The sequence below is a fragment of the Micromonospora sonneratiae genome (assembly GCF_042679305.1).
Classification (GTDB): Bacteria; Actinomycetota; Actinomycetes; order Mycobacteriales; family Micromonosporaceae; genus Micromonospora_H; species Micromonospora_H sonneratiae.
Map to the genome: position 1 here is coordinate 1 of NZ_JBHTMP010000022.1, position 57,671 is coordinate 57,671.

A 57,671-nucleotide genomic window follows, 5' to 3' on the forward strand; every position below is an offset into this window, starting at 1 on the left:
CCCCGGTGCCGGCGACCGGCGGCGGGACGGCTGCGGTGGCTGACGGCAGTGCGCGAACCATCGAGGCCGCCCTGGGCGGGGCACCCGACAGGGGGACCGGGGACGCGCTCACCACCGCCGCCCGGGACGTGCTGCGTGGAGTGGTCGCCTCCGCCGCCGACCCGATCGCCGGTGGCCGGCACAAGGTCTTCGGCAACGCCGAACTCAACGTCATTCCGACCACCTCCACCATCGCCTCACATCTGCCCCGGGCGGTCGGTATCGGCTTCGCGATCGAGCGGCTGCGCCGGCTGTCCGTCAGCGGCCCGGTACCCGGCCCCGGCCGGTCCGGCGTCCCGACGCGGACCGACTCCGGCCCCCGCTCCCCGTGGCCGACCGACGCGATCGTGGTCTGCTCGTTCGGTGACGCCTCGGTCAACCACGCCAGCGCCGTTGCCGCGTTCAACACCGCCGGCTGGTGCGACCACGCCGGTCTACGGATCCCGGTGCTGTTCGTCTGCGAGGACAACGGGCTCGGTATCAGCGTCCGGTCCCCGGACGGCTGGGTGGCCGCCACACTGGGCTCCAAGCCGGGGGTGCGGTACTTCTCCGCCGACGGGTGCGACCTGGTCCAGACGTACGAGGTGGCAGCCCAGGCCGCCTCCTGGGTACGTCGGCATCGTCGGCCGGCCGTACTGCACCTGTCGACCGTACGGTTGATGGGGCACGCGGGCGCGGACGCCGAGCTGGCCTACCGGTCGACCGCGGACATCGCCCGTGACGTGGCCCGGGACCCGGTCGTCGCCACCGCCCGACTGCTGGTCGAGGCCGGGATCGCCAGTCCGGAGGAGTTGATCGCCCGTTACGACGAGATCGGCTGGCAGGTCCGTAAGGTGGCCGAGGAGGTGCTCGGCGAGGCGAAGCTGAGCGTCGCGGCGGACATCATGGCCCCGCTGGCGCCGCGTCGTCCGGTCCGCGTCTCGCGGGCCGTCGCCGACGCCGGATTCCGGGCGGCCGGGCCGGGGAACGCCGCCCGCGCCGCCGCCTTCGGCGGCAAACTTCCCGAGCAGGCGGGCCCGCTCACCCTCGCACAGACGATCAACGCGGCGTTGGCCGATGGGCTGCTGGACCACCCCGACATGACGATCTTCGGCCAGGACGTGGCGGTCAAGGGCGGGGTGTACGGGGTGACAAAGGGCCTGCGGGAGCGGTACGGCGTGGCGCGGGTCTTCGACACGTTGCTGGACGAGACCTCCGTGTTGGGGCTCGGGCTCGGTGCCGGACTCACCGGCATGCTGCCGGTGCCGGAGATCCAGTACCTGGCCTACCTGCACAACGCCGAGGACCAGTTACGCGGCGAGGCCGCCACGATGCAGTTCTTCTCACAGGGGGCGTTCCGTAACCCGATGGTGGTCCGGGTACCGGGCCTGGCGTACCAGGAGGGGTTCGGCGGGCACTTCCACAACGACAACTCGGTGGCCGTACTCCGGGACATCCCCGGCCTGGTGCTGGCGGTGCCGGCGCGGGCCGACGACGCCGCACCGATGCTGCGCTCGTGCCTGGCCAGCGCGGCCGTGGACGGTAGCGTCTGTGTCTTCCTGGAGCCGATCGCGCTCTACCACACCCGTGATCTCGCCGTCGAGGGCGACGACGGATGGCTGGCCGAGTACGCCGGTCCGGGTGCCTGGGCCAGCAGCCATGTGCCGATCGGCCGGGCCCGGACCTACGGCGTCGGCTCGGCCGAGGATGTCACGATCATCACTTTCGGTAACGGCGTACGGATGTCGCTGCGGGCCGCCGCCGGGCTGGCCGAGGAGGGGGTCGGCACCCGGGTGGTCGACCTTCGCTGGTTGGCGCCACTGCCCGTCGCGGACATCTTCCGGGAGGCCTCGGCCACCGGCCGTGTGCTGGTCGTGGACGAGACGCGCCGGTCCGGCGGGGTGGGGGAGGGGATCGTGGCCGCCCTGGTCGATGCCGGATATGTCGGGTCTGTGCGTAGAGTGGCATCTGTTGACTCTTTTGTGCCGCTTGGTCCAGCTGCGGGTCACATGCTCGTCTCCGAGGAAGCAATTACCCAGGGTGCCCGTACGCTGCTGGCACGGTAAATTCCGTTCCACCCGGTGCGCCACTTGCGCGTAGGGGCACAAGTGTGTGGACTTTGCGCTATCGGTGTCGAACGACGCCGCTAGTAGTTGAGATGAGGAGGCACGCGACAGTGAGCGCGACCGCTGGTCAGGCCGCCGACGGAGTACGGAGCCTGGCGGACCGGTTCGGCATCGAGCCGGGGATGGTCGTCATGGAGATGGGGTACGACGATGACGTCGACCACGATCTCCGTGACGCCCTGACCGACCGCTGTGGGGAGTTGGTCGACGAAGACACCGACGAGGTCGTCGACGCGGTGCTGGTGTGGTACCGCGACGGAGACGGCGATCTCTTCGAGCTTCTCGTGGACGCCCTCGGCCCGCTGGCCGACAACGGTGTGGTGTGGCTGCTGACGCCCAAGGCTGGGCGGGACGGACACGTCGAGCCGAGTGAGATCAGCGAGTCGGCACAGACCGCCGGCCTGCAGCAGACATCCACCATCAACGCCGGCAAGGACTGGAGCGGCGCTCGCCTCGTCCTGCGCCGGGGGGTCAAGGGCAAGAAGTAGGGGGATGGGCGCCGATCACCCCGATCGGTGCTCGTGGCACTCTGGGGCCATCGTGACTATCCAAGGAGCTTGCATGCCGATCGAGGTTGGTGCCGAAGCGCCGGACTTCGTACTCAAGGACCAGAACAACCAGGAGGTCCGGCTCTCGGACTACCGGGGAAAGCGCAGCGTGCTGCTGGTCTTCTATCCACTTGCCTTCACGGGCATCTGCCAGGGCGAGCTGTGTGAGGTGCGCGACAACCTCAACGAGTACGTCAACGACGATGTCCAGGTGCTCACCGTCAGCGTCGACTCGGTCTACAGCCACAAGATCTGGGCCGACAGGGAGGGCTTCCAGTTCCCGCTGCTGGCCGACTTCTGGCCGCACGGTGCGGTGGCCCAGGCGTACGGCGTGTTCAACGACGTCGCAGGCATCGCCAACCGGGGAACGTTCGTCATCGACAAGGCGGGCGTGGTCCGCTTCGCGGAGATGAACATGCCGGGTGAGGCCCGCGACCAGGAAGGCTGGCGCAAGGCGCTGGCCGCGGCGGTGGCCTGATCCCGGACAGTCGGACGCTGGCCGATCTTGGAAGTTTCCGCACGCCTCTGAGCTGGGAAACTTCCAAGATCGTTGCCTGGGCAACCGGGGACCACGGCGGCAGGGTAAGCTAGCCGCCGCCGGTACGTCTCAATGGCGTCTCGGGCGCGTAGCTCAGTGGGAGAGCACTCGCCTTACAAGCGAGGGGTCGCAGGTTCGAAACCTGCCGCGCCCACCAGGAACCACCAGCGGAAACCGGCCCCAGGAAGATCAGACCCCGGGGCAGTGGCAGCAATCGAGGCCATGAGAGTCGGCCGTCAACGGCAGGCCGCAAAAGCGCCCCGCCGCGTGCGCGCCGGGATGCACGTGCGACCTGGCGGCCGGTCACGCCCCGGCGCGCACGGCGCGGCCAAGAGGTGCCATGGACATAGCCGTGGGCCGAGCCGGGCGGCGTCGACCACGACCAGGAGTACGCGCAGCTCCGGCACCAGGCCCGACCGGATGCTCACGGGCGGCGGGGCGACGGTGAACCGCAACGCACGATTGGCCTGAAACGGCCCAGCATATGGGACGGGCATCGAAAAAGATACATCTCTACAATGCGTCTTCCTGGACCTAGCATCTCCTCGACCAAGAACGACGACCGTCGATTGAGGCGTCACGGGCGCACGATCAGACGGCAGAGGGGAACAGGGGAGATGTCACAACAGAGATCACCCGGGCGCCGTTGGCGTCTCGGTGCGGTGGCGGCCACTGCGGTCGCTGCGGCGGCGTTCGGCACCCCCCGCCGTCGCCGCGCCCGCTGAGGGGCAGATTCTGCAGGCTGGTGGTGCTACCGCCATCGCCGGCTCGTACATCGTGGTGCTGAAGGACACCATGGTGACGCAGGGCAACGTCAGTACCAGCGCCACGGCGCTGGCCAGCCGGCACGGCGGCACGGTGGCCCGGACCTACCAGCACGCGGTGCGCGGGTTCGAGGCGAAGATGTCGGCCGCCCAGGCGAGGCAGTTGGCCGCCGACCCGTCGGTGAAGTACGTCCAGCAGAACCACACCGTGAAGATCGCTGGTACGCAGAGCCCAACGCCATCCTGGGGGCTCGACCGCATTGATCAGCGTAATCTTCCGTTGAACAACTCGTACACCTATCCGAACAACGGTGCGGGCGTACGGGCGTACATCATCGACACCGGTATCCGCTTCTCGCACAGTGACTTCGGCGGGCGTGCGGTCACCGGATTCGACTCCGTCGACGGCGGCTCCGCCGACGACTGCAACGGTCACGGTACCCACGTCGCCGGCACGGTCGGCGGCAACGCCTACGGTGTGGCCAAGGGCGTGACGCTGGTCGGCGTCCGGGTGCTCGACTGCGGTGGTGGCGGCACCTACGCGCAGGTCATCTCGGGCATCGACTGGGTCACCGGCGACCACGATCCGGGTGAGCGCGCGGTGGCGAACATGAGCCTCGGCGGCGGCTTCAGTCAGGCCATCAACGACGCGGTGACCGCGTCGATCGCCGACGGCGTGACCTACGCCATCGCGGCCGGTAACGACTACTCCGCCGACGCCTGTGACAACTCCCCGGCCAGCACCCCGAACGCGATCACGGTGGGTGCGACCGAGTCCAACGACGCGAAGGCCGACTACTCCAACATCGGCACCTGCCTGGACATCTTCGCTTCGGGCACCGGGATCACCTCGGCGTGGTCCTCCGCCGACACCGCCACCCGCACCATCAGCGGTACGTCGATGGCGACCCCGCACGTGGCCGGTGCGGCGGCGCTGGTGCTCGTCGCGAACCCGTCCTACACCCCGCAGCAGGTACGCGACAAGCTGGTCAACGACGCCACCAACGGTGTGGTGACCGGTCCGGGCACCGGCTCGCCGAACAAGCTGCTCTACGTCGGCAACATCGTTCCGCCGACGCAGGACTTCTCGATGGCCGTGGCCCCGACCTCCGGTGCGGTCAACCCGGGTGGGTCGCTCACCGCGACGGTGAGCACGACCACCACCATCGGCGGCGCGCAGACGGTCGCCCTCAGCGTCAACGGCCTGCCCAGCGGCGTGACAGCAACCCTCAGCCCGTCGACGGTCACCTCCGGCAACTCGGCCAGCCTGACCATCAACACCGCCGGCACCGCCACCCCGGGCATCTACTACGTGTCCATCACCGGTACGGGCACGGTGACCACGCAGAGCGCGACCTACGCGCTGACGGTCAACGGCCCGCTCGGCTGCTCGCAGACCAACGGCACGAACGTGCCCATCTACGACGGCAGTGAGTCGAACAGCTCGATGTTCATCTCGGGCTGCCCCGGCAACGCCTCCGTGACCGCCACCGTGACGGTCGACATCAAGCACACCTACATCGATGACCTGGTCGTGGCGCTCCACGCGTCGGACGGCACCATCTACGGACTGCACGACCGCGAGGGCGGCTCGGCCGACAACATCAAGCGGACCTACACCCTGAACCTGTCCAACGAGATGGCCGCCGGCACCTGGACGCTGGAAGTGTTCGACTGGGCCCGCGGTGACACCGGCTATATCGACAGTTGGACCCTGAACCTGCAGCCGTAGCAGCGACAACAGCGCAAACCCACGCGGCCGGGGCTCCGATCATCGTCGGGGCCCCGGCTCCGTCGTGGCTCAGCCCAGATCGAACACCTTTCCCGGGTACGGATCACAGCACGCGGCTTGCGGCAATCGATGTGTGCGCGTGCGTGTCGCATGATCATCAGTCTGGATCCGGCGCAACCGAGACCGAAACCCGTGTAAAACGTTCAAGAGACGATGAGGGGTTCGGCCCTGGTCAGAGGTCAAACCTGCCCGATTCCAGATGATCTCCGCCCTGCCTGCGGCATTGGGGGTCCAAGTCTCAGCCAGGGAAAGGTCTCGGCTCGTCCCTGTGATCGCGCAAGCCCCAGCGAACCGGCTCAGCTCGGCCTGACTGATGGCACCAGAAACCCCCGACGACCCCTCGCACGGATAATCAACACGCTGGCTACGACCGCCGATATCCAGACGGCCAGCCGCACCGGCAGAGCCATCAGGCTTTCCGGCGGTGGAGGCAGCACCACCATCTGCAGTGCGGCACCAGCGGGCACCAGTAGGGCGGCGAGTGTCCCGGCCAGACCGGGCCGCCGGATCATCGCGCCGGCAACCCCAAGCGCAGGACCGAGCACCACGCTGCCGATCAGCCAGTACCGGGTCGCCATGTCCCACCATGCACCGCTGTCGAAGAGCACGTCCATGCCGTAGTAGGCGGTGGTGGCGAACACCAACGCGAGGCCACCGGCCACCGCGCCGCACAGCGTCCCCACAGCGGGTCGTGTACGCCGACTCACCAGCCAGCCCGCCAGCACAGCCGTCGCGGCCCACGCCCATCCTGCGTCGAGAACCAGGCTCGCGAACTCTGCGACCTGCGACCAGCCACCACGCTCGGCGCGCGCGGTGCCGACTTCGCCGAGCCAGATCGGCACATGGTTCACAACCGAATCGACGACACCCAACACCAGCCCTACGACCGGTCCAGCCGCCACCCACCGTACGCGGTCATGCCCCCGCAGCATGGCAGTCATTGTGCTGGATCCGCCCGGACGAGGCGCGCAGAACCTACCGGCGAGGATCGCAGGTTCGGAACCTGCCGTACCCACCTTCACGGGATGGCGACGAAGGCGTTCGTCAGTGTGCGGGCGAGTAGCTGACCGGCTTCGTCTGCGGTTCTGCGCCCGACCAGGACTTCCTCGTTGGCGGCGCGGCCGAGTCCGTGGATCATCGCGTACATCCATTCGGGCGGAAGGTCGGCGCGGAGCTCGCCCCTGCCAGCGGCGTCGGTCAGCCAGGCCAGAAGCGGTTCGTCGGGGGCGGGGTGACGCAGCGGTGCGTCGGTGGCCTTGCCGGGACGGTTGTCGAGGAACCGGTAGCGTTCGCCAACCCGGATGATGCCGGGGCCGAGTCGGTCGAAGAACGTGGCGGCCGTGCCGCCCGGCGTGATCGCGGTTGTGACGACGGCCCGCTCCTCGTCGACGACGAGGTCGATGAGCGCCTGGATGAGGTGTTCACGGGTAGGAAAGTTCCGGTAGACGGTGATTCGCGCCACGCCGGATGCCTCGGCGATCTGCCGCATGCTCGCCTCGGGATCGGTCGCCAGTATCCGGATCGCCGCAGCGATCACCGCGTCCCGGTTGCGTCGAGCGTCCAGCCGCTGCGTCTGTTCGGCCACGTTGTGATCAGTAGCGTTGCCCACCCGATAAATGATACAACCTGTTCCAACTGATACGACGTGTTTCACTTGGAGGGTACGTGGGCGGGGTCGAAGCGGTGGGCGTCAGCCTGTCGAGGCGGAAGAAGCGGATGGCACTGATCGCGGTGGCGTTGGGTGTGGTGATGGTCAGTTTGGACGGAACCGTTGTCCACATCGCCAATCCGACGATCGCCCGTGAGCTCGGCTCGTCGATGACCGGCCTGCAGTGGGTGACCAACGGCTATCTCCTTGCGCTGGCGGTGACGCTGATCATTGGAGGCAAGCTCGGTGACGGGTACGGCCGCCGCCGGGTGTTCGTGATCGGAGTGGTCGGTTTCGCGCTCGCCTCCCTCGGGTGCGGGCTGTCGCCGTCGACCCCGGTACTGATCGCCTTCCGGGTGCTACAGGGATTCGCCGGGGCACTGTTGGTCCCGAACACTCTGGCGATCCTGAGGTCCACGTTCCCGCCGGCCGAACTGAACCGGGCCATCGGGACGTGGGGTGCGGCGTCAGCGTTCGCCGCTGCCGCCGGACCGATCGTCGGCGGACTGCTGGTGGAGTACCTGTCCTGGTCGGCGATCTTCCTGGTGAACGTCCCGATCGGAGTGGTCGCCGCCGGGCTGGCGGTCCGGTGGATCGACGAGAGCCGCGTCCCGAGCCGTGCCGACCGGTTCGACATCGTCGGTGCCGGCACGCTCGCTGGGGCCCTTTTCGTGTTGGTCTGGACGCTGACCAGCGCGAATGGCCGCGGGTGGTGGTACGGGGCCGCCGGCGTGGTCACGGCGATGGTGCTTCTCGTAGCGTTCGTGGTTCGACAGCGTCGGGTACCCGCGCCGATCCTTCCGCTGTCGCTGTTCCGTTCCCGGGCCCTGTCGGTCGGTGTCGCCCTGCTCGTCGCCGGGAACCTCGCACTTTACGGAGTCCTGTTCTCGATCGGCCTCTACCTACAGAACGTGCAGGGCCATACCCCGCTGGAGACCGGTGTCCGCCTGCTTCCGCTGATGGCGGTGTTCACGGTCAGCTCCCCGCTGGGCGGACGCCTGACCGAGCGGCTGGGTTCGCGCTGGCCGTTGGCGCTCGGGATGGCGCTGCTCGCGGCCAGCTTCGTCGGGCTGGTCGGCCTGTCCGCGGATTCTCCCTACAGTCGGCAGTGGCCCTGGTTGATGCTGCTGGGCGCTGGCATGGGGATCATCGTGGTCGCCGGGACCGAGGCCATCGTCGGGACAGCTCCCACGCAGCACAGCGGAGTCGCAGGAGGTTTGCAGACCACCGCGAATCAGCTCGGCGGCGTCCTCGGCACCACGGTGTTCGGGACGGTGATCGCAGCGATCGTCGTACGGGACCTGCCCGCGGAACTCGACGGTGCAGACGTTCCCGACGCGATCGCGGAGCAGGTCGCCACCCACACCGGCCTGGCCGCGCAGGGGATCGCTCCGGTCGACGTACAACTGGACGTCACCGCGCAGGTGAACGATCTGGCCGCCGCGATCACGACGGCAACCGAACGGGCGTTCATCTCCGGCATGCACACGGTCATGTGGATCGGAGCCGGCATCGCACTCATCAGCGCGCTACTGGCACTGCTGATCCCGGCCCGCCTTCCGCAATCCACCGTGCCTGAATCGTCCCCGGTCCGATGATGATGGGCCCGGAGCGACAGGGCAGATTGCTACGGGGCACAGCGTGGTCTCTACGATCGGCGCATGGCCCTGCTGCACCGCGCGGAACTGCACCCATCGAAGCTTGAACTCCTGACGGAGTGGCTGCCGAACCAGGACTGGTACCAAGAGCCGACCGCCGCCGACCTGGCGCGAGTGGCGGCGTACCGGTTCGACGATCCGGCCGGAGCGGTGGGAATCGAGACGATGCTCGTCAGGGCGGGCGACGGAGCGGTCCACCAGGTTCCACTCACCTACCGCGGTGCGCCGCTGGACGGTGGTGACGCCTGGCTGATCGGCACCACCGACCACTCGGTGCTCGGCCGCCGCTGGGTGTACGACGCTTGCGGAGACCCGGTCTACGTCGAGGCGCTGGCCAGTGCCCTCATCGCAGGCACCGACCAGGCGGAGGAGTTCGTCGACGTCGACGGGCGGCTCGAACGGCGCGCGCCCAGCATGGCGATCGCCGTCAGCGGTGCCCAACGGGTCGAGGAACCCGCCATCGGTCCACATCGTCGCGTCGTGACCGGCGATCCCACGCTCATCGTCACCGACTCCGTCGAGTTGGCCGTGGTCCGCCGGCTCGTCGAAGGTGCTGGGCGGGCCGGCATCACGTTGACCGGCACGTGGGACGGTCAGCCGACTCCGCTGCCGCTGGCGTACGCCTCGCTGCGCTGATCACCGCCGCTCGTTCGGGTGGTCCATCGGTGATCGAACCGTTGTCGGCGGCGGCGAGGCTGCCCGGGTAGATGCCGAACGCGCCGCAGTCCGGGACGCGGCGGCCTGGGCCTTCGACCTGGCCGCCACCGGCCTCGGCGGGTACGCCGTGGCAGATGCGCGGCCGGCACCAGGCACATCCGGTCGGGTTCAGCGATCGCCGCCACCCGGTTGGACGCCCTCCCCGGTACCGGCTCAGGGGGTGGGGCCCTCGAACCAGGCGAACGTGGTGATGGTCAACCATGCTGCCAGCCCGAGCACGGCCAAACCGATGAGAGTGCAGAAGGCGAACCAGAGCTTGATGCTGAGCGGGATCGCCGAATCCGGAACGGTCGGGCTCCGGTTCACGAGGTGTTTCAAGGTCGTTCCCTTCAACGTTGCGATCTTTCTTGGCGCATAGTCTGGCTGGTCTGTTCCGCGTTGCCGATCTCGGTGTGGCTGTCCGGGGCACACGCAGGCATAGCTGACCGCAAAACGGGTAGCCCGCCACCCGGACCTGGGGAGGAGCGGGTGATGACCGACGGCAGCCGCCCGCGGATCGGCGTGCTCGGGTCGTACGGCGGGCGGAATCTCGGTGACGAGGCGATCCTGACCGGGCTCCTGGCCGACCTGCGTGCTCGCCGTCCGGACGCCGAGATCCTGGTGTTCTCCCGCAACCCGGAGCACACCCGTAGTTCCCATCCCGGCGTGCTCGTCGCACCCTGGGACGGGGTCAGCCGGGCCGTTTCGGCCGAGACACTGGCCCGGTTGGACCTACTGGTCCTCGGCGGTGGCGGAATCCTGTACGACAGCGAGGCCCGGCGTTACCTCCGCCTGGTCCTGGCCGCGCAGGAACGCGCCATGCCGGTCATCACGTACGCGGTGGGCGTCGGCCCGCTGACCGAGGCGTTGGACTGCTCGATGGTCCAGGACACGCTGACCGCCGCGACCGAGGTCACCGTCCGGGACGAGGAGTCCAAGATCGTGCTGGAGGAGGCCGGGGTGACCCGCTCGGTCACCGTCACCGCCGACCCGGCGCTGCTGCTCGAACCCGAGGACTTCACGGTGGCGATGCTGCGGGAGGAGGGAGTGCCACCCGGGCGCCGGCTGGTCGGCATCAGCGTCCGGGAGCCGGGCCGGGCCGCCGAACACCTTGATGTCGGTGGCTACCACCGGCTGCTGGCTCAGGTCGGTGACTTCCTGGTGAACCGGCTGGACGCCAGCGTGCTGTTCGTGCCGATGGAGCGGGACGACATCCGACACGCCCACGGTGTGCTGTCGAACATGACGGCGGCCGAGCAGGGCCGGATCCTGCACGGCGACTATCGGCCGGGGCAACTGCTCGGGCTGATGCCCCACTTCGACATGGTGGTCGGGATGCGCCTGCACTTCCTGATCTTTGCGGCGATGTCCGGGATCCCGTGCCTGCCGCTGCCGTACGCCGGGAAGGTCTTCGACTTCGCCCAGCAGATCGGGGTGCCGGCGTTGCGCGGCGTGGAACGGGAGGTCGAGGGTCCGTTGTTGGCGGAGGTCGACCGACTGTGGGACGAGCGGGCGGCGCGGATCACCGACACCACGCGTCGGGTCGCGACCCTGCGGGAACGTGCCGAGAACACCGGCATGCTCCTCGAGCCGGTGCTGAAGAGCCTCTGACCGACGAACGAGTCGTACGGTGCCCGGTCAGATCGCCGGTCCGCGCCATTCGTACCGCCACGGTGGGTCGTCACCGGTCATCGAGGTCAGCTCGTAGATCTCGCTCTCTGCCAGTCCGCCGTCGCCGACGTGGTGGTGGGTGAGCGGCGGTCGACCGTTGACGTCGAGCTCGACGGTGATGCTCTCCCCGTCGGCAACCCCACCCACCAGGGGAATCTCCGCACTCGGTGCCATCCCTCAATCCTGCCCCGCCGGCAGCCCCGGCGCAGGCGATCGTGCCGCAATGGTTAGCTGTCACCCGGTCCTGGTAAGAAGGGCGCTGCTCGGATCCCGGCCCTGGGGAGACTCGATGAACTTGGACGGTGTGACCTCGGCCGTCGGGATGTTGCTGGCCGCCGCTGGTGCCGACGACTGTCGGACGCTCGTCACCCGGGTGGGGAGCCCGCTGGGCTCGACGCTGCGCAGCAGCAGGGCACTACCTCCGGAACTGGTCGAGGCGGTGCTGCGTACCGGCGAGCCGAACCTCGTGAGGCAGATGTTCGACAACCCCGAGCGGGACGACGCCCACCGTGAGATCTGGCAGCGCTGTGCGACCGCCGACAGTCCCACGGTCGCGCAGTGGTGGTACGACCGGGCCGATCTCGTGGTCCGGCGCGGCATCCTCGCGGCGGCCAACCCGGACACGCCCGGCTGGACCAGCCGCTCCGGACTGGTGGGCAGGCTGCTCGAGTCGTCGGACGTCGAGCAGTTGCGGGCCGCCGTGGTGTGCGCGTTTCCCAGCCTGGTGGAGCACGCGCTGCGGGTCTGTCACACCGAGCTGAGCCGGGCCGAGCAGCTACGCGCGATCCTCTCGTTGCATGAATCCGGCGAACTCGGTGCGGCCCTGGGCTGGCTGGGATCACTGGCGCTGCATCCTGACGTGGTTGAGCTGGCCCGGGCCGCTGCCGAGTCGCCGGACGGGGCGCAGCGGTTGCGTGGTGCCACGCATCTGGCCAGCGACGACGTCATGGATACCAACCACCTGGTCGAGGAGTTGCGCCAGTTGGCCGAACAGCCGCTGAAGGCGGTCGCGGAACGCGCGAAGCAGGCGGTGTCGCGGCGCAGCCGGTGGGACTGGGAGGTCCTGCGGGCGGCGCACGAGGCCCGACCGTTCCGGCCACAGTGGTTGGAGCTGCTGGTGGGACATCCGGACTGCCCGACGGAGATAGCCGCCCACTGGTGCACCCGCCTGCCTCGCGGCCTGGACGTGCTGGTCGGGACGGGGCGCCCGATCACGTCAGCACAGCTACGACCGTTGATCCGGACCGTGGTGTCGAAGTCGACCCTGACCATGCTGGCCAGGACCCGACTCGGGGAGGACGTCACCAGCACCGATCTGCTGGCCGTAGTCCAGCCGGCGCGCACCGTACTGCACCTGGCACAGCTGCGGGCCGGCGAGGCGATGACCGAACGGGAAAAGACCGAGTGGGACGCCTTCCGGGTAGGGCTCGCCGAACTGGTGGCCAGCCGGCTGGGCGACGATGTGGCGGCGTGGCGGCTACTGCGAACCCGGCTGCCGAAGTTCAACGGCACGGTGACCCGGTTGCTCGACGAGATGGCCGCGGCGATGGCCAGGGCGGCGGGTGGACCGGGGGCCGCTGCCGCTGCCGACCCGGCCGAGGAGTGGCCGGACGCCGCCGCCCTGGGCATGTCCCTGGAGCCGCCGTCGCTACCGGTGAACCGGGCCGCATTCGTGACGCTGCTCGACGCCGCGACCACCGACGTGCAGTGGACGCTGCTGCCCCACCTCGACGAGCGCACCCGCTACGACCTGCTGGCCCTGGGGCAGTGGCGGGCGGAGTGGCTGACCCGGGCGGTGGCCGACGGCGACCCGCGCGTCTGCGTACCCCTGGCCCGACGCAAGGGGCTCACCCCCGAGGTCATCGAGGTGCTGGCCTCGGTCGACGATCCGGCCACCAACTTCGGGCTGCGTCACCAGGCGCAGGCAACCTCCCGGCAACGTCACCGGCTGGCCAACGGGATCCCGTTCGGGGCGGGACGCAGCGAACGCGTGCCGCTGTCGCCCAGCCCGCAGGAACTGCTGTCCGCCACGGATCCGCAGCAATCGTCGTTCGGGAAGTGGGACGTGGAGCTCCTGTTCCCGTTCCGGTACCACGACGACCCGGAGATCGCCCGCAAGTGCGTGCACCACTTCCTGCCCCCGCAGAACCGGATGCTGCGGCTGGTCATCGAGTGGTGGGAGTTGGACGGCCACCCGAAGCGTCTCCTGAAACGCCTACCGCCCAACGTCCAACAGGGCGTACACAAACTGGTCAGCGAGGCGGTCGAGGCTCCGGATCCCGACGAGGCGCTCGTTCGGCTGCGGGCCGCCGCGTACGAACTGGAATCGACCCAGCATGCCATCCGGCGGCTGCGCAACGGCAGTTCCCTTCGGACGCTGCTGGCCGAGGGGTTCCGCTGGGACTGGGCGGCGCTGGTCGCCGCGCATCGCAGCAAGCCCTTCGATCCGAGCACCCTGTTCGGCTTGGCGGCGCTGCCCGGCTGTCCGGAACTGCTGCGGAACGCCATCGGACCAGAGAGCCCGCAGGGGATGGCGCCCTCGCTGAGTACCGCCGAGAAACGGGCACACAGGGCGCTGACCGAGGGGAAGTCCCCGGCCGACGTGCTGGCGAAGACCCCGGTCCAGGGCTGGGCGACGCATGCGGTCCGATGCGGTGATCTCGCGCCGGTCGACATCCTGCGCCACGGCCACAGCGCCCGGGAGGTGTTGGGTTTCGAACCGGTCGACGACGCGTTCCGTACCGAATTGGCGGGCCTGGTCGACAAGCACCTGAGCGGGCGGCCGGAGGCCTGGCTGCTGACCCTGGCGATGCTGCCCGACTTCGTCGGTACGGTGCCGGAACTGCTCAGCACCGCCGCCCTGGCCGCCGGGTGAGTTCGGTGGACGGCCGGGAGCCAACCGGATCGGGGACCGGGGCAGGGACAACGAACGGTACGACGGTGGTCGCCCAGCGGTCGCCGGTCGATCTCACCGACCGTCGGGCGTTGCTGGCCCGCCAGCCGGACGACCCGACGGTGCTGGCCGAGGCGCAGCGGCTGAAAGAGGTGGCACTGCTGGACTTCGGCATCCGGGACAGCGTGGTGGCGTCCTGGCTCTACACCAAGTGCCACCACCACATCCCGACCACGGCCGTGGAGACGGCAGCGGTGGTCGCCACCGGTGACGGTAGCTGTCTGCTGCTCTACAACCCGCAGTTCTTCGTGGACATCGGGCTGGCCGGGGTGCGGTTCGTGCTGTTCCACGAGGCACGACACCTGATGCATCGCCACCTCTACGCCGAGCAGGAGTTGCGGGCCGACCCGCTGTTCCATCTGGCCGCCGAGGTCAGCATCAACCATGTGGCGATGGTCCGCCTCCAGGTGACCGGTCTACCGAGCCGGGTGGTGCCCGGCAAGGACGCGGGGACCAGCCACGAACCGGTCGGGGTGGACCCCCGGGAGGTCCACCAACGGTACGCCGACGACCTGCGTGACCAGGGCCGGGAACCGTTGTCGTACGAGGAGTTCGTCGACACCGATCTGGTCGTCTACCGGGAGCTCAAGCGGATGCGCACGCCGCTGGTGATGCCGGTCGGTCTGTGCATCCACGCCGACCACGTCGGCCGGCACGGCAGCGAGTTTCCCGCCGATGCGGAAACGGTCGGCCTGATCATCGGTGAGGCGCTGGCCGAGGCGATCCGGGCCGCGTTGCGGGGCAACCGGCTCGCCCGCGACGAGGTGCTGAACCTGATCGACCGTTCCGAGGGCGGTGGTGACCGGCTGACCCGGATGTGGGGCAACCTCGGTGCCGCCGCGCTGCGCGGTGAGACCCCCCGGACCCGTCGGGTCGACTGGTGGAAACGGTGGCTGGCCGACACACTGGCGTCCAAGCTGCGGGAGGGGGAGCGGCTGGTCTATCCGAAGAAGCAGGGGGCGGTGCTGCTGGCCCTCGGGCACGACCCGATGCTGTCGCGGCGGGGGCGGGAACGCACCAAGGTGGTGCTGATCGCCCTGGACACCTCCGGTTCGATGCCGGACGAGGTGGTCGACTGGGTCACCACCCTGGTCGGGCAGACGGACGGGGTGGAGAGCCACTGGCTCAGCTTCGACGGGGTGGTCATGCCGTTCGTGCCCGGTGAACGGGTGTACGGCGGCGGAGGTACCAACTTCCAGAACGTGGTCGACTACGCCGAGGGGCGGCTGGCCATCGACGGAGTGCCCTTCGAGGTACAGCCGGACGCAGTGATCATGGTGACCGACGGATACGCGCCGCACGTCACGCCGGCCCAGCCGGACCGCTGGATCTGGCTGATCACCAATGGGGGCGACGATTGGCCGGAACACCACCACCCGCCGATGGCCTGCCATCGGGTGACCACCGGTGACCGGTGAGGACGACGAGGAGAACGACGGCAGCGTGAGCAGTGTGGCAGCGATCCAGGAGACCCCCCTCGACGACCTGACGGACGCCGGGGAGAGCCGCAGCAAGCGGAAGTGGCGGCCCACCGCGACGTACCGCCGCAGGCCATCGGGGGCGGACGACCGGGTCCGGCTGGAACAGTTCATCGACGCGATGATCGCGATGGGGCAGACCGGTCAGGTGTTCGGGGAACACGGCATCGGTAAGACGTCGACGTTCGTGTCGTACATCCCCGAGCGTTATCCGGACACCCGGGTGATCCTGGTGCCGGCGGCCAACCTGACCCCGGACGACCTGCTGGTGAACGCGCCGGTCCGCGATTCCCGTACCGGCGAACTGGCCCTCACCCAGCTGATCATGCGGCAGCTCGCTCCGGGTGAACCGTTCGTTCTCCTGATCGACGACTCGCTACAGGCGGGCGACACCATCCAGTCCCAGCTCATGCAGGTCGCCTGCAACTGGACGCTGGGCGAGCACGACCTGCGCAAACTCGGCTGTGTCGGGGTCTTCCTCACCGACAACGAGTCGCTGGTCGAGACCAGCGCGCGGCGCAGCGACCTGGCCGTCCTGGACCGGATGGTCACCGTACGGCTCACCGCCAACGACACCGCCTGGCGGTACAAGCTCGCCGAGCGCTATCCCGACTGGGACCTGACCGAAGTGTTCCGGATCTGGGCCACCCTGCCCCCGGAGCTACGGCACCTGCTGTCGCCGCGCACCCTGCAACACGTACTCGACTGTGCCCGGGCCGGGCTTCCGCTGGCCTGGGGCCTGCCACTGGTCAACGGACACCGGCTGCATCTGGTCGAGCCGGGCGACGGCAACGGCAAGAAGAGCCGTCGGGACCGGGACCGCACCGACGAGACCCTGGACCAGATCGCCGCCGCGATCGGCTGTGCCAACCCGGACACCGTCCCCGACCCGGTCCGGCGGATCCTGCGTACGGCCATCCGGGAGCGCTGGGCGGTGCTGCTCCAGGGGCCGCCCGGCTGCGGCAAGACGGAGATCACCAGGCAGATCGCCCGGGAGGAGACCGGTCGGGAACCGGTCTACTTCTCGCTTCCCGTCACCAACGTCGAGGACCTGTGCGTGCCGGTACCCACACCGGACGGGACCCTGGACACGCTGCTCACCAGGAGCCTGCTCGGCCCGGAGCCGAAGGTGCTGGTCTGGGACGAGTACAACCGGCCCAAGGACAAGGCGACCTTCGCGAAGCTGATGGAGGTCACCCAGGAGTGGTCGCTGGCCGGGCGGCCGATCCCCAACCTGCGGGCCCAGGTGGCGTTGCAGAACCCGCCGTACCACCTCGGGCGCAAGCTGCTGGTGTCGCGGAACAACATCGCCCAGGCCAGCCGGTTCACCGTCAGCTACGAGGTACGACCGGAGGACATTCCCGCCAACGAGTGGCTGATCGGGACGTACGGGGAAGTCGCCGAGACGGTGCTGGAGTGGTGGAAGACCGACATCGACGACGAGGGCCGGGAGTGGATCACCAAGCGCACCCTGGAACGGCTGATCAAGCTGCATCGGGCCGGCCAGCCGTTACAGACCGGGCTGATCTACCTCGGCGACGGTGAGTACGCCCCCGTGCCGTTGACGAAGCTGGAGGCCCGGCTGACCGAGGAGCGGGTCATCGGACTACGGGAGATAGCCCGGGACGTGGATGCCTGGGAGGCCCGGCTGGCCGCCGCGTCGGAGACCTCCACCGAGGGTACGGACGACACCGATGCCGTACACCAGGTTCTCTCCAACGCCGAGGTGTCCCAGCTGAAGCGGCATCTGACCGTGGTGGCCCGGCTGCTGCGGCACCTGCCGCCGAAGCTGCGCGCCACGTACCTGGTCGGCCAGTCGCCGGAGAAGCAGAAGTTCTGGGTGTCGGCCCTGGCCAGGATGGCCGAACTGTCCCGCGACTGAGTACGGCCCCCGGGACGGACCGGGAACCGGACCGCGCCTCGATGTTTTCCCCCGTCGAATCCGGGAATCGCGCGACGGTGAACGACCTGGTCTGCAACGCCCGCGAGCACGGTCTGGTCGGGGATGGCGTGACCAACGACCAGCCGGCTCTGGCGGAGCTGGTCGACCGGCTCGGATCAGCCTGCGCCGCAGACGGCCGACCCCGCGTCATCCACTGCCCGCCCGGCGTCTACTCGATCCAGGACCGAGGCACGGTGTGGCGCAGCGGGGTTTCCCTGATCGGTGCCGGCTCCGGTGTCACCCGGTTCGCCCTGTCGAACCCGGGTGACCCCACCGCACCGACGCCGCTGGCGTACTTCACCACGTTGCAACACGGCGCGGAGCGGGACAACCACATCGCCGACTGCACCTTCGCCGGGTTCGAGATCGATGGTTCGGGGGTGCGACTGCCCAGCTACGACGTACTGGCCAAGGGGTTGGGCCTGCAGTACGTGCTGCGGGGAAGGTTCCACGACCTCTACATCCACGACACCGCCGCAACCGGGTTGGGCTGCGACTTCCTCCAGGACACCGTGGTGGAGGGGGTACTGACCGTTCGTTGTGGGCGGCTGGACAGCGGACGGCAGATGGGCGGGGCCGGCATCGGCATCGGGGTCGGCGGCTGGGGGGACGTCGAACGATTGACGATCACCGCCTGTACGGCGATCGGCAACGGCACCAACGGGATTTTTCTGGAACTACAGAAGGACTACTGGACCCCGCCCAGTGGTATCCGGATCGTCGGCTGTCACGCCGAGGGCAACACGTTCGGCATCTCCGACTGGGGCACCGACGGGCTGATCGTCTCCGCCTGCACGATGATCGGCAACCTTCAAGCCGGGTACGACGTATCTGCCCAGGGTACGGCCGGCGTCGCCGGCCGCGGCGGCATCGTGACCGGCTGCGTCGTCGACCGTAACGTCCGGGACGGGGTGAGCATCGGCAACACCCCCGGCCGGTACGTGGTGCGGGGCAACCGGATCAGCCGGAACGGACGCTACGGGTACCGGGAACACGACCTGGCCGGCGACGGTGAGCCGGCCCGGGAGATCGTCATCGAAGGGAACGAGATCTGGGACAACGGACTGGACGGCATCCACGTCGATGCGGCGATGATCGACGGGGCCATCATCGACAACCGGATCCGGAACAACGGCCGCCGGGCGGCAGCGGCCTCGGCCGGGGGCGCGTCCGTCAGTTACCGCGCCACCACGCTGGTCGACCGGGCAGCGGACTGGCGCCCGGACGGGCACCGGGGTAAGACGTTGACGGTCGGCAGCCGGACCGCTGTCGTAACCACGAACAGTGCCACCGAACTGACCCTCGCCCCGGTACGCGCCGGCGCGACCACGGCGTGGGCCGGTGAACCGCCGGCCACGGGTACGCCGTACCGCCTGCCGGAGGCACCCACCGAACGGGCCGGCGTGACCGTGGCGGCGGACACCGACAGCCTCACGTTCCGGGGCAACCGGATCTGGGACAACCAGGACGAGAGGACCCAGACGTACGGCCTGTGGGTCACCGAGTGCGGCAGTTGCGTGTCAGCGGCGGTCGAAGGGAACGACCTCGTCGGCAACGCGGTCTCGGCTGTCCGGTTCGAGACCGTACCCTCAGGCGGGCGCTGGAACGGCAACCAGGGCTTCGACGGATGGTAGCGAGACCCGGGGATGTGTCCAATCCCCGGGCCTCCGGGTGCCACCAGTTCCTGACGCCGACACGTTTAAGGGTCCAGATCACTCGTAAGGACGTTGGGTTTTGCCGTTAAACTATCGCCGCGTGATCTTGGAGCGGCGAGCCGGACTCGAACCGGCATCCAACCGTCATCGTCCGAACCCGTTCGATCCGACGTTCGATGGCGAATGCTGAATCTGGAGCGAGAATCTGAGATTGACGATGGCTGCCTCTGCCAGTTGGGCTATCCCAGCCGGAAATGCTGGGAGAGGGACTCGAACCCCCACTGAACCACCCTTTCAGCTTCGGCTTCAGCTTCAGCTTCGCGCGGTCACGCTGTTGCGTAGACCGCGCATCCCCGCGCTCCAGCGGGGAGTCTGTGGGTTACCCGAACAGGTAGCCGAACACGACAGCGCCCACCTGCCGGTCGGTGACCTCGGTGCCGTTGGCCTCTTCCCGGGCGAACTTCACCGCGTGCTGCAACTTGACGACCCGGTCCAGGACTTCGTTGACCCGCTTCGCCGGCAGCGCGCCGGAGAACTTCACGGTCGTCCAGTAACCGACCGCCACGTCCTCGTAGTAGACCTCGACCTGGGCCGGGTGCTTTTCGGTCGCCTCGGCCTTGACGTGGTTGCGGGGAACCTTCTTGGTCCGGATGGTGCGTACCGGCTCGGTACGCCACGAGTCCGTCGACTGGTCCTGGGTCCACGATTCGGCGGCGTCGAGGACCGGCAGTTTCTTTACGAAGGTGTGCAGGTCGACGAGCTGCTTCTCAAGGAACAGCAGATAGGAGACGGGAACGTCCTCGATGAGGGTCCGGCCGTCGACGACCACGTTTGCCCTCGCGACGCAGTTGGCCCAGTCCTTCGTCGCCGTGACGTCGAAGAGCCGGGTCAACGTCTGACCCACGTCGCGGAGCACCTCCTCAGCCTTCACCTGGACCCGGGTCGACTCCGGTGGAAGCTGCTCGCCCTCCTCGTCCTTCGGCTGGTAGGTGCGCGATATACCGGAGAGCAGCGGCGCTTTCTGGATGGCGTGATGGGCGTCGGTGAGATCCGCGAAGGACTTGCTTTTGACGCCTTTCTCCACGGCGATTATCTGGTTCAGCTTGGCCACGTCGTTCTCCCCTCAGGCAGGTCGGAGGCTAACAGGAGCCAGTGGCATCGGTCGAACGCAATTTCGGTGCGGGTCTGCTGCCTGCTGCGCGGCGGCGTGTGGCGGTCGACGGGTGCTGCCGGTCGGGTGTTAGAAAGGGACCCTTCCTCTACGAGAAGCGATGAGAAGGGGTTCTTCCTTGCAGGTCGTGCACGGTGTCTGGCTGGTGGACGGTCGGCTCGCGCTCTGGGCCGAGGACTCCACGCTGCCGACCCGGCCGTCGCGCCGGTCGGGGCGTCCGCCCCGTGACCGGCCGCACCCCTTCGCCGCCGGCCACGACGCGCTGGCTGACGCCCTCGGTGAGGTCGCCGCGAAGGCGACGTCCGGCAGCGCCGTGTTGGCGCTGCCCACCCGGGGCGGCGCACCCGCCGACTCACCGGAACTGGTCCGTACCGAGACGTCGACGCCGGGCCGTGGGCCGGTCACCCTCGCCGGCTGGCAGGTGCCCACCCTGGAGTACGACGCGGACCACGCACTACCGGCGCTGTGCGCGCTCGGCGACGACGGGCCGGTACGGGGTGCCGGCCTACGCCACCTCGTCGAGTTGGCCGGGTTCGCCGTCGAACTGGTGCAGCGCGGACGGACCCTGCCGGGCGTCGTCGGTGACGGGCCGACCGGATCGCCCCGGAACCCGAGGGCACTCTGGCGACCACTGCTGACCGGTGCGGACGCCGCCTGGGCCCGGGGCCTGGCCATGGCGCTGCCACCGGCCGTTCGAGCCGCCGTACCGCCGGAGGTTTCGGCCGGGGACCTCGTCGCGGACGTACTCGACAGCCTGACCGACGCCGCCGTCCGGGTCGCCCTCGACGGCGTACGCCTCATCGACGCCCGCCGGGCCAGTGGTACGGACGCCGCCGTGCGGGCCTGGCTACGTGCGTTGACCGGGCGGCAACGCACCTTCACCGCGCCGGCCGGTGCCCTGGCCACCCTGGAAACGGAGTTGTACGCCTGGCAGCGCGACGCGACCGGAAGCCCGGTCCGAGCCTGTTTCCGGCTGGTCGAGCCGGCCCTGCCGGCGGAGTACGACCTGTTGACGGCAGCAGGGGCCGACTCCGACTCCGACTCCGACTCCGGTTCGGTGGAGGTCGAGGCCGGGGTCGACGACCAGTGGCGGGTCGAGTTCGCGTTGCAGGCGGTCGACGAGCCCAGTCTGGTCGTCGGAGCGGACCGGATCTGGGAGTCGCCGGGGGCGCTCCGGGCCCTGGCCGGACACCTCGACGCACCGCAGGAGACCCTGCTGGCCGAGTTGGGCCGGGCGAGCCGGCTGTGGCCGGAGTTGGAAACGGCGCTGCGTACGGCTGCTCCGGACGCGCTCGACCTGGACATCGACGGGGCGCACCGGTTCCTGCGCGACGGGGCACCCGTGCTGCATGCCGCCGGGTTCGGGGTGCTGTTGCCGTCCTGGTGGCAGCGGCCCGGCTCCCGCCTCGGTGCCCGGTTGCAGGCGAAGTCCCGTACCGCGCCGGGCACGGTCGCGTCCCGTAGCGCGCTCGGCCTCGATGCGCTGGTGGACTACCGGTGGGAGCTGGCGCTGGGCGATCAGCCCCTGTCGGAGGCGGAACTCCAGGCGCTGGCCGGACTGAAGACCCCGCTGGTGCGGCTGCGCGGCCAGTGGGTGGAGTTGGACGCGAAACGTCTGGCCGCTGGGCTGAAGCTGCTCCGGGCCGGCGGTGCGATGACCGTGGGGGAGCTGCTGCGACTCGGACTGGCCGCGTCCGAGGACCCGGAGGAGTTGCCGGTGCTGTCGGTCAGCGCCGACGGGGCCCTTGGCGACCTGTTGGCTGGCCGGGCCGAGCAGCATCTCGCCCCGGTCGATCCGCCGCCCAGCTTCCAGGGGAAGCTGCGTCCGTACCAGCAGCGGGGGTTGGCCTGGCTGGCGTTCCTGGAGGCGCTGGGGCTCGGCGGAATCCTCGCCGACGACATGGGACTCGGCAAGACCGTGCAACTCCTGGCGCTGCTGGCCGGGGACGGTGCGTCGACCGGACCGACCCTGCTGGTCTGCCCGATGTCGCTGGTGGGTAACTGGCAGCGGGAGGCCGACCGGTTCACCCCCGAGCTGCGCGTACACGTGCACCACGGTGCCGAGCGGGCACGCGGGGCGGAGTTCGCGACGGCCGTGCGGGATGCGGACCTGGTCGTCACCACCTATTCGGTCGCGGCCCGGGACGCCGCCGCCCTGGCCGAGGTCGACTGGCACCGGATCGTGGTCGACGAGGCGCAGGCGATCAAGAATGCCGCGACCCGGCAGGCCGCGTCGGTCCGGTCGTTGCCCGCGCGGCACCGGGTGGCGGTCACCGGTACGCCGGTGGAGAACCGGCTGGCTGACCTGTGGTCGATCATGGAATTCGCCAATCCCGGGCTGCTCGGGCCGGCAGCTACCTTCAAGAAGCGGTACGCCGAGCCGATCGAGCGCTACGGCGACGACGACGCGGCGCAGCGGTTGCGCCGGATCACCGGCCCGTTCGTGCTGCGGCGCATGAAGACCGACAAGTCGATCATCTCGGATCTGCCGGAAAAGCTGGAGATGGAGGTGCTCTGCAACCTCACCGCGGAGCAGGCCTCGCTCTACCAGGCGGTGGTCGACGACATGCTGGCCAGGATCGACTCCAGCGAGGGCATCGAGCGGCGCGGGCTGGTGCTGGCCACCATGACCAAGCTCAAGCAGGTGTGCAACCATCCGGCCCAGTTGCTGCGGGACGGCTCGGTGCTGCCCGGCCGCTCCGGCAAGCTGGCCCGGCTGGAGGAGATCCTCGACGAGGTGCTGGCGGCCCGGGAGAAGACGCTGATCTTCACCCAGTACGCCGAGTTCGGCAACATGCTGCGTGCCCACCTGTCCGCCCGGTTCGGCCACGAGGTGGTCAACGGCCGCGAGGTGCTCTACCTGCACGGCGGGGTGGGCAAGGCCGAGCGGGACGCGATGGTGGCCCGCTTCCAGGAGGGGGCCGCGCCACTGTTCATCCTGTCGCTCAAGGCCGGTGGCAGCGGCCTGACCCTCACCGCGGCCAATCACGTGATCCACGTGGACCGCTGGTGGAACCCGGCGGTGGAGGACCAGGCCACCGACCGGGCGTTCCGGATCGGTCAGCGCCGTACGGTGCAGGTACGCAAGTTCGTCTGCGCCGGTACGGTCGAGGAGAAGATCTCCGCGATGATCGCCGAGAAGCGCGGCCTCGCCGCGAAGATCGTGGGCACCGGCGAGCAGTGGCTCACCGAGCTGTCCACCTCCGAGCTGCGGCAGCTCTTCGCGCTGGAGGCCGGGGCGGTGGTCGAGTGACCGACTATTCCGAGTACGGCCGACCGCGCCGGGTCTCCGGCGGCGTACGGGCCCGCTCCACCCGGGGTGCGATCGGAAAGTCCTGGTGGTCGCGGCGTTTCCTGGACGTGCTGGAGTCGTTCGCACTGGGCACCCGGCTCACCCGTGGCCGGTCGTACGCCCGGGCCGGGCAGGTGCTGGCCATCGACGTGGCACCCGGCGTGGTCACCGCCGACGTGCAGGGTTCCCGGCCGAAGCCGTACCGGGTGACCATCGGGCTGCGTCCGTTCACGGAAGCGGTGTGGCAGCGGATCGAGACGCTGCTGGCGGCGCAGGCGCTCTACAGCGCCCGGTTGCTGGCCGGAGACCTGCCACCGGATCTGGAGCAGGTCTTCAGCGAGGCGGGTGCGCCGCTGTTCCCAGCCGGAGTCAACGACCTGAATCTGCGCTGCAACTGCCCCGACTTCGCCGTACCGTGCAAACATCTGGCCGCCACGTTCTACCTGCTGGCCGAGGCGTTCGACGCCGATCCGTTCCAGATCCTGCACTGGCGGGGCAGGGACCGGGACACGCTGCTGGCGCGGCTGCGGATCCTCAGGACAGGTGGTGGGGACGGCCAGACAACCGGCGGGCGCGGGAGCAGCGATTCTCCTCGGTCCCGCAGTGCTGACCGGACGCCCCGCAGTGCTGACCGGACGCCCCGCAGTGCTGACCGGACGCCCCGCAGTGCCGACCGGACGCCCCATGGTGCTGACCGGACCGGGGCCGGTACGCGGTCAGCCCGGCAGGCCAGCCTGGCTGATCCGGTCGACCGGCCTGCTCCGGTATCCCCACCGGTCGGAGCGGCCCTGGCCCTGACCGACCTACCGGCGGTGCCACTGGCCGAGTCGGTCGACCGGTTCTGGCTACCGCCGGTGCCGCTGCCGGCCCGTGCACCGGCGCTGGCCACCGAACCGGACCTGCTGCTGCGGCAGCTCGGGTCACCCGGCGCGGCGATCGGTGGGCCGGGACTGGTCGAGCGGTTGCGCCGGGCGTACGAGCGGTTCGGCGAGGTCTGACCGGGGCTCGGCAACCTACGGCGTTTTCGGCAGCGGCCGGCTATCGGAAGCGCCGTCGGGCGCGCCACATCAGCCCGCCGTTGACCAGGAGCGTGATTCCGCAGATCGCACCGGCCACCCCGCCGCCGAGCACGATCATCGCCGGCAGTGACGCCCAGAGCAGGATGGTCAACAGGAGCAGGATCCGGGTTCGGCGGCCCCGGACCCGGTCGTCGAGTCGGGCGAAGAACGCGGGATCGGTTGCCCTGAGCTGCCGGGTGATCTGCTCGAACCGGCGCTGATCCTCTTTGCTGAGCATGCTGGTGGCCTTCCCCTCACGCGTCAACGGTCCGGCGGCATACCCGCTTCGGAGCCGACTCACGCACTTTCGGCCGACAGCTCGTTCGATCCGGTTCCCGTCCCAGGCTGCATCGGTGCAGCCTGGGACGGGTGGGAACACCGGGACCGATGACAGGGCCGGGACCGGTGGGAGGACCGGGTCGGATGGGGAGGGGTCAGCGGCTACGGCGGGGCAGGGGCAACTGACCGGGGAACCCGGCCGGGGAGTTGGCCGGGCTCATCGACCTGAGGGTGTCGACCAGCAGGTGCTGGGTCGCGTACGAGTCGGGTAGGCGCCACTGGACCAGTTCCGGTGACACGACCCAGCGCACCGGCCCCTCGGGTAGCCGGGTCGGCGGCGCGGGTATCCACGAGCCGAGGCCGTGGCGTACCACGTAGTAGCACTGGTCCAGTTCGGGTCGCAGCGGGTCGCCGGGGCGGACCAGGAACATCCATCGTCCGGCGGGGGTGACCGCGACCGGGCCGTAGCTCCGGCCCACCTGCGTACCGCCGCGCGATCGGTGGGGGATGCGCATGCCGGCGTCGAGCACCCGTCGTCCGAGGTACGCGGGCATTTCGAGAACGTCGAAGGCGCGTCCGGTGGCCAGGAGCAGGCTGTGCGGCTGGTGCTGCCACCAGGCGGTGACCATGGCCGGATCGGCGCTGGCCGCCTTTTCCCAGCTTGCCAGTGCGGGGTGGCAGGCCCTGGTCCGACAGCCGTCCCGATCGCAGACGAATCGCCTGCCGGTCAGGCAGGCCCCGGGCACCACCTCCCAGCCGTGCTCGGCGTAGCGCACGGCGATCCGGCGCAGCCGGGCCCGATCCAATAGTGCAAGATGGATGAATCGCGAACGGACACTCCACCACATTCTACGAAAACCCCCTACTTCAGCATCGGCGATGGATCGGGCGTTAAGCACCGTTACCGGGACCACCCGTGGTCGTTGGTTCGGGCAGACAGCCGGTTGCAAGTTGCACGAAAAATTACGAGGTTGGGATGCCATGCTGACGTACCTGCTGTGCGACCGGTGCAGAAAGGAAATCGTGGACGGGACGTAACAATCGCACGTTAACGCCGGTAAAACTCAAATAGCCCGATCCGGGGTCCGCTGAACGAGGTAAAGGGGAGGAAAAGGGACGTGGATGAGGTACCCATAGGGCGCCGCGTCGCGTACTGGCGAGGACGCCGCAACATGTCGCAGCAGGTCTTTGCTGATCGCCTCGGCAAGTCGAAGAGCTGGGTCGACAAGGTCGAGCGGGGCGTACGGCGGTTGGACAAGTTCTCGGTGCTCCACGAGATTGCCGATGTCCTGCGGGTCGATGTCCAGTTGCTGCTCGGCAAGGAGCCCGAGCGGCGTACGGACGCGCTCAACTGCATCGACCAGGTCGAGGTGGAGGCGATTCGTTCGGCTCTGGAGCGTTACGAGTCGATGCCGGCCTTCTTCGTCCCGGCACCGGATCCGCCCGCGCTGGACGAGGTGCGCAAGTCGGTACGCCATGCCTGGCTGACGCTCCAGTACGCCAGGTACGGCGTGCTGACCAGGGCTTTGCCGAAGCTGCTCCGGGACACGCAGGCCGCTGACGCGGCCTATCGGGGGGGCGACGAACGGGCCCAGGAGGCTGCTCACCTGTTGGGGCAGGTCTACCAGATCGCCTCGTCGACCCTGCGCAAACTGGGGGAGCACGAGTTGGCCTGGCTGGCCGCCGACCGGTCGATGGCCGTCTCCCAGCGATCGGGCGATCTGCTATTGACCGGCGTGGCGACCTGTCGGGTCGGTAATGCATTGTTGGCATTGGGACGACCCAAGTCGGCACTAGAGGTCAACGTCAATGTTGCCAGCCAGCTTGCGCCGAATGGCTGCCGGGCCGCCAGCGCGCAGCAGTTGTCGGTGTACGGGCTGCTGTTGTTACAGGGTGCAATGGCGGCGGCGCGGATCGGTGACAATGCCACGGTGCGGGAGTTGTTCGTCGCTGCTCAGGAGGCAGCCGATCAGCTCGGCGGGGACTACAACCATTATTGGACGAGTTTCGGGCCGACCAATCTGAGCCTGCACCAGGCCGCTGCCGCCGTGGAGTTGGGTGAGGGTGGGCGGGCGGTACGGACCGATCAGGAGATCGACCCCGACCGGTTCAACGCGCTGCTGCCCGAGCGGCGGGCCCATCACCTGCTCGACCTCGCCCGGGGGTTTGCGCAGATCGGGAACATGGAACAGGCCGGTGAGTCCCTGCTCCGAGGGGACCAGTTGGCCCCTTCGGAGATCCGTTGCCGGCCGATCGCCCACGAGGTGATGTCCGATGTGCTGCGTCGCACAAGGGGTGCGCCGTCATCTCCGATAGTGGAGTTGGCTGAGCACATGGGAGTTGGAATATGAGCCGGATTCCGGCCGCATGACCAGACGGAGCGAGGTCACCGGTCGGGTGGGGCAGCCGAGACATGTTGATTCCGTACCGGCCCCGACCGGCGTGGACATCGAGAGTTGCCACCGTGGGGTGCTCTATGCGATCGCCTGTGGATCGCCGTTGGCCCGCGACGTCGGCCAGTTGGTCGCGCTCGCGCAGGCGGATGGCTGGGACGTCTGCGTGGTGACGACGCCGGACGGCCGCAAGTTCGTGGACGGGCCGGCGTTGGCCCGGCAGACCGGTCATCCGGTACGAACTACTTACAAGAATCCGGGTGATCCGGATGTACTTCCCCCGCCGGATGCGTTCGTTGTCGGGCCAGCGACGGTCAACACGGTCAACAAGTGGGCCGCCGGCATCACCGACACGCTGGCCCTCGGTCTGCTCGTCGAGGGGCAGGGCCGAGGGTTGCCGATCGTGGCGATGCCGTTCACCAATGCCGCGATGGCCGGACACCCGGCCTTCCAGGAAAGCCTCGCCCGGTTGCGGGCCTGGGACGTGACCGTGCTGTTCGGTGACGATGTCCTGCCTCCGCATTCACCGGGAACAGGCGAAAGACTGCTTTCCAGGTTCCCGTGGCACCTCGCTCTGGACGCCCTGCGGGCCAGAGCGTGTGTCGGTGGCGGCGGAAACTGAGTTGAACCCGGTCCGGTCCGGCTGGCCTGCCAAGTCGGACCGGACCGGCCTCGACTGCCGGCCTGCTGAGCTGCTGGTCTATCTGCTGGAATGCCCCATCTGCCGGATTGCCGAACCGGTGGGACAGTTGGTGGTCATGCGCCGGTAAGCTGGGCCGCCGTGAGCACAACCCCATCCCGTACGGCGACCGTGGCCGATGTCGTCGCGCTGCTCGACCAGCGCTACCCGCCGGCCTGGGCCGAACAGTGGGACCGGGTGGGACTCGTGCTCGGTGAGCCGTCCGCCCCGGTCCGCCGCATCGCCTGCGTCGTGGACTGTGTGCCGGAAACCGTCGCCGAAGCGCTCGAAGCCGGTGCGGACCTGATCGTGGCGCACCATCCGCTGCTACTGCGCGGAGTGTCGTCGGTCGCGCCGACCACGTACAAGGGGCGGATCATCCACCAGCTGATCAAGAACGACATCGCCCTGTACGTCGCTCACACCAACGCTGACGTCGCCAATCCGGGTGTTTCCGACGCGCTGGCCGCCCGGCTGGGCCTGACCGACCTGCGGCCGTTGCACCCGCCCGCACCGGGCAGCCCCGCTGCCGGACAGGGGCGCGGGCTGGGCCGGATCGGGCAGCTACCGCAGCCGATGACCCTCGCCGAACTGGCCCGGCACACGGCCCGGGTACTGCCCGCCACCGCCTGGGGGGTACGGGCGGCCGGCGAGCCCGACCGGATGGTCAGTACGGTTGCGGTCAGCGGCGGGTCGGGCGACTCGTTTTTGACCGACGCGACCGCTGCCGAAGTAGACGTGTTCCTCACCGCTGACCTGCGTCATCATCCCGCCAGTGAACATGTCGCCGAGGGCGGTCCGGCACTGCTGGACGCGGCCCACTGGGCGACCGAGCGGCCCTGGCTGGACGATCTCGCGGCGTACCTGCGGGACAGCCTGGGCGTGACGACGCTGGTGTCGGACCTGGACACCGACCCGTGGACGGTGCACGCCGCATCACCCGCATCCCCCGTGGACAAGGAGCCCCGCCCGTGAAGGCCGATCCCAAAGCCCAGCGCCGCCTGCTCGACCTCCAGGCGCTGGACACCGCGCTCACCCAGCTCGCGCACCGTCGCCGTACGCTGCCCGAGCGGGCCGAGCTGGACGTGCTGGCCCGTGAACTGTCCGCGCTGGAGGACGAGCGGGTCCGGGCGCAGGTGGCGGTCGACGACCTGGACCGGGACATCGCCCGGCTGGAGAAGGACATCGACCAGGTCCGGGTTCGCAAGGACCGGGACCAGGCCCGGCTGACGTTGGGTACGGGGCCGGCCCGCGAGCTGGAGGCGCTCCAGCACGAGATGACCTCGCTCAACCGGCGGCAGACCGAGCTGGAGGACGCCGAGCTGGAGTTGATGGAGCAGCGGGAGACCGCTCAGGGCGTACTCGACGGGGTCGAGCAGCGACTGGCCAGCGCCCGGGAACGGCGGGCCGGTGTCGAGCAGCGGCGGGACCAGGCGCTGGTGGAGATCGCCAAGGAGGAGGAGTTCAAGGCGGGTGCGCGGCAGCCGCTGGTGAACGACCTGCCCGGCGACCTGGTGGCGCTCTACGAGAAGATCCGCGAGACGTCGGGTGGACTTGCCGCTGCGCTGCTCACCGCCGGTCGGTGCGGTGGTTGCCGGCTGGAGTTCTCCGGTGCGGACCGGGCCCGGATCAAGGCCGCCGCCCCGGACGAGGTGGTGCGCTGCGAGGAGTGCCGGCGCATCATGGTCCGTACCGCCGAGTCGGGCCTGTGAGTCAGCTTCGCTCCGGGAGTCAGCTCCGCCCCGGCCAACGCCGGGGCCGGAGGCTGGCGTGAGCGGGCTCAAGGTCGTCATCGAGGCCGACGGTGGCGCCCGGGGCAATCCCGGGCCCGCCGGCTACGGCGCGGTGGTCCGGGACGCCGGGTCCGGTGAGGTGCTGGCGGAACGCTCCGAGTCGATCGGCGTGGCGACCAACAACGTGGCGGAGTACCGGGGCCTGATCGCCGGGTTGGAGGCCGCCGCCGAGGTCGGGGCGGCCGAGGTCAACGTCCGGATGGACTCGAAGCTGGTCGTCGAGCAGATGTCCGGCCGTTGGCAGATCAAGAATCCGGGACTGCGCCCACTGGCCGCGCAGGCCGCCGGTCTGGTGCGCCGGTTCGACTCGGTGACCTTCGGGTGGATTCCCCGCGAGCGCAACCGGCACGCCGACGCGTTGGCCAACGCCGCGATGGACCTGGCGGCGGGAAGGCCGGTGGAACCGGTTCCGGCTCAGGCTCCGGCTCCGGCCGAGGAGCCGCCGCGCGAGGCGCTGGCAGCGGAAGCCACCGCCCGGGCCCGGGCGCACGAGGTCGCCGCACAGGCGTCGTCGGCGCGTACCTCCTGGGAACCGCGCCCGGCGATGACCGCGACCCGGCTGGTGCTGGTCCGGCACGGCGAGACGGAACTGACCGCGCAGCGGCGCTACTCGGGTCGTGGTGACGTGCCGCTCTCCGAGCGCGGGTTGGCCCAGGCGCGGGCGACGGCCGGTCGGGTGGCGTCCCTGGCACCGTCTGTCGCGGCCGTGGTCAGCTCACCTCTGTCCCGGTGTACGGCCACCGCCGGGGTCCTCGCCCGGGCGCTCGGTGACGTGCCGGTGATCCCCGAGGCGGACCTGGTGGAGTGCGACTTCGGGCAGTGGGAGGGGCGCACGTTCGCCGAGGTACGTGACCGGTGGTCCGGGGAACTGGATGCCTGGCTGGCGTCGCCGACAGTCGCGCCTCCGGACGGGGAGTCGTTCGCCCAGGTCACGACCCGGGTACGCCGGGCCGTGGCGGCGCTGATGGCGACGTACCCGGGGGAGACCGTGGTGGTGGTCTCGCACGTCTCCCCGTTGAAGCTGATCCTGCGCGATGCGCTGGCGGCCGGCGACGCGTTCCTGCACCGGCTCTACCTCGAACCGGCCGGGCTGTCCATCGTGGACACATGGCCGGACGGTGGGGTGGCGGTACGGACCGTCAACGACACCGCCCACCTCGCCGACCTCTGACCTGCTTCCTGCCGGCCGACCACCCCGGTTGAGCAAGCGGCCAACCTGGCCGGTCCCGGTCCGGGTCACCTCGGTCGGTCGAGAAAACCGACCACGCAGCGGACGAAGGCCGCCGGCTCGTCGACCCAGGGAAAATGGGCGGTGTTCGGCAGTTCGGTGACCTCGGCCTGCGGAAACAGTTCGGCCAACCGGGCAGCGGCGGCCGGGGTCGGTGCCGGGTCGAGCGCACCGGCGACGATCAGGACCGGACCGTCCAGCCTGGCCAGGTCGGCCCGGAGTGCGGTGACGTCCGGCTCGAAGTCGGCGTAGAAACCGGCCGCGCCAGCGTCGGAACACTGGCTGGGGCCGGCCTCGCTGTGTGCGCGGGAGCGCTCGTTCCACCGGCCGTACGCGAACGGTGCGGTGGCCGCCCGCAGCCGCGCGATCTCCTCGTCGCTGACGCCGCGACCGACCGCCTCCTGCCAGGCCTCCCCGGCGGCCCTGGCCGCCGGATACCACCACTCGCCGGCGCGGGCGTCGATCGCTTCCTCGAAGCCGATCGCGTCGAGGCCGACCGCCTGTAGGCCCGGGGTGACCAGCACCAGCCGGGCCAGCCGTTCGGGAAACCGGGCGGCGTAGAACTGTGCGACATTGCCTCCGGCGGAGTGGCCCAGCAGATCCATCCGATCCAGGCCGAGGTGCACCCGTAGCGCCTCGACGTCGTCGACGAGCCGATCGCAGCGGTACGTGGCTGGATCGTCCGGGATTCCGGACTCCCCGGTGCCCCGATGGTCGAGCACGATCAGCGTGCGATGCCGGCTCAGTCCGCCCAGATCCTCCAGATAGGACCCGGCCCGAGCCGGCCCACCGGGTAGGCAGACCAGGGGCGCCCCGGAACCGGTCACGTGGTACGCGAGTCGGGTCGAGTCGTACGACGGGAACAGCGGCATCGAACCAGCATCCCAGGCAGTTGGATGGAGATCAATGTCTACCGGTCGGTCCGCCCCTCGCCCTGATCATGGTGATCAGGGAACCAACTCGCGCATGTCGCCGGGGTGTCGTGCGGTAGGTTCCTGAGCACGCGGATCAGGGCGGCTCAGCGGTTCCGGGTGTGAGCGTCGAGTGCCTGGTTGAGTCGGTGCAGCGCCTGGGCCAGATCGCGCCGGTCGACGGTCGTCCAGTCGGCCAGCACGTCGTCGTAGAGGCGGATCCGGGCGGCGCGTACGGCGGCCATCCGGCACAGCCCCGCCGGTGTGGGGGCGATCATCGTCCCTCGGCCGTCGCTCGGGTCGGGTTCACGGACGATGAGTCCGTCCCGCTGCATGGCGGAGACCTGTCTCGTGACGGTGGAGCCGTCCAGGTTCAGCACCTCGGCCAACGCCGAGACGTTCTGCGGGCCGGCTGCGTCCAGCTGCCGCAGGATGACGTACGCCGCGCGATCGAGTAACCGGTGTTCGGCGGTCGGGGTGCGTCGGCGGGTCGCCTCACCCAGGCGCATCAGCAGCGCCACCTCGGTCTCGATCCGACCGAGGGTGACGTCGTCAATTCCGCTGGCCGGGGTGCCATCGTGTTCGGCGGCGGTTCCGGTGTCGGCGCTCATAGCTGTATGATACATGAAAATTACCTGTACCATACAGCTATCTCGGGAGGCGGAGTGGATCGGCGCACCGAACCCAACCGCGGAGCCATCTACGCCACCACGGTGGTGGCGTTCCTGGCCATCTCCGGCATCGCCGTCGTGGACCCGATCCTGCCGGTCATCGGCGAGGCCATCGGAGTGACCGCGTGGCAGGTCGAACTGCTGTTCACCGCGTACATCGCGTTGATGGCGGTGGGCATGATCCCGGCGACCCTGGCCAGCGGCCGGTTCGGCTTCAAACCGGTGCTGATCACCGGAGTGACCGTGGTCGGCATCGCGGCGGTGCTGGCCTCGATGAGCAGCAACATCGTCCAGTTGTCGGTACTACGTGCCATCTGGGGCCTGGGCAACGCCATGTTCTTCGCCACCGCGATGGTGGTGCTCGTCGCGCTGGCCAACGACCGGGAGTGGGTCGTCGGGCTCTTCGAAGCCGCGCTCGGCCTGGGATTCGCCGTCGGACCGCTGCTCGGCGGACTGCTCGGAGAGGTGAGCTGGCGGCTGCCCTTCCTCGTCTGCGGCCTGCTCATGGTGCTGGCACTGGCGCTGGCTGCCCGGCGACTACGCGAACCGGCGACCCACCAACCCCCGGTCAAGCTGGGGGCCATCTTCGCCACCTACCGTCGGCCGGCCTTCGTCGCCCTGTGCGCGGTGACCGCGGCGTACAACTTCGTCTTCTTCGTGGTGCTCGGCTACACCCCGCTCTTCCTCCACCTGGACGTCGTACCCCTCGGGCTGGCCTTCACCGGCTGGGGCCTCGGCCTCGCCGCGGGCATCCTGGTGGTCGGACATCGGCTGGCCCACCGGATCGGAGCCGTGCAGACGGTCGGCGTGGCGATCGGCGGACTGCTGATCTGTCTGGTGCTCTTCGCGACCTCGACCGGCACCGCCGAGTCGGTCATCGTGCTGGTGGTGTCCGGGCTGTTCATGGGACTGGCCAACGTCAACCTGACCGACCTGGCGCTCGGCCTCGGCAACTCCGATCGCCGGATCGCCACCGGTGCGTTCAACCTGGTCCGCTGGGGAGCCGCCGCACCCGCGCCGATCATCGCCGGCAAACTCGCCGAACACTCGCTTTCCTGGCCGTTCTGGCTGGGAGCGGGCATCCTGACGGTCGGCGCGCTGGTCTACCTGGCGTTCGGGCACATCATGGCCGCCGGCTACGGCGAGCGGGTGCTGTGGGCGCGGTGGAACCGGGCCGCAAGGTCGGTTGAGGGTACGCCGGAAGAGGCCGTGGGCGAGGTCATCTGACCAGGTACGGAATCGTCGTAACCTCCCGATCGAGGATCGGTGGTCGTCGGGCCCGGACCCATTGTGAGTGCCGCCATGATCCGCGTGATCAGGGAACTGGCGTCGACACACCGACGACACGCTCAAGCTGGTCCCTGATCATGAGATCAGGTGGATCTGGCGGATCAGGCGGTGAGGGCACGGTGGAGCAGGACCAGGCCGATCGCCGTACCGAAGACCACGATCACTGCCTTGAGTACGGTGGGCGGCAGTCGACGGACGAGCCTGGCACCGAGATAGCCGCCGACGATGGTGGCGGGCGCGACCACGGCGACAGCAGCCCAGTTGACCGGGCCGAAGACGGCGAAGACACTGACGGTGGTCAGCCCGACGACCGCAGACAGCAGGTTCTTCAACGCGCTGACCCGGGCCAGGGACTCGTCCAGCACCAGCGCCAGCCCGGCCACCAGCATCACCCCGAGAGCGGCACCGAAGTAGCCGCCGTACACCGCACCGAGCGCGACCATCGTCTGGAGAGCGAGGGTACGGCGGCGTGGGCTCAGGTCACGCGGATGCCCGACCAACCGGCGCAGCCGGGTCTGGAACGCGAGTACGGTGGTCGCACCCAACACGAGGAACGGGACCACCAACTCGAACGCCCGGGCCGGGGTGGCCAGCAACAGCACACATCCGGCGACAGCACCGAGTACGGCGGCAGGCAGCAGCCGTACGACGTTCCGACGCCCCGGCAGGTCCGCCCGACTGCCGACGACACTGGCCAGGTAACCCGGACAGACAGCTACGGAGTTGCTGACATTGGCGGGTACGGGGGGCACCCCGATCGCGATCAACGCGGGAAAGGTGATGAGTGAACCGCCGCCGGCAACCGCGTTGACAGTGCCTGCGGCGAGTCCGGCGGCGAGTAGCAGTCCCGCCTCGGTGAGATTCATCGTTTGCCGAGGCTAGCGCGTAGAACCGGCCCCGGCAGCAGGGAAGATCATGCCCGTGGCTGGGCGTTGACTCTGATGCGTAGAATCATCGGCGCGATGGACGAGTCGACTGGGCGGTCGCGTCGGCGGGCCTTGAGCCCGTCGCCGAGGAACGTCCGGACTCCACAGGGCAGGGTGGTTGCTAACGGCAACCCGGGGCGACCCGCGGGATAGTGCCACAGAAAACAAACCGCCGAGTCGGATATTCGTGCCGAAAGGCGCGAACTGGCTCGGTAAGGGTGAAACGGTGGGGTAAGAGCCCACCAGCATCCCGGGTGACCGGGGTGGCTAGGTAAACCCCACCCGGAGCAAGGCCAAGAGAGGATCATCACCGAGAGGTGACGGTCCGCGCAGGCGATCGAGGGCGGCCCGCCCGATGCCTGCGGGTAGGCTGCTGGAGCCTGCCGGCAACGGTAGGCCGAGATGGATGGCCGCCACCGGTGCGTACCGGCAACGGTAGGTACCGGGACAGAATCCGGCGTACAGGTCGACTCGTCCGTCGCCCACCAGCTCAGAGCCACGATCAAGGCTCTGAGCTGCTTGTTTATGTGGGTGCTGTTGGTTGACCTTGGTCATCGTTGGGCGGCTTCTGACGGCCCGGTGACGGCCCAGACGGCCCAGGGACGGCCCAGGAAATTGGCTTCCTGATCAGATAAACCCTTGCCGGTGGTGGCGCGGTCGTCTGTCCGTCCTGGCGGCCTGGTGCTCGCGGCCGGCAGGTAGGGGAGGGGCCGGGTACGGGCTCGGCGGTGGAGGTGCTGCCGCGACCCGGCGACTCGGTGGCAAGCCAGTCCCGGGTTTGGACTGGCGCGGCAGTTGGAAGCCCCGACCACGACGGCGGCCAGCCACGTCGGCTTCCGTCACGGCCTTGCTGGGCTGGTGCCTGGTGTGGAGGGGCGGTGTCCCGGCGGCTGTCGGTGGCTTTCCGTCCCGGCGCCGGAGGCAGCCGGGACGGCGTGCCGCCGGCCGGGCTTGCCGCCCCCGCACCGCGCGGAGCGCGGTGCCTTGATTCCGAAAAAGAGAGATTCGGCAGCCATATCGCTAGAGGAGTTAGTCCAACCGAGACCGGAGCCTTTAACGGCGCCGTTGTGGGCCTGCAAATACCGATGTGGGCGACCGTCTGGCGGTATTCAGCCGGTGGGTTGCTGTACTCGCTGGGTCGACCTTCAACTCAGGCGGAGATCTTGTCTTCGACGAGGAAGACTGTCGCTGCCATCGTTGAAATCAGTCCTGCAGTGTGCCATCCCTGTTTACCGCGCTACACCACAAGGGAGCCTGAAACAGGAAGTAACCACTGACGAGCAGCGACAGAACGATGAGGAAGACAGGGCCAGCCGTGCGTGTCTACCACGCGGTTATAAGGATGGCAAAAACGAGGTAGCCCCAATATCGGGCGAATCCCTTCATGGATGCTGAGCGTACATGAAGGATGGCAGAACGTAAATCTGTTTCGTCGGCTATCGGACATATCCAACTTGGCAGACTGGATCGATCTGCACAGTGCGTATCTGCTGGCAGGGGCAACCTCTACGCAGAGTTGACGAGCGGCCCTGCTTGGTACTGCTGCGTTCCGCTCTTGACCGCTGGCTCGGGCACGTAACGGACACCTCGAGGTTCGTCCGGCCGCTCGAGATGCTGTACTTTCCTGCTGTGCTTCTGATCCCGCGCTTGCCGCCGATGGCAGGCGGCAGCGGTGGGGAACTTCGCGACGAAGGGCGCAGCGATGGAGGGAAAGACTAATGCTTGAGGGTGAAAGAATCGACCTCCAGAGCCGGCGAAACGTCGTCAACGATTTGTCGGATGACTTAATCAATGAGAAGTATGTACGTGGCGAGGTCCGTATCGTAACGGAGCAAGCCCGCTATCCTTTGAGCTCGATACCGCAACTTCTTGAGAGCGGGGACTACCTCCTGCGCCCCGATTATCAAAGGAGAAGGCGCTGGTCGACGGAGAAGAAGTCGCGCCTTATTGAATCTCTAGTGATGAACGTACCCATTCCGCCAATATTCTTGTACGAGTTCGATTACTCGAAGTATGAAGTGATGGACGGGCTTCAGCGCCTTTCGACCATTAGAGACTTTTATGCGAACGCATTCGCGTTACAGGGACTTGTCGAGTGGGAGGAGTTGAACGGTCGCACCTACTCGTCCCTGCCAACAAGCGTTCGGGCGGGAATCGATAGACGATATCTCTCATCCATCATCCTTCTGCAAGAGACGGCGCGGAATGAAACCGAGGCAAGGGCTCTCAAGCAACTCGTCTTCGAGCGCATCAACAGTGGAGGGGAGAAGCTCACTCCCCAGGAGACGCGGAACGCGGTTTACGGCGGGTTGATGAATGAGCTTTGCCTTGCTCTATCTCGTCGTCCGTCCCTATGCTTGACTTGGGGGATTCCTGTTGGGAACCACGAAGAAGAGGCTGCAGATCCAGATCATGAGGAAGACGCCGAACTGCTAGAGAACGACGCATATCGGGAGATGTTCGATGTCGAACTCGTGCTTCGATTTTTTGCGTTCAGGCAAGATCCCCAGTACCTTGCCAAGTCTCTTCGAGACTACTTTGATGAGTATCTGAAGCGTGCTAACCGTTTCGATTCACGGCTTATTTATGGGCTCGGCAAACTATTTGAAGCCACCATCGACCTTGTGTACGAGGTGTTTGGTGAGCGCGCCTTTTGGCTTTGGCGCCAGCGGAATGGGCGCTGGAACTGGCTCAGCCGACCCACCACTGTAGCTTACGACACCATCATGTTCGCAATGAGTCAGAGAATTCACCAGAAGGGTCTTATTCTCGAATACAAGGATGAGTTGGTGGCGAGGCTACCAGGCTTCTATGTAGAGAACTACAGCAGTTTCGCGGGCCGCTACACGAATCCCAGCAATATTATCTTGAGGCGAGAGCTGTTCGGCGCTTTCATCGACGGCGTGCTAGGGGACGGTCGCCGATGAGACCCGCGATCCTCGAGTTTGAGCGGCTCACTGAGGATCTGACTCGCCTGCTCCAGAGGGGCGACGCGGAAGAAAGGATTCTTGCAGCAGACTTTGCCTCCGTGGCGCCGGGCGACCTGCATGACTGCCTGATCCTATTTCGAGAGTCTGTCGAACCATTTGCTGTCAAGATGGCTCAGTATGCCACCCAACTGGTGCTGCTTTATGGTGCCTTCGAGCGCCTTATTGAAGGGCTCGTGACCGGCACTATTCACACCTTGAACGAGCTCGTTCCGTCGATGGACCATCTTCCCGATAGGCTGAAAGACAATCATCGCCGGAAATCCCTCGATGCTCTCCGCGACGAAATCTGGTTGACGCGCATGAAAGATCCGATGCTCTCGGCTAGGCTGATCGAGAATCTGCATTCTTGTGAGTCAAAGGCGGGGAACTATAAACTGAACGCTGCGGCTTATGCGCGCCATGCCGGCAACTTTCGCCGTAGGACCATCGATGATGCATTCAGGGAGCTTGGGATAGATGACTTCCTAAAGCTGGTCGTGGGCACCAAGGAGTTTGCCGCTTACCGCGCAACTGGTGACCACGGATCGGGAATTCTGGGGAGCGATTTAGGTGCGATCGACGATCTTGCTGATCGACGTAACGAGATAGCGCATGGCAGTCCTGCAGGGCTGCTTACGCGTGATGAGATCCGGGAGTACTTGGCGTTTTTTAATGCATTTGCTAGGGCGGCTTATTCCGTCCTTCGCCAGCACCTTGGGTCTTTCCTTGTGAAGTATCACGCTGCGACCTTCCGTGGTGATTTGAAGGTGCATTATAGATCCGTCATATGTCTCGACCTCGCCACTCTCCCGGAGGGCACGTTACTCCAAGTTGGTGACCCACTTGCGGTAGACGTCGGTCTCCCCTCGGGCTATGAACTTGGGAGGGTGTTAACCATTCGAACCTCTTCCGGCGATGTGCAGAAGATTCGCTCTCATGCTGGGGTCGAGGTTTGCCTTGGAACCTCTTGTCAAATCATGCGCATCCGAAGCCTTCACCTTGTTAATCGGGAATGCCCGGCCTCCTGGCTAGCGGACTCCTTGCCGCCGAATTAGTTGCAGGCTGTCTAGTTTGGCTGGGTTCGATGCTAGGTTGTTGCGCATTTTGATGTAGCGATGAGTTCGGCTGGAGGCGCGGATCTCTAAAGCGGCCGAAATTTTCCGGAATGGCAGCGGTGGAGGTAGTCTTATTGGTCAACCAATATTCCTGAGGGTTAGGGGAATAGTGAGTTGGGGTGGGCTAATGGACGTAATGTCGGACAGGTCTGAGATCTACTGCACGGGTCCGAAGGTTGTTTCGGTCGACGATCTGATCGGGGATGAGAAGTTTCAAGTACTAAATTCGCCAACCAGTGAAGCCAAGTAGTGTATGCCGGTCACTTAGGCCTGTTATTCCTTGTTTGGCTAGGGTTGCCGTCGGACGGGGAGAGGAGAGTTGGTCGAACAGCTACGGATCCGTCACTCGTTGCCGATGGTGCAGGGAGTGAGGTGACCGTGATGAAGGGGGCATCGGGTTCCATCGGGTAGGCGTTGGTCACAGATGACGCGGTGGTGATTGGTCTGGTCGTCTTCATGGGTGACGGTGGTTTCGCCTTGGTCGACGTCTGGGATGAAGCTGAGGAAGTCTGCGAGTAGGGCGGCCATTTCGAGAGCTGTGCCGAGGGTTCTGGCATGGAATGGGACGTGTAGGACGAATCGCGGGTCCGGGTCGGTTAGCCCGATGAGCCTTGTAGGCAACTGGGCCGCTGTTGGGTTGATGCAGTTTCGGGGTGGCGTGGTCGAGTTGTAGTTGCTTCCGGGCACGTTCCGCTTTCCCTTCGTGGAAGTGGGTCGGGGTGCGGGTTCAGGTGACCAGTCCTGGCCCGCACCCCGATTTGGTGCCGTCGTACTTCACCTGCCTCCGTGGCCGTCTGTGGCGAGCGCGGAAACAGGGACCGTTGTGTACGACGAGGAATACCTAATCGGCTGCGGGGTGCACGTCGCACCTTCGTGGGCGGACTGTTGGCGAACGTCTCGGGCCCTCGTGCAACGTCCCGTGACGGGGTTGAAACGTCCCGGCAGGTGAACGTCCAATAGAGACATGAATGAACGTCTGCGGACGGTGATGGTCCGTCGTGGGGTACGGGTTGAGGACCTGGCCGATGAGTGCGGGGTCGACCCGAAGACGGTAGAGCGGTGGATCAGCCTGGGGCGGGTTCCGCATCGCCGGCATCGGTGGACGGCTGCCCGTCGGCTGGGGGCGGAAGAGGCGTACCTGTGGCCTGAGGTGCTGGCTTCGGCGGTGGGGAAGCGGGGTGAGGCGAGTCGGGCTGAGCTGATCGAGATCTTTCCGGATCGGGCGTCGGTGCCGCGTGAGACCTGGCTGCGGCTGCTGTCGGAGGCACAGGAGCGGGTGGACGTGCTGGTGTTCTCGGGGACGTTCTTCGCTCAGATTCAGCCGCGTGTGGCTCGGATGATTGCCGACCGGTTGTCGGTGGGGGTGCAGGTACGGCTGTGTTTCGGCGATCCGTCCAGTGACGCGGTGGCGGTCCGGGACCGGGAAGAGGGCCTGGGCGGGACGTTGGCGGCAAAGATCCGCGCGTCACTGACCTACTACCGGGAACTCGCGGACGCGGAAGGTTGTGAAATCCGGCTGCATCCGACGACGCTCTACAACAGCCTGTTTCGCTATGACGATGAGATTCTGGTGAACCCGCACGCGTACGGGGAGGCAGCTTCGGCGAATCCGACGCTGCATCTTCGTAGGGTCGACGGTGGCGGGCTGTTCGAGCATTACACGGATAGTTTCGAGCGGGTGTGGGCTACCGGGATGCCGTGGCTGGGCGGGGAGGTCTGATCGTGGGGCGTGTCGAGTACTGGAACGATCCGGACGCGCCGAAGGCGAACACGCTGGTACCGGCGTGCGGGGTGCTGGCCGTCGACGACCACGGGTCGATCCTGCTGCAACGGCGGCGGGACACCGGACAGTGGGCATTGCCGATGGGAAAGATGGAGATCGGCGAGTCCCCGTCTGCCTGCGCGGTACGGGAAACCCTGGAGGAAACCGGGGTGGTGGTGGAGGTGGTCGGGATCGTCGGTGTCTACTCCGACCCGGGGCACATCGTGGCGTACTCCGATGGTGAGGTGCGGCAGGAGTACGAAGTCACGTTGTTGGCTCGTCCGGTGGGTGGTGCCCCGGCGGCGAACGATGAGGCGAGTCACGTCGACTGGTTTCCGCCGGACGAGCTGGACGGCCTGGACATCCATCCGACGATGCGTCGGCAGATCGTCGACTACCTCGCCGGCCGTACGCCACACGTCGACTGAGCCAGCCAGAAAGACGGAAACGCCCCGATTCCCTCTGCGCGGGATCGGGGCGTTCATGTGCGGGGTGGTGCTGGTCGTGGCTACAGCTCCTCGACGGCGAGGGCGGTCACGAGTTCTTCCATGCTGGTGATGATCGCGTCGGCTTCCGCGAGGCGGGTTTGCTTGCCTGGCTTGTTGGCGTAGCCGATGGCCGGTACCCGGGCAGCGTGGGCGGCGTCGATGTCGCTGGGGGTGTCACCGACCAGGACGCAAGTCTCGGGGGCGGCGTGTAGCTCGGCGACGGCGGCCAGCACGGGTGCCGGGTGGGGTTTCATCTGCGCCGGGTCGGCGTAGGCGCGGCCGATGACGGGGTGCACGTAGCGGGCGAGGCGGTGCGCGGTCAGGTAGGCGGTGACGGATTCGGCGGAGTTGTTCGACACGATTGCGACCTTGCGGCCGGTCTGGTGGGCGCCGACGATGACTTCCCTGGCGTACGGGGTCGCTGTGGCGGTGCGAACCGCGGTGACCTCGGCTGCGCGTAGGGCGTCGTCGACCCGGCGGGCGATCAGCGGCCGGTCCAGAGTGGCGGTGAAGCGGAGCACCGCGAGGGGATCGGACTCGGCCCGGATCTCTTCGGGCAGGGTCACGCCCTGGTCGACGAGCAACTTTCGTAGTTCCCCGGCGATCGTGGGGGCGGGGTAGCCGGAGAAGACGCTGCATATGGGGCCGTCGAAGTCGAGCAACAGGTAACGGGTGCGCTCGACGATGGGGGCGAGACTGCGGCTGGTCATGACACGTACTCGCGGGCGATCGTGTTCCACATGCTGTCGAACCAGGCGCGGGCCTGCTCGACATAAAGGCCGTCGTTGGACGAGTCGTCGTCGCTGGGCGTGAACGGGAACAGGATCGCGTCCTTGCCCATGGCGTCGTAGATCGCCAGCGGCTTTCCGTCGATGTTCACGGTGTGCTCCACGACGGGGTAGAAGCCGAAGAACGCTTCCTCGTCGTTGATGATGAACAGCTTGAACAGCGGGGCCGCGCGGTGTACCCGTACTTCGGTGGTGGCGGTCTTGACCAGGTCGAGATGAGCCAGCTCCGCGACCGCGTCAACAACCGCATGGATGGACCGATCGGTGATCCGCTGGGCACGGGCGCGGATGCCTGGGTCGTCGGCCCGGTCCTCGGCACGGCACGGGATCGCCGCCGGCGCGGACATGTCCGAGATCATCACCCGTAGCCGGATCGACTCCGGGGTGAGCCGTCCGATGCGGACCTTGTCGAGGGTTTCCTGAATCGCGTTGTACAGGGTCTCACCGGAGAACCCGGCGAAGTCGATCGTGACGTGGGTGGCCTCGAACGCGCGCTCGATGTGCGGGCGTAGCCCTACTGGTCGTTCGGTGTTGGCGCGTACGAAGGTGCCGCTGCCCTGGCGGGTGACGATCAGACGTTCTTCTTGCAGCTTCCGCAGGGCGGCCTTGATCGTTTCGCGGGCGACGCTGAACCGTTCGACGAGTTCGTGTTGCGAGGGCAGCTTCTCGCCGGGGGCGAACTTGCCTGTCTTGATCTCCGCGCGGAGGGCTGCGGCGATCTGCTGCGACGGCGTCCGTGGGTCGTCTGGGTCAAGACTCATGCACGGACAGTACCGCTGGCTAGCCAAGCTAGGAAAGTTTTCGATCTGTCGTTGACATGACTAGCCAAGCCGGCCTACCTTTGATCCACTGCACCTGGCTAGTCAGGATGGTCAGGTCGAAGTGTGGAGGTCTGAGCAATGGCTCTGCGTGGCGGTACGAGGTTCGCCGTGCGTTTCGAGGACGTGTTCCCGGCGGGGTGCGCGTTGGTGCCCGAGTCGCTGGGCGAGGTGGAGGACTTCGACGAGAAGACGGGTCGCCGGTCTCCGGCTAAGGACAAGGTGACTGGTCAGCGGGTGTGGCAGGTGCGGGTGATGGACCTGGACCCGGAGCTTGGTAAGCGGTCGCGGGAGACGACGGTGAAGATCTCGGCTGACTATCAGCCGGTGCCACCGACGGGTGTCCCGTTCGAGGCGGTCGAGTTCGACGGGATGACGGTCACGCCGTACGTGGCGAACAACGGTCGGATGGCGTACTCGCTGCGGGCGACCGGGTTGCGTGTCCCGGCGGGTGTGAAGCAGAAGGCTGCCGCGTAGCCGCTGTTGGTGTGGGCGGGGCTGTCAGGTCTTGGCGGACGGCAGCCCCGCCCTCTGTCTCTTCCCCTGCTCTATTCGAGAGAGGTTTCGACGTGTCCAAGCGTAGGCGTCAGCCTGCCCAAACGCCGTCCCGGCACGGCGTGTACCGGTCCCGGATCGTGTCGCGCGGGGGTGCCTGGTGATCGGGCGTCCGCGTGGTGAAGTGGTCATGACTACGGCCGGGGATCTGATGGTGATCCGGCCCAAGCGGTTCGAACTGCCCGTCTGGGCGGCGCTTCTCGGCTTGGTGCTGCGCTGGTCCTGGCGGGCAATCTGGTGGTGTCTGCGACACCCGGTCGCGACCTGCACAGCGGCCGTCGCGGTCACGCTCTATGTCGAGTTCGACTGGTGGGGCCTGGTGGTGCCGCTGGTGCTCGTCGCTGTGGGCTCGGCCCTGTGGCGGTGGCGTGCTGAGTTGTCCTGGTGGAACTGGTTCGCTGGGCCGCTGCTGGGCTGGTTCCGCCGAACGTTCGTCTATCGGCGGGTGTGGCGCGAGGCCATGACCCTCTGTGGGCTCGCCGAGACGTACGACCATCGGCGCGTCCTGCCAGAACTACTGCGGGTCCGCTCGGATCAGGCCCTGGATGTGCTGACCGTCCGCATGGTCCGGGGCCAGACACCCGAGCAGTTCCAGAAGGCAAGCGCAAACCTCGCGTACGCCTTCGGTCGGCGGCATGCCCGGGTCTACTCCGAACGCCCAGACGAACCACCCGTGCGTACCGGTCCGGCTGCCTGGCTGCTGTGGGCCATCGACCGGGTGCGCTTCCGGGACCGCCCGACCATCGTCTATCTCGTCCTGGTCCGTACCGACGCGCTGCGGACCGTGGTGCCACCGTTCCCAGCTCAGACGGTGCCGGACTTCACCGCGCTGCCGATGGCTCGGCGGGAAGACCTGCGTACCTGGTCCCTGCACCTGCTCGCCACGCACGTACTGATCGGTGGGGCCACCCGGCGGGGCAAGGGCTCCGTTCTCTGGTCGCTGGTCCGGGCACTGAGCGGCGGGATCGCCTCCGGCCTGGTCCGCCTCTGGGTGATCGACCCCAAGGGCGGCATGGAATTCGCGCTTGGTCGTCCGATGTTCGCCCGGTTCGCGTGCAAGTCCTTCGAAGCCATGGCGGACCTGCTCGACGAGGCCGTGGAAGTGATGCGGGAACGGCAGACCCGCCTTGCCGGCACGGTCCGAGTACACACCCCGACCGAGGCTGACCCGCTGGTCGTGGTGGTCATCGACGAGATGGCGGCGCTGACGGCGTACCTGCAAGACGTCGACCTGCGCAAGCGCATCGCCGGATCGTTGGGGCTGCTGCTGTCCCAGGGGGCCGGCGTTGGCGTCCTGGTCGTGGCCGCGTTGCAGGACCCGCGCAAGGAAGTACTGCCGTTCCGGGACCTGTTCCCCACCCGCATCGCGCTGGGCCTCACCGAAGCGTCCCAGGTGGACATGGTGTTGGGCGACGGTGCCCGTAACCGGGGTGCGCTGGCTGACCAGATGCCCCGCTGGGCCAAGGGCGTCGGCTACGTGATCCTCGACGGCACCCCGGAACCGGTGCGAGTCCGCTTCTCCTACGTCACCGACGACGACATCCGGGCAATGGCTGAGCAGTATCCGGCCCCGGCTGACGCGGCCGACATCCTCGCCCAGGTCAGCCGGGAAACCGCCACCGAACCGGCCCGGGTGCCCCTACCTCGCCGACCATCTGGCCCGCTGCTGCCCAAGTCCCTGCTCAACCTGATCGACCCGAAGAAGGGGGAGGAACAGCGATGACCGCCGCTCTCGATGGCCGCCGGTTCTACCGGCTACGCACCCCGGAACCCATCACTGCGGTCTCCGTACGCGTCGACCCCGAACGACCCGACCCGTACCCGGTCTACCTGGCCGTAGGTGCCGGCCGACGCCGCATGTACCTCACCCCCGACGAGGCATGGGCGTTGTGGCGCTGCCTCTCCGAAGCCGTGGCATCCCTCGGCAATCCGCCCGACCACATCCGTACCGATATCCGACCGGCCCGGAGGTAACCGCCGTGAACCCTCTCGTCCGTCACTTGCGCAAACTCCGTCGGCCGTTGCGTATCCAGCTCGTCGGCCCGGCCGACCAGACCACCGCCGTGCTGCGCGGACTCGCCCACTTCGTCAACCGCCGTCAGGACATGAACGGCCGACGTATCCGCATCGACCTGACCATCCGCGAGAAGGCCAACGGGAGGGACCGATGATCCGCGTCGAATCCGGGGTACGCCTGCTGATCCTGCTCGCCATCGGCACCATGGCCGGCGCTGCCGCGTTCACCCACGTACACGACCTGACCGTGGCCCACGGCCAGCCCGACTGGATCGGCTGGGCCAACGCCGTAGCGGTCGAGCTGATGGCCATCTACCTCGGTCTGGAAATCCGGGCTCGTCGACGCGCTGGCCGTCCAGTCGGCCTGGTCGGCGTGCTGCTGGTCGCGTTCGCACTGCTGTCCCTCGCCGCCCAGGTCGCGGAAGCCGAACCCTCCATCTGGGGCTGGATCGTCGCCGCCGTCCCGTCCCTGGCGTTCCTCGCCCTGGTCAAGGTCGTCCTGTCCAGCGCACCAACAGCCGCACCACCACCGCCGCAGGGCGTCGACGAGGAACCCGTAGAGATCCCGACTCACATGGATGCCGACCCCGAAGAAGTCACCGTCGTCTTCGACCCGGAAACCCACAAGAGCCCCGTCTACCAGGCGGAACCTGAGCCGGTCGTCTACGCACCCGTGCTGGCATCGCCTCGTCCGGGCTCGTCGGCTGTGCTGCCTTCGCTGGGCGTGGTCCACCCGACGGGACGCCCGCAGGTCGTCGGAGTCACCCGATGACCGCTCCGACCCTGCCCGGACTCGAACCCGTCCCGGCCTCGGCTGCCGCTCCTCGGCCGGGGTCGCGGGCGGCCCGGATGGCACTACCTCGCTCGGTCGACGTACTGAAGGAGATCGCCGCCGAGTACGGCGTTTGCGTCCGCCCGCTTGCCATGCGGCGCACGGATCTCGACACCGGTTTGACCGAGGTCATCGACTTGCCCTGCGGAGCGACCCGTGAGGACAAGTGCCCACCGTGCGCGAAGAAGAACCGTCGGCTGCGGCAGGCCCAGATCCGGGAGGGCTGGCACCGGGACGATGAGCCGCTACCGCCTCCGGAACCCGCGACCGAGGAACAGAAGGCGCTGATCCTGTTGCGCGGGCATCTGGAGTTCTCGCGTGATGAGGCGTCCCGGGCCTGCCAGTGGGACCAGGTCGCCGACCTCGACGAGGCGATCCGGGAGGTAGAGGAAGCGATCGCGGCGGAAGGTCTACGGGGACGAGTCGCCCCGCCTCACTCGACGGATGATGAGGACCAGGACGACGAGGACTCCGGTCGCCGGCGCAAGCGTTCCACTCGGCGGAGGCAGGACGCTCCCGAGCTGCCCCGACGAAAGGTCGAACCGCGTACCGTCGGCAAGACGTACACCGCGCCGGACGGGTCGACCTACCGGCCGTCGATGTGGCTGACGTTGACCCTCGACTCGTACGGGCCGGTTCGCCCGGATGGCACTCCGGTCAATCCCGACCGGTACGACTACCGGCGGGCGGCATGGGACGCGGTGCACTTCCCTCGGCTGCTGGACCGGTTCTGGCAGAACCTGCGTCGGTGTGAGGGCTGGAACGTCCAGTACGCGGGTTGTGTCGAGCCGCAACGCCGACTCGCCCCGCATGCGCACTTCGCCATTCGCGGCACCATTCCCCGGGACGTGCTGCGGACCGTGGCCGCTGCCACCTATCACCAGGTGTGGTGGCCCTCGGTCGACGTTCAGCGCTACACCCTCGACCGGCCGCCGGTCTGGGACGAGGAGGCGTCGGCGTGGGTCGACCCTGACAGTCGACAACCGCTGACCACCTGGGCGGAAGCGCTCGACGCGATCGACGAGGACCCAGACTCCGAGCCGGTGCACGTAGTCCGCTTCGGCGTCCAGGTCGACGCGCGCGGCGTCATGCCCGGCACCGAGGACGCTGAGCGGACCATTCGGTACGTCACGAAGTACATCACCAAGCAGACGGGCGACTGCCACAAGATCAGCACTGATCGGCAACGGGCACACCTCGACCGGCTGTGGCGGGAGCTTCGGGTCACGCCCTGCACGGACCGGTGTGCGAACTGGCTGCTCTATGGCGTTCAGCCGAAGAAGGCGCACGCGAAACTCAAGCCGGGCCGCTGTAAGGGCAAGGTCCACCAGCGGGAAACCCTCGGCATCGGCGGTCGACGCATCCTCATTTCTCGTGACTGGTCCGGGAAGACGCTGAGCGACCACAAGCACGACGTACGGGCCTGGGTCCGGGCGCTGCTCGGCGTCACCGTCGGCCTGGATGGCGTCGACGACCAGGGCGCGAACGCCGAACCGGTCCGGCATGCCTGGGAACTGGCTCGACCGGATGAGGCCGACGTGCCCCCGCTGGCACACCGACTCCTGCGATCGATCAGCGAGCGTGCCCGTTGGCGCTCTGAACTCCTCGCAGCAAAGGACCGGGCGGCCCAACTGCCAAGCGCGTCAACGAGCAGACCGATCGGCGACACGGGGGAGGGACAGCAATGAAGACGGTCGACGAACTCTGGACGATCCGGGAAGTGTCGGTGTACCTGCGGGTTCCGGCCGAGACGCTCTACCGCTGGCGCAAGGTCAAGTACGGTCCGCCGGCTGCCCGGGTCGGTCGACACCTACGGTACGAGCCGGAAGCGGTGCGGGCGTGGGTACGTGAGCAGGCAGCGGCCTGATGGGACACGTTGAAGATCGCTGGTACAACGTCATCCGGCATCCCGGCGGCCGTACGGAACGGATCAAGTCCGAGCGGTTCGGTAAGGGCCTGCGCTACCGGGTCCGCTACATCGGCCCGGACGGCCGGGAACGTAGCCAGTCGTTCCCCGACCGATCGAAGCGGGACGCTGAGGCGTTCCTTGTCTCGACGGAGACAGACAAGCTTCGGGGCTCGTACGTCGACCCGGTCGCCGGCCGGATGACCTTTGCTGAGTACGCCGAGAGTTGGCTTCGTACTCGCTCCTTCGACGAGTCAACGCGGGAGGTCACCGAGTTCCGGGTACGGAAGCACCTGCTTCCCTTCTTCGGCTCTCGGCAACTGGCGTCGATCAAGCCGGGCCATATCCGGGAGTGGGATGCGGGCATGGTTGGGAAGCTGGCCCCGGCGACCCGGGCCGTCGTCTTCGCGCACCTGCGGACCATCCTCGGTGCGGCGGTCGATGACGAGCGGATCGCCAAGAATCCCTGTTCGGCAAAGTCGGTCAAGCAGCCGCGACCGGTTGAGCGTCGGGTGGTTCCCTGGCGGTACGACCAGGTTTCGGCAATCCGTGCTGGCCTCGCTGAGCGGTACCGCCCGATGGTGGACCTGGGGGCCGGCTGCGGCATGCGGCAGGGCGAGATTTTCGGGCTCGGTGTCGACGACATCGATTTCGACGCGGGCTGGGTGCATGTGGTCCGTCAGGTGAAACGGGTTCGGTCCCGGCTGGTCTTCGGGCTGACCAAGAACGACCGGGACCGTCGGGTGCCGCTGCCGGACTCGGTCGCCCAGGTACTCAAGGAACACATCGAGAAGTACGACCCAGTGAAGATTACGTTGCCGTGGGAAGACCCATTCAGCGACGAACGGGTAACCGTGCCGCTGCTGTTCACGACCACGCGACGGGGTGCGCTGAACCGAGCCACCTTCGATGACAAGAGCTGGCGACCGGCGGTCAAGGCTGCTGGCATCGTCCCGACGCGGGCCACCGGGATGCACGCGCTCCGCCACTTCTATGCCTCGTCGCTGCTCGACGCGGGGGAGAGCATCAAGGCCCTGGCGTCGTACCTCGGACACGCCGACCCCGGCTTCACCCTCCGGGTCTACACCCACCTGATGCCGGCCAGCGAGGAACGCACCCGTCGTGCCATAGACGATCTCTATCGCTGCACCGAAAACCCATGATCTTCCGATGGGCGGTGGCCCTGGCTTCCATGATGTACACAGTCGATGGATGCGGTTTGGTCGGCCTGGCGTGGGTTGGCCGTAGGGCTTAAAGAAAGGTTGGCTCCATGGGCGAGCGCGGCGACTTCACTCGATACTCGTACTGGTCTGAGCGCCGGGTGACTTCCATCGCCAAGGACGGGGGTCTTGACCTCAACCCGCGATGGAGATCGAAAATTTCCCTAGCTATTCCGTTCGTTTCATCGAATGTGGAGTTCGAGCGAGAGTCTCGTGCGCTCTTTCGGAATGAGATTGCAGATCGAATCGGTCGCGCTGTCGGAGATCTCGCCGTAGAGGATTTCGTAACGCCGCCAATGGTGCGTTTCGCAAAAGGCATTGGGCGTGTCGAATTCTCGCACTTCGTCGGCTACGAGTCACGCCGAGTTGTCCTCGGTGTTTATGTCGTGGCCTCTGACGGCACTCGGGTTGCAGTCTGCCTCTTTGGCAGCAGGGACAATGTTTCCGGATTCATGGGGCCGGAAGACCCCGTGGCGGAGGGGTGGAGTTCCTCTGCGGCACCGTCGATCAGCAAGTGGCTCATAAGCAGGTGCGCGGAGAACAAATCGCAGTGGGACGACCCGCAGTCAATTTCAGTCGAGGCCATGAAAATTGCCTTCAATCAGGGCTCCACTTTTGAATCGCGCCAGAGTCTTGACCAGCCGTGGATGCGGGGGTACACCTTCGGCGATGTTTCCGATTCGGAGTGGTTTGCAGAGATCTACAGTGATGTGGTGCTTGACCCGAATCGGTGGAGTCTGCGTGAGCCGGTGGACAGAATTCTTGTGGGTGCCCCCGTGTGGGTAAGAACCCCTCGTGCTGCTGTGCGTAGGTATATCGACTATCGGAGAGACGTGAACGTTCGGCACTACGGGTAGGAATCCCGGGCTGATCCCGATCGCAGATTCGATGGAGACGGCCCGGCGACGGCCCACAGAGGTCGGGGCCGGGTTCCGTCCCAGGTCAGCGGGATGCCGAGTTCATAATCCGGCGTACAGGTCGACTCGTCCGTCGCCCACCAGCTCAGAGCCACGACCAAGGCTCTGAGCTGGTTCTATGTTCGGGTGTCGATGGTCGTTCTTGGTCAACTTTGGCCAGCGTTTGACGCCCTGACGACGCCCTGACGCCCTGGAGACGCCCTGAGCGCGGGCTCAGTTGGCCCTACCTCGGGCCGGGCCGGGCTGCGCCGTCGTGGGGGCCTTTCCGGGGGTTGGTGGTTGGGGTTCCGGAGCGGGGCCGGTGGTTGCGGGGGAGGGTCGGGCACGTCCTGGCGGTGGAGTTGGTGCCGCGACCCGGTGAGCCGGTGGCAAGCCAGTCCCGGGGTTGGACTGGCGCGGCAGCCGGAAGCCCCGACCACGTGACCAGGCCGACCCGCCGGCTTCCGTCACGGCCTCGCTGGGGCTGGTTCCTGGTCGTCTGGTGGGGCGGTGTCCCGGCGGGTGTCGGTGGCTTCCCGCCCCGGTGCCGAAGGCAGCCGGGGCGGCTTACCGCCGGCCGGGCTTGCCGCCCCGCACCGCGCGGAGCGCGGTGCCTTGATCCAAAACAGAGGAATTCGGCAGTTGAGGGACCTCCGTGCGTGTCGTGTCCCGGTAGATGCTTTACACCTGCGTCCCAGTTGATGCTTGACATGATCCGTAGTTGGTTCGTTGATCGCGTGTTGTTTGCGGGCACTGCGTGGTCAGGGGGCCGGGATTGGCGCTGGTTGGGTTGTCCGTGGTGGAGCAGCGGTATCAGGCGGTTCTCGCGGTGTTGGCCGGGGATCGGGTGACCGAGGTCGCGGTGAGGTTCGGGGTGTCGCGGCAGAGTGTGCATTCGTGGCTGGGCCGGTATGCGCAGGCGGGTCTTGCCGGGTTGCAGGATCGGTCGCATCGGCCGGAGTCGTGTCCGCATCAGGCGTCGCCGGAGGTGGAAGCGGCGGTGTGTGAGTTACGGCGGGCGCATCCGCGGTGGGGTGCGCGGCGGATCGTGTTCGAGTTGGGTCGGGCTGGTTGCCCGGATCTGCCGTCGCGGATGAGTGTGTATCGGATTCTGGCTCGTCATGGGTTGATCGAGCCGGTGAAGCGGGGGCGGGGTCGGAAGGATTATCGGCGGTGGCAGCGGGCTGCGCCGATGGAGTTGTGGCAGATGGACATCGTCGGTGGGGTGTTCCTGGCTGACGGCAGTGAGGCGAAGGTCGTCACCGGGGTGGATGACCATTCCCGGTATTGCGTGATCGCGCGGGTGGTGCGGCGGGCGACTGGTCGGGCGGTGTGTGAGGCCCTGGCCCAGGGGTTGGTGCGGTTCGGGGTGCCGCAGGAGATGCTGACCGATAACGGCAAGCAGTTCACCGACCGGTTCGGCAAGGGTGGTGAAGTGCTGTTCGACCGGATCTGCCGGGAGAACGGGATCGTGCACCGGTTGACGCAGCCAGCGTCGCCGACCACCACCGGGAAGGTCGAGCGGTTCCACCAGACCCTGCGTCGGGAACTACTCGACGACGCTGGGGTGTTCCCGGATCTAGAGACAGCACAGGCCGCAGTCGACAGCTTCCGGGACCAGTACAACACCCGCCGGCCGCATCAGGCCCTGGACATGGCGTTTCCCGCCGACCGGTTCACTGCGGGCAAGGAGGGTGAGGGGCAGCGGCTGTTGCCGGTGAGACTGCCGTCCGGCTTCACTACGGCCGTCGAGGAACCGCACCAGCCGCCAGCGGTGACCCCGGTCGACCTGACTCCCATCACCCTGGCCCCGATCGTGCCGACACCAGAGCGGCAGGGGTGGGCTGGTGACGCGGTCGAGTTCGACCGGGTCGTACCACCAAGCGGAAACATGCAGGTCAGCGGCAAACAGTTCTGGCTCGGACCACACCGGTCCGGGGTCACGGTCACGTTCTGGGCCGACACCGACGTCATCCACCTCATGATCACCGGAACCCGCCTCAAATCCGTGCGGTCACACCTGTCCGTCAACGACCTCGCCGCACTACACCGTGCCGGCGGTCGACCAGCGGGGCCGCCACCGTTGCCGCCAGCACCCGTTGGGCAGGTGGCCGGGCCGGTGGAGGTCGACCGGACCGTCGGCACCAGCGGCTGCGTCTCCCTCGGCCAGCATCTGGTCCTGGCCGCCGAGATCCTCGCCGGCCGCCGCGTCGGGGTCCGCGTCGACACCCACACCCTGGCCTTCTTCGACCTGAAAACCCGCGAGCTGCTGCGCACCAGACCCAACCCGCTGACCCCGGCCGAGACGGCCCGGCTACGCAGCGCCCGGCCTGCTGGCCTGCCACCACAACCCTCCACCGACCCGGTCCGGGTCCAGCGGCGAGCCTCCAACAGCGGCGGTGTCATGGTCGCCGGCCAGAAGATCGCCCTCGGCCGCATCCACGCCCGCAAAACCGTGACTATCGACGTCACCGACACCGAACTGGCCATCCACTGCGACGACGGCACCCGCACCATCCGCCGCACCACCGACCAGCCCATCACCCAAATCAAAGCCCAACGACCCCGCAAGGTCGACCTCAATGTCTAGATCCACTGTCAAGCAACAGGTGGGACGGATCCGTCAAGCATCAACTGGGACTAGACAAGGGACCTCCGTGCGTGTCCTTCGTCGGGCCGAGTTGCCATCCATCAACAGCTGAACGCGGCACCTTCGCGCACAGCGCCCTCGAGGCTGCGGCAGCTATGGGTTACGCGCTAAGTTGCCGTTCAGGGTGCATACCCAGAGGGGCATGCCTCACTAGATTGTCGTGGGTGTCCGCTATGCTGCCGACACTGCTTGCCTACATCGGAGACTTTTCCGAACCACTAAGATCATCGATTGATGGGACCCGGGATGACGGAGAGTTATTGCTCGCGGTTCGGGTTCTAGGCTTTGTCAGTGCTGATGTTCCGCTCGCCGGGGGGTGCCTGGGGACCAGACGCCTGACGCTAGAGTCTCGCCGTGGTGAACCAGTCGGTCCGTGAGGCCTACTCATACATGTCTGAGCAATACATCGCCTTGTTCAAGGGTGACTCGCAGGCTGACGTGGACGACGCGGCCCTCGTCCGGGACCACCTGGTCGGCTTGGACGGTAGGGTGCTCGATCTCGGGTGCGGCCCCGGGCACTGGAGCGCCTACCTGCATTCGTTCGGCGCCGACGTGACCGGCGTGGACCTGGTCCCTGAGTTCATCGACCATGCGCAGACGAACTTTCCGGGGCCGGAGTTCAGACTCGGATCGATGACCGACCTGAATCTTCCCGACCACTCGGTGGCGGGCATCCTCTCCTGGTATTCGACCATCCACCTGCCGCCGCCAGAGCTGGACGGTGTACTTACCGAGTTCCGCCGGATGTTAGCTCCCTCCGGGAAGCTGGTGATCGGCTTCTTCGACAGTGCCGACGGCGTAGCCGCGTTCGACCACAAGGTTCATACGGCATACCGCTGGCCCGTAGATACGTTCTCCGCCCGCCTGGCAAAAGCCGGTTTCACCGAGGTTCAGCGCTTGAGGAAACAGTTTCCGGACCGTCCGGATCGCATGTGTGCGGCCATCGCAGCGACAGCCGCTGCGTCATAGTGATCACCTCACCGCTGGACCAGCCCTTCCGGCAACATACTGGTCTTGATAGATCGATCTACTGACGGGTCATGGGGAGTCACCTCCGCAGTGAGGCGCCAAACGGTCCGGCGTCCGGCTGAGCAAGGGCGACTCACCGGCCGCGGATTACTGGAAGGCCCAGGTCCGCCGTCGTAGCGGGGGTCGCCCGTCGGTCGAGGTTAGCCAGCTTGCCGCGGGCTGCCTCCAGCGACACTTGCAGGCCTTGGACCTCGCCTTCCGCGCATGAGCTCGTCATGCCGGCCTAAAGACCAAGCTTCGCGCACGGCCGGAGGCTGGTTCGGCGGCTTCGGCGGTGACCCTGTACGTCGAGTTCGACTGGCCCGGCCTGGTGGTGCCGCTGGCGCTGATGGCGGCGGTGTCGCTGGTCTGGTGGTGGCTGCACGAGTCGTCCTGGTGGGCCTGGCTGGCGGGGCCGCTGCTCGGCTTCGTCCGTCGCGTCTTCGTGTACCGGCGGGTCTGGCGGGAGGCCATGACGCTCTGCGGGCTCGCCGAGACGTACGACCATCGGCGGGTCCTGCCGGAACTCCTCCGGGTCCGCTCGGATCAGGCGCTCGACGTGCTGACGATCCGGATGGTCCGGGGCCAGACCCCCGAACAGTTCCAGAAGGTGAGCGCGAACCTGGCGTACGCCTTCGGCCGGCGGCACGCCCGGGTCTACTCCGAGCGTCCCGACGATCCGCCGACCCGTACCGGCTGGGCTGCCTGGCTGCTTCGGGCGGTCGACCGGGTGCGCTCCCGGGACCGGCCTACCGTCGTCTACCTGGCGCTGGTGCGTACCGACGCGCTGCGGACGATCGTGCCACCGTTCCCGGTGCCGGCGGTGCCGGACTTCACCGCCCTGCCGTTGGCTCGGCGGGAAGACCTGCGTACATGGTCGCTGCACCTGCTCGCTACTCACGTCCTGGTGGGCGGGGCCACCCGACGCGGCAAGGGTTCCGTCCTCTGGTCGCTGGTCCGGGCGCTCAGTGGCGGCGTCGCCTCCGGGCTGGTCCGGCTCTGGGTGATCGACCCCAAGGGCGGGATGGAGTTCGCGCTCGGTCGGCCGATGTTCGCCCGGTTCGCCTGCAAATCCTTCGAGGCTATGGCTGACCTGCTCGACGAAGCGGTGGACGTGCTGCGGGAGCGTCAGGCCCGGTTGGCTGGCACCGTTCGCGTCCACACTCCGACCGAGATTGACCCCCTGGTCGTGGTCGTTGTCGACGAGATGGCGGCGCTGACCGCGTACCTGCAAGACGGTGATCTGCGCAAGCGCATCGCCTCCTCGCTGGGCGTGCTGCTGTCGCAGGGTGCCGGCGTCGGCGTCCTGGTGGTGGCCGCGTTGCAGGACCCTCGCAAGGAAGTCCTGCCGTTCCGGGACCTGTTCCCGACACGCATCGCGCTCGGGCTGACCGAAGCGGCCCAGGTGGACATGGTCCTTGGCGACGGTGCCCGCAACCGGGGTGCGCTCGCCGACCAGATGCCCCGATGGGCCAAGGACATCGGGTACGTGATCCTCGACGGCACCCCCGACCCGGTCCGGGTCCGGTTCTCCTTTGTCAGCGATAGCGACATCCGGGACATGGCCGCGCAGTACCCGGCGCCGGTCGACGCTGCCGACATCCTCGCCCAGGTCGGTCGGGAAACCGCCGCCGAACCGGTCCGGCCTCCGCTGCCACGTAAGCCGCTCGGGCCGCTGCTGCCTGACTCGCTGCGCAACCTGCTCGACGGGGACGGCGGGGGTGCGGCCCGATGACCAGCGCTCCGAACGGTCGCCGGTTCTACCGGCTGCGCACTCCTGAACCGGTCACCGCTGTATCCGTTCGCGTCGACCCTGAGCGGCCCGACCCGTACCCGGTGTATCTCGCGGTCGGGAGCGGCCGGCGGCGGATGTCCCTGACCCCCGACGAGGCGTGGGCGCTGTGGCGCTGCCTCTCCGAAGCGGTCGCCTCCCTCGGCGCTCCGCCCGACCACATCCGTATCGACATCCGACCGGTCCGGAGGTGACCCCGTGAACCCCATGACGTACCTGATCAACCGGCTCCGGTTCCCGCTGCGCGTGCAGCTCGTCGGCCCGGCCGACCAGACCGCCACCGCGCTGCACGGGCTCGCTGAGCTGATCCGCCGCCGCCGGGACATGCATGGCCGGCGCATCCGCATCGACCTGACCATCCGAGAGAAGCGGGAGGGCGACCAGTGAACCACCGGACCGAATCGGCGGTACGGGTCGTGATCCTGCTCGTCATCGGCGGGATGGCTGGGGCCGCTGCCTTCACCCACGTCCATGACCTGAGCGTCGCGCACGGACAGCCGGACTGGATCGGCTGGGCCAACGCCGTGGCCGTCGAGCTGATGGCGATCTACCTCGGCCTGGAACTGCGTGCCCGGCGTCGGGCCGGTCGCCCCGTGGGCCTGGTCGCCTCGCTCCTGGTGGCGTTCGCGCTCCTGTCGCTGGCCGCCCAGGTCGCTGAGGCTGAGCCGTCCGTCTGGGGCTGGATCGTGGCGGCGGTGCCGTCGCTGGCGTTCCTCGCACTGGTCAAGGTCGTCCTCTCCGGTGCTCCCGCTCCTCGGGCGACCGTCAAGCGGCCCTTGACTGAACCTGCACCGGAACCGGTCGACGTCGACCAGGCCACCCCGGAACCCGTGGTGACTTCGGCTGAGTCGTTGCCCGTGCCGGCTCCGGTTCCCGCTCCGGTCCCGGTGGCTGAACCGGTGCCCCCGGTGGTCCTGCCGCCTCGCGTCGTGCACCCGTCCCGCCCGGCGGTCGTGGGGATCGTCCGGTGACGGCTCCGACCCTGCCCGGTCTCGAACCGGTCGCCTCGACCCCGGCTGCTACTCCTCGACCGGGGTCGCGGGCGGCCCGCATGGCGCTCCCCCGTTCGGTCGACGTGCTCAAGGAGATCGCCGCCGAGTACGGCGTCTGTGTGCGTCCCCTCGCTATGCGGCGGACCGATCTGGAAACCGGGCTGACGGAGGTGATCGACCTTCCGTGTGGGGCGACCAGGGAGGACAAGTGCGCGCCGTGTGCAAAGAAGAACCGGCGGCTGCGACAGGCCCAGATCCGGGAGGGCTGGCACCGTGACGACGAACCCCTACCCCCACCCCAACCCGCGACCGAGGAACAGAAGGCGCTGATCCTGCTGCGCGGGCATCTGGAGTTCGCCCGCGACGAAGCCTCCCGCGCCTGCCAGTACGACCAGGTCGACGACATCGACGAGGCAATCCGGGAAGTGGAAGACGCCATCACGGCGGAAGGGCTCCGTGGTCGGGTCGCTCCTCCGCATGGCGGCGTCGATGACGACCAGGGCGACGAGGACACCGGCCGGCGGCGCAAGCGGTCGACGAAGCGGCGTCAGGATGCCCCGGATCTGCCTCGGCGCAAGGTCGAGCGGCGCACGGTTGGCAAGACCTACACGGCCCCGGATGGGTCGACCTACCGGCCGTCGATGTGGCTCACCCTCACGCTCGACTCGTACGGGCCGGTCCGCCCG

The 57,671-nt window shown here is 67.8% G+C and carries 52 protein-coding genes, 1 tRNA gene and 1 other RNA gene (1 of these 54 running past the window's edge); 42 read left to right on the forward strand and 12 right to left on the reverse strand.

Annotated features, from left to right (window positions below; translation table 11 throughout):
* The 5 genes from ACFQ4H_RS15845 to ACFQ4H_RS15865 all read left to right on the forward strand — a co-directional run.
* On the forward strand, positions 1-2,084 hold a 2,084-nt coding region (locus ACFQ4H_RS15845; RefSeq protein WP_377571713.1), incomplete at its 5' end, for a transketolase C-terminal domain-containing protein.
* 110 nt (positions 2,085-2,194) lie between these two features.
* Positions 2,195-2,632 carry a DUF3052 domain-containing protein gene (locus tag ACFQ4H_RS15850; protein WP_377571715.1) on the forward strand — a complete coding sequence of 146 codons (438 nt, stop codon included), beginning with the start codon at positions 2,195-2,197 and terminating at the stop codon, positions 2,630-2,632.
* 73 nt (positions 2,633-2,705) lie between these two features.
* Positions 2,706-3,170 carry a peroxiredoxin gene (locus ACFQ4H_RS15855; protein WP_377571716.1) on the forward strand — a complete coding sequence of 155 codons (465 nt, stop codon included), beginning with the start codon at positions 2,706-2,708 and terminating at the stop codon, positions 3,168-3,170.
* Between the two features lie 142 nt (positions 3,171-3,312).
* A tRNA-Val gene (locus ACFQ4H_RS15860) sits at positions 3,313-3,387 on the forward strand.
* Between the two features lie 500 nt (positions 3,388-3,887).
* Entirely contained in the window at positions 3,888-5,726 is a 1,839-nt protein-coding gene (locus tag ACFQ4H_RS15865) for a S8 family peptidase (protein ID WP_377571718.1), read from the forward strand.
* A gap of 356 nt (positions 5,727-6,082) precedes the next feature.
* Here ACFQ4H_RS15865 and ACFQ4H_RS15870 read toward each other — a convergent pair whose 3' ends face one another.
* Both ACFQ4H_RS15870 and ACFQ4H_RS15875 read right to left on the reverse strand, forming a co-directional pair.
* On the reverse strand, positions 6,083-6,661 hold the full coding sequence (locus ACFQ4H_RS15870) for a hypothetical protein (RefSeq protein ID WP_377571719.1): 579 nt from the start codon (positions 6,659-6,661) through the stop codon (positions 6,083-6,085).
* Positions 6,662-6,804: 143 nt separating this feature from the next.
* Positions 6,805-7,395: a TetR/AcrR family transcriptional regulator gene (locus ACFQ4H_RS15875; protein ID WP_377571721.1), complete on the reverse strand. Its 591-nt coding sequence runs from the start codon at positions 7,393-7,395 to the stop codon at positions 6,805-6,807.
* Positions 7,396-7,451: 56 nt separating this feature from the next.
* Here ACFQ4H_RS15875 and ACFQ4H_RS15880 point away from each other — a divergent pair, with 56 nt between their 5' ends.
* Complete coding sequence (locus ACFQ4H_RS15880; protein WP_377571723.1) at positions 7,452-9,032, forward strand: MFS transporter; 1,581 nt, start codon at positions 7,452-7,454, stop codon at positions 9,030-9,032.
* 63 nt (positions 9,033-9,095) lie between these two features.
* The gene (locus ACFQ4H_RS15885) at positions 9,096-9,728 is read left to right on the forward strand and encodes a CG0192-related protein (RefSeq protein ID WP_377571724.1); all 633 of its coding nucleotides are present in this window, start codon (positions 9,096-9,098) and stop codon (positions 9,726-9,728) included.
* Between the two features lie 234 nt (positions 9,729-9,962).
* Here the strand turns inward: ACFQ4H_RS15885 and ACFQ4H_RS15890 are convergent, their stop codons facing one another.
* Positions 9,963-10,127, reverse strand: coding sequence for a hypothetical protein (locus ACFQ4H_RS15890; protein WP_377571726.1), 165 nt, complete (start codon positions 10,125-10,127; stop codon positions 9,963-9,965).
* Between the two features lie 153 nt (positions 10,128-10,280).
* Here ACFQ4H_RS15890 and ACFQ4H_RS15895 point away from each other — a divergent pair, with 153 nt between their 5' ends.
* Complete coding sequence (locus ACFQ4H_RS15895; protein ID WP_377571728.1) at positions 10,281-11,399, forward strand: polysaccharide pyruvyl transferase family protein; 1,119 nt, start codon at positions 10,281-10,283, stop codon at positions 11,397-11,399.
* Positions 11,400-11,426: 27 nt separating this feature from the next.
* On the opposite strand, the gene ACFQ4H_RS15900 is transcribed toward ACFQ4H_RS15895, so the two are convergent.
* A complete protein-coding gene (locus ACFQ4H_RS15900; protein ID WP_377571730.1) occupies positions 11,427-11,633 on the reverse strand; it encodes a hypothetical protein in 207 nt (68 codons plus the stop codon).
* Between the two features lie 115 nt (positions 11,634-11,748).
* Here ACFQ4H_RS15900 and ACFQ4H_RS15905 point away from each other — a divergent pair, with 115 nt between their 5' ends.
* From ACFQ4H_RS15905 to ACFQ4H_RS15920, 4 genes are all read left to right on the forward strand, one after another.
* Positions 11,749-14,334: a hypothetical protein gene (locus ACFQ4H_RS15905; protein ID WP_377571731.1), complete on the forward strand. Its 2,586-nt coding sequence runs from the start codon at positions 11,749-11,751 to the stop codon at positions 14,332-14,334.
* Positions 14,335-14,399: 65 nt separating this feature from the next.
* Positions 14,400-15,830 (forward strand): DUF2201 family putative metallopeptidase, encoded by a 1,431-nt coding sequence (locus tag ACFQ4H_RS15910; protein WP_377571732.1) that lies wholly within the window; start codon positions 14,400-14,402, stop codon positions 15,828-15,830.
* Positions 15,820-17,772 carry an AAA family ATPase gene (locus ACFQ4H_RS15915; RefSeq protein ID WP_377571734.1) on the forward strand — a complete coding sequence of 651 codons (1,953 nt, stop codon included), beginning with the start codon at positions 15,820-15,822 and terminating at the stop codon, positions 17,770-17,772. Before ACFQ4H_RS15910 ends, ACFQ4H_RS15915 begins: the two co-directional genes overlap by 11 nt.
* 77 nt (positions 17,773-17,849) lie before the next feature.
* Positions 17,850-19,466, forward strand: a complete 1,617-nt coding sequence (locus tag ACFQ4H_RS15920) for a right-handed parallel beta-helix repeat-containing protein (protein ID WP_377571736.1) — start codon at positions 17,850-17,852, stop codon at positions 19,464-19,466.
* Between the two features lie 400 nt (positions 19,467-19,866).
* On the opposite strand, the gene ACFQ4H_RS15925 is transcribed toward ACFQ4H_RS15920, so the two are convergent.
* Positions 19,867-20,598, reverse strand: a complete 732-nt coding sequence (locus ACFQ4H_RS15925) for a DUF7873 family protein (RefSeq protein WP_377571737.1) — start codon at positions 20,596-20,598, stop codon at positions 19,867-19,869.
* A gap of 160 nt (positions 20,599-20,758) precedes the next feature.
* On the opposite strand from ACFQ4H_RS15925, the gene ACFQ4H_RS15930 reads away from it, so the two are divergent.
* Together ACFQ4H_RS15930 and ACFQ4H_RS15935 are read left to right on the forward strand one after the other, a co-directional pair.
* Positions 20,759-23,911 carry an SNF2-related protein gene (locus ACFQ4H_RS15930; protein ID WP_377571739.1) on the forward strand — a complete coding sequence of 1,051 codons (3,153 nt, stop codon included), beginning with the start codon at positions 20,759-20,761 and terminating at the stop codon, positions 23,909-23,911.
* Positions 23,908-24,948, forward strand: a complete 1,041-nt coding sequence (locus ACFQ4H_RS15935) for an SWIM zinc finger family protein (RefSeq protein WP_377571740.1) — start codon at positions 23,908-23,910, stop codon at positions 24,946-24,948. The genes ACFQ4H_RS15930 and ACFQ4H_RS15935 overlap by 4 nt, the downstream gene beginning before the upstream one ends.
* 40 nt (positions 24,949-24,988) lie before the next feature.
* On the opposite strand, the gene ACFQ4H_RS15940 is transcribed toward ACFQ4H_RS15935, so the two are convergent.
* A complete protein-coding gene (locus ACFQ4H_RS15940; RefSeq protein ID WP_377571742.1) occupies positions 24,989-25,246 on the reverse strand; it encodes a DUF3040 domain-containing protein in 258 nt (85 codons plus the stop codon).
* Between the two features lie 196 nt (positions 25,247-25,442).
* Entirely contained in the window at positions 25,443-26,135 is a 693-nt protein-coding gene (locus ACFQ4H_RS15945) for a bifunctional DNA primase/polymerase (protein WP_377571744.1), read from the reverse strand.
* Between the two features lie 270 nt (positions 26,136-26,405).
* Between ACFQ4H_RS15945 and ACFQ4H_RS15950 the strand changes: the two genes are divergently transcribed.
* From ACFQ4H_RS15950 to ACFQ4H_RS15975, 6 genes are read left to right on the forward strand one after another with little or no spacing between them, the layout of a single operon-like run.
* The gene (locus tag ACFQ4H_RS15950; RefSeq protein ID WP_377571746.1) at positions 26,406-27,638 is read left to right on the forward strand and encodes a helix-turn-helix domain-containing protein; all 1,233 of its coding nucleotides are present in this window, start codon (positions 26,406-26,408) and stop codon (positions 27,636-27,638) included.
* Between the two features lie 16 nt (positions 27,639-27,654).
* Entirely contained in the window at positions 27,655-28,302 is a 648-nt protein-coding gene (locus ACFQ4H_RS15955; protein ID WP_377571747.1) for a flavoprotein, read from the forward strand.
* Positions 28,286-28,450, forward strand: coding sequence for a hypothetical protein (locus ACFQ4H_RS15960; RefSeq protein WP_377571748.1), 165 nt, complete (start codon positions 28,286-28,288; stop codon positions 28,448-28,450). The genes ACFQ4H_RS15955 and ACFQ4H_RS15960 overlap by 17 nt, the downstream gene beginning before the upstream one ends.
* A gap of 11 nt (positions 28,451-28,461) precedes the next feature.
* Entirely contained in the window at positions 28,462-29,334 is an 873-nt protein-coding gene (locus tag ACFQ4H_RS15965; RefSeq protein ID WP_377571749.1) for a Nif3-like dinuclear metal center hexameric protein, read from the forward strand.
* Complete coding sequence (locus ACFQ4H_RS15970) at positions 29,331-30,071, forward strand: zinc ribbon domain-containing protein (protein ID WP_377571750.1); 741 nt, start codon at positions 29,331-29,333, stop codon at positions 30,069-30,071. The genes ACFQ4H_RS15965 and ACFQ4H_RS15970 overlap by 4 nt, the downstream gene beginning before the upstream one ends.
* Positions 30,072-30,129: 58 nt before the next feature.
* Complete coding sequence (locus ACFQ4H_RS15975; RefSeq protein WP_377571751.1) at positions 30,130-31,323, forward strand: bifunctional RNase H/acid phosphatase; 1,194 nt, start codon at positions 30,130-30,132, stop codon at positions 31,321-31,323.
* Between the two features lie 65 nt (positions 31,324-31,388).
* On the opposite strand, the gene ACFQ4H_RS15980 is transcribed toward ACFQ4H_RS15975, so the two are convergent.
* Positions 31,389-32,252 carry an alpha/beta fold hydrolase gene (locus ACFQ4H_RS15980; RefSeq protein WP_377571752.1) on the reverse strand — a complete coding sequence of 288 codons (864 nt, stop codon included), beginning with the start codon at positions 32,250-32,252 and terminating at the stop codon, positions 31,389-31,391.
* 146 nt (positions 32,253-32,398) lie between these two features.
* Positions 32,399-32,902: a MarR family winged helix-turn-helix transcriptional regulator gene (locus tag ACFQ4H_RS15985; protein ID WP_377571753.1), complete on the reverse strand. Its 504-nt coding sequence runs from the start codon at positions 32,900-32,902 to the stop codon at positions 32,399-32,401.
* Between the two features lie 54 nt (positions 32,903-32,956).
* Between ACFQ4H_RS15985 and ACFQ4H_RS15990 the strand changes: the two genes are divergently transcribed.
* Positions 32,957-34,189 (forward strand): MFS transporter, encoded by a 1,233-nt coding sequence (locus tag ACFQ4H_RS15990; protein ID WP_377571754.1) that lies wholly within the window; start codon positions 32,957-32,959, stop codon positions 34,187-34,189.
* Between the two features lie 164 nt (positions 34,190-34,353).
* Here ACFQ4H_RS15990 and ACFQ4H_RS15995 read toward each other — a convergent pair whose 3' ends face one another.
* Entirely contained in the window at positions 34,354-35,118 is a 765-nt protein-coding gene (locus ACFQ4H_RS15995; protein WP_377571755.1) for a sulfite exporter TauE/SafE family protein, read from the reverse strand.
* 101 nt (positions 35,119-35,219) lie between these two features.
* Here ACFQ4H_RS15995 and rnpB point away from each other — a divergent pair.
* From rnpB to ACFQ4H_RS16020, 5 genes are all read left to right on the forward strand, one after another.
* Positions 35,220-35,656, forward strand: an RNA gene (gene rnpB, locus ACFQ4H_RS16000) — RNase P RNA component class A.
* Between the two features lie 1,240 nt (positions 35,657-36,896).
* Positions 36,897-38,105, forward strand: a complete 1,209-nt coding sequence (locus ACFQ4H_RS16005; protein WP_377571756.1) for a DUF262 domain-containing protein — start codon at positions 36,897-36,899, stop codon at positions 38,103-38,105.
* Positions 38,102-39,202, forward strand: a complete 1,101-nt coding sequence (locus tag ACFQ4H_RS16010; RefSeq protein WP_377571757.1) for a HEPN domain-containing protein — start codon at positions 38,102-38,104, stop codon at positions 39,200-39,202. The genes ACFQ4H_RS16005 and ACFQ4H_RS16010 overlap by 4 nt, the downstream gene beginning before the upstream one ends.
* Before the next feature lie 1,024 nt (positions 39,203-40,226).
* The gene (locus ACFQ4H_RS16015) at positions 40,227-40,982 is read left to right on the forward strand and encodes an XRE family transcriptional regulator (RefSeq protein WP_377571758.1); all 756 of its coding nucleotides are present in this window, start codon (positions 40,227-40,229) and stop codon (positions 40,980-40,982) included.
* Positions 40,983-40,984: 2 nt separating this feature from the next.
* Positions 40,985-41,452: an NUDIX domain-containing protein gene (locus tag ACFQ4H_RS16020; RefSeq protein ID WP_377571759.1), complete on the forward strand. Its 468-nt coding sequence runs from the start codon at positions 40,985-40,987 to the stop codon at positions 41,450-41,452.
* An 80-nt stretch (positions 41,453-41,532) separates the two neighbouring features.
* Here the strand turns inward: ACFQ4H_RS16020 and ACFQ4H_RS16025 are convergent, their stop codons facing one another.
* On the reverse strand, positions 41,533-42,222 hold the full coding sequence (locus ACFQ4H_RS16025) for an HAD family hydrolase (RefSeq protein ID WP_377571760.1): 690 nt from the start codon (positions 42,220-42,222) through the stop codon (positions 41,533-41,535).
* Entirely contained in the window at positions 42,219-43,061 is an 843-nt protein-coding gene (locus ACFQ4H_RS16030; RefSeq protein WP_377571761.1) for a GntR family transcriptional regulator, read from the reverse strand. The genes ACFQ4H_RS16025 and ACFQ4H_RS16030 overlap by 4 nt, the downstream gene beginning before the upstream one ends.
* Before the next feature lie 138 nt (positions 43,062-43,199).
* Between ACFQ4H_RS16030 and ACFQ4H_RS16035 the strand changes: the two genes are divergently transcribed.
* From ACFQ4H_RS16035 to ACFQ4H_RS16110, 16 genes are all read left to right on the forward strand, one after another.
* Positions 43,200-43,595 (forward strand): transcriptional regulator, encoded by a 396-nt coding sequence (locus ACFQ4H_RS16035; protein ID WP_377571762.1) that lies wholly within the window; start codon positions 43,200-43,202, stop codon positions 43,593-43,595.
* A gap of 208 nt (positions 43,596-43,803) precedes the next feature.
* Complete coding sequence (locus ACFQ4H_RS16040; protein ID WP_377571763.1) at positions 43,804-45,396, forward strand: FtsK/SpoIIIE domain-containing protein; 1,593 nt, start codon at positions 43,804-43,806, stop codon at positions 45,394-45,396.
* Positions 45,393-45,647, forward strand: coding sequence for a hypothetical protein (locus tag ACFQ4H_RS16045; RefSeq protein ID WP_377571764.1), 255 nt, complete (start codon positions 45,393-45,395; stop codon positions 45,645-45,647). The genes ACFQ4H_RS16040 and ACFQ4H_RS16045 overlap by 4 nt, the downstream gene beginning before the upstream one ends.
* 5 nt (positions 45,648-45,652) lie before the next feature.
* Positions 45,653-45,844: a hypothetical protein gene (locus tag ACFQ4H_RS16050; RefSeq protein WP_377571765.1), complete on the forward strand. Its 192-nt coding sequence runs from the start codon at positions 45,653-45,655 to the stop codon at positions 45,842-45,844.
* Complete coding sequence (locus ACFQ4H_RS16055; RefSeq protein WP_377571766.1) at positions 45,841-46,461, forward strand: DUF2637 domain-containing protein; 621 nt, start codon at positions 45,841-45,843, stop codon at positions 46,459-46,461. The genes ACFQ4H_RS16050 and ACFQ4H_RS16055 overlap by 4 nt, the downstream gene beginning before the upstream one ends.
* The gene (locus ACFQ4H_RS16060; RefSeq protein ID WP_377571767.1) at positions 46,458-48,209 is read left to right on the forward strand and encodes a replication initiator; all 1,752 of its coding nucleotides are present in this window, start codon (positions 46,458-46,460) and stop codon (positions 48,207-48,209) included. The genes ACFQ4H_RS16055 and ACFQ4H_RS16060 overlap by 4 nt, the downstream gene beginning before the upstream one ends.
* Positions 48,206-48,388, forward strand: a complete 183-nt coding sequence (locus ACFQ4H_RS16065) for a helix-turn-helix domain-containing protein (protein WP_377571768.1) — start codon at positions 48,206-48,208, stop codon at positions 48,386-48,388. Before ACFQ4H_RS16060 ends, ACFQ4H_RS16065 begins: the two co-directional genes overlap by 4 nt.
* Positions 48,388-49,590 carry a tyrosine-type recombinase/integrase gene (locus tag ACFQ4H_RS16070; RefSeq protein WP_377571769.1) on the forward strand — a complete coding sequence of 401 codons (1,203 nt, stop codon included), beginning with the start codon at positions 48,388-48,390 and terminating at the stop codon, positions 49,588-49,590. Before ACFQ4H_RS16065 ends, ACFQ4H_RS16070 begins: the two co-directional genes overlap by 1 nt.
* A gap of 107 nt (positions 49,591-49,697) precedes the next feature.
* Positions 49,698-50,504, forward strand: a complete 807-nt coding sequence (locus ACFQ4H_RS16075) for a hypothetical protein (protein ID WP_377571770.1) — start codon at positions 49,698-49,700, stop codon at positions 50,502-50,504.
* 829 nt (positions 50,505-51,333) lie between these two features.
* The gene (locus ACFQ4H_RS16080) at positions 51,334-53,133 is read left to right on the forward strand and encodes an IS481 family transposase (protein WP_377571813.1); all 1,800 of its coding nucleotides are present in this window, start codon (positions 51,334-51,336) and stop codon (positions 53,131-53,133) included.
* Between the two features lie 450 nt (positions 53,134-53,583).
* Positions 53,584-54,162, forward strand: a complete 579-nt coding sequence (locus ACFQ4H_RS16085) for a class I SAM-dependent methyltransferase (RefSeq protein WP_377571814.1) — start codon at positions 53,584-53,586, stop codon at positions 54,160-54,162.
* A gap of 334 nt (positions 54,163-54,496) precedes the next feature.
* Positions 54,497-55,936, forward strand: coding sequence for an FtsK/SpoIIIE domain-containing protein (locus ACFQ4H_RS16090; RefSeq protein ID WP_377571771.1), 1,440 nt, complete (start codon positions 54,497-54,499; stop codon positions 55,934-55,936).
* The gene (locus ACFQ4H_RS16095; RefSeq protein WP_377571772.1) at positions 55,933-56,187 is read left to right on the forward strand and encodes a hypothetical protein; all 255 of its coding nucleotides are present in this window, start codon (positions 55,933-55,935) and stop codon (positions 56,185-56,187) included. Before ACFQ4H_RS16090 ends, ACFQ4H_RS16095 begins: the two co-directional genes overlap by 4 nt.
* 13 nt (positions 56,188-56,200) lie before the next feature.
* Positions 56,201-56,380 carry a hypothetical protein gene (locus ACFQ4H_RS16100; RefSeq protein ID WP_377571815.1) on the forward strand — a complete coding sequence of 60 codons (180 nt, stop codon included), beginning with the start codon at positions 56,201-56,203 and terminating at the stop codon, positions 56,378-56,380.
* Positions 56,377-56,964 (forward strand): DUF2637 domain-containing protein, encoded by a 588-nt coding sequence (locus ACFQ4H_RS16105; RefSeq protein WP_377571773.1) that lies wholly within the window; start codon positions 56,377-56,379, stop codon positions 56,962-56,964. Before ACFQ4H_RS16100 ends, ACFQ4H_RS16105 begins: the two co-directional genes overlap by 4 nt.
* Positions 56,961-57,671: the 5' end (the start) of a replication initiator gene (locus ACFQ4H_RS16110; protein WP_377571774.1), read on the forward strand. It continues 1,044 nt past the right edge of the window; only the first 711 of its 1,755 coding nucleotides appear in the window; its start codon is at positions 56,961-56,963; the stop codon falls past the right edge of the window. The genes ACFQ4H_RS16105 and ACFQ4H_RS16110 overlap by 4 nt, the downstream gene beginning before the upstream one ends.

Bases quoted from the DNA above. Each gene is read 5' to 3' on its own strand.
- ACFQ4H_RS16085 (WP_377571814.1), top strand. From the start codon at position 53,584: ATGTCTGAGCAATACATCGCCTTGTTCAAGGGTGACTCGCAGGCTGAC.
- ACFQ4H_RS15955 (WP_377571747.1), top strand. From the start codon at position 27,655: ATGACCAGACGGAGCGAGGTCACCGGTCGGGTGGGGCAGCCGAGACAT.
- ACFQ4H_RS16010 (WP_377571757.1), top strand. From the start codon at position 38,102: ATGAGACCCGCGATCCTCGAGTTTGAGCGGCTCACTGAGGATCTGACT.
- ACFQ4H_RS15940 (WP_377571742.1), bottom strand. From the start codon at position 25,246: ATGCTCAGCAAAGAGGATCAGCGCCGGTTCGAGCAGATCACCCGGCAG.
- ACFQ4H_RS15905 (WP_377571731.1), top strand. From the start codon at position 11,749: ATGAACTTGGACGGTGTGACCTCGGCCGTCGGGATGTTGCTGGCCGCC.
- ACFQ4H_RS15885 (WP_377571724.1), top strand. From the start codon at position 9,096: ATGGCCCTGCTGCACCGCGCGGAACTGCACCCATCGAAGCTTGAACTC.
- ACFQ4H_RS16045 (WP_377571764.1), top strand. From the start codon at position 45,393: ATGACCGCCGCTCTCGATGGCCGCCGGTTCTACCGGCTACGCACCCCG.
- ACFQ4H_RS15855 (WP_377571716.1), top strand. From the start codon at position 2,706: ATGCCGATCGAGGTTGGTGCCGAAGCGCCGGACTTCGTACTCAAGGAC.
- ACFQ4H_RS16005 (WP_377571756.1), top strand. From the start codon at position 36,897: ATGCTTGAGGGTGAAAGAATCGACCTCCAGAGCCGGCGAAACGTCGTC.
- ACFQ4H_RS16095 (WP_377571772.1), top strand. From the start codon at position 55,933: ATGACCAGCGCTCCGAACGGTCGCCGGTTCTACCGGCTGCGCACTCCT.
- ACFQ4H_RS16065 (WP_377571768.1), top strand. From the start codon at position 48,206: ATGAAGACGGTCGACGAACTCTGGACGATCCGGGAAGTGTCGGTGTAC.
- ACFQ4H_RS16040 (WP_377571763.1), top strand. From the start codon at position 43,804: ATGACTACGGCCGGGGATCTGATGGTGATCCGGCCCAAGCGGTTCGAA.
- ACFQ4H_RS16100 (WP_377571815.1), top strand. From the start codon at position 56,201: ATGACGTACCTGATCAACCGGCTCCGGTTCCCGCTGCGCGTGCAGCTC.
- ACFQ4H_RS15945 (WP_377571744.1), bottom strand. From the start codon at position 26,135: ATGTGGTGGAGTGTCCGTTCGCGATTCATCCATCTTGCACTATTGGAT.
- ACFQ4H_RS15895 (WP_377571728.1), top strand. From the start codon at position 10,281: ATGACCGACGGCAGCCGCCCGCGGATCGGCGTGCTCGGGTCGTACGGC.
- ACFQ4H_RS15900 (WP_377571730.1), bottom strand. From the start codon at position 11,633: ATGGCACCGAGTGCGGAGATTCCCCTGGTGGGTGGGGTTGCCGACGGG.
- ACFQ4H_RS15980 (WP_377571752.1), bottom strand. From the start codon at position 32,252: ATGCCGCTGTTCCCGTCGTACGACTCGACCCGACTCGCGTACCACGTG.
- ACFQ4H_RS16025 (WP_377571760.1), bottom strand. From the start codon at position 42,222: ATGACCAGCCGCAGTCTCGCCCCCATCGTCGAGCGCACCCGTTACCTG.
- ACFQ4H_RS16030 (WP_377571761.1), bottom strand. From the start codon at position 43,061: ATGAGTCTTGACCCAGACGACCCACGGACGCCGTCGCAGCAGATCGCC.
- ACFQ4H_RS16035 (WP_377571762.1), top strand. From the start codon at position 43,200: ATGGCTCTGCGTGGCGGTACGAGGTTCGCCGTGCGTTTCGAGGACGTG.
- ACFQ4H_RS16055 (WP_377571766.1), top strand. From the start codon at position 45,841: ATGATCCGCGTCGAATCCGGGGTACGCCTGCTGATCCTGCTCGCCATC.
- ACFQ4H_RS16060 (WP_377571767.1), top strand. From the start codon at position 46,458: ATGACCGCTCCGACCCTGCCCGGACTCGAACCCGTCCCGGCCTCGGCT.
- ACFQ4H_RS16070 (WP_377571769.1), top strand. From the start codon at position 48,388: ATGGGACACGTTGAAGATCGCTGGTACAACGTCATCCGGCATCCCGGC.
- ACFQ4H_RS15930 (WP_377571739.1), top strand. From the start codon at position 20,759: ATGAGAAGGGGTTCTTCCTTGCAGGTCGTGCACGGTGTCTGGCTGGTG.
- ACFQ4H_RS16075 (WP_377571770.1), top strand. From the start codon at position 49,698: ATGGGCGAGCGCGGCGACTTCACTCGATACTCGTACTGGTCTGAGCGC.
- ACFQ4H_RS16015 (WP_377571758.1), top strand. From the start codon at position 40,227: ATGAATGAACGTCTGCGGACGGTGATGGTCCGTCGTGGGGTACGGGTT.
- ACFQ4H_RS15985 (WP_377571753.1), bottom strand. From the start codon at position 32,902: ATGAGCGCCGACACCGGAACCGCCGCCGAACACGATGGCACCCCGGCC.
- ACFQ4H_RS15995 (WP_377571755.1), bottom strand. From the start codon at position 35,118: ATGAATCTCACCGAGGCGGGACTGCTACTCGCCGCCGGACTCGCCGCA.